Raw genomic sequence first — 55,731 nt, forward strand, 5'->3', positions numbered from 1 at the left:
CGTGCCCGGTGACGGGCGGCCGTGCCCGGTGACGGGCGGCCGTGCCCGGTGACGGGCGGCCGTGCCCGGTGACGGGCGGCCGTGCCCGGTGACGGGCGGCCGTGCCCGGTGACGGTGGAGCGAGGGCCGCCACGGTCCGCGCCGGTCCGGGACCGCCTCGGCCGCGACATCCGTCACACCGGTCCGTCCGCGTGACGGACCGGCGGCGGGGCGTCCGTTCAGGTAAACGTACGTCAACAGTACGTAAGACCTCGGTGAACCCGATGTGCGGTTCCAGGGGCGCCGCGAGTATCGTCCTCACCTGCACAGACTCATACCGCTATCCCTTGACATCGGAGGGCTCGTTGTCCCGCTTCGCGCTCATCAAGGCAGTGCTCGGACCGATCATGCGCCTGATGTTCCGCCCCCGTGTGGAAGGCGCGGAGCACATCCCGGGGGACGGTCCCGTCATCCTGGCCGGCAACCACCTCACCTTCATCGACTCGATGATCCTGCCGCTCGTGTGCGACCGGCAGGTCTTCTTCATCGGCAAGGACGAGTACGTCACCGGCAAGGGCCTCAAGGGCCGGCTGATGGCCTGGTTCTTCACCGGCGTCGGCATGATCCCGGTGGACCGGGACGGCGGCCGCGGCGGGGTGGCCGCGCTGACGACCGGCCGGCGGGTGCTGGAGGAGGGCAGGGTCTTCGGCATCTACCCCGAGGGCACCCGGTCGCCCGACGGACGTCTGTACCGCGGCCGTACGGGCATCGCCCGGCTGACGCTGATGACCGGGGCGCCCGTCGTCCCCTTCGCGATGATCGGCACGGACAAGCTCCAGCCGGGCGGTGCCGGGATGCCCCGGCCGGGGCGGGTCACCGTCCGCTTCGGTGAGGCCATGGAGTTCTCCCGCTACGAGGGCATGGACCGTGACCGCTACGTGCTGCGGGCGGTGACCGACTCGGTGATGACGGAGGTCATGCGGCTGTCCGGGCAGGAGTACGTGGACATGTACGCGACCAAGGCGAAGGCGGCGTAGGCCTTCTCGGCCGGCCGCCTTCTCGGCTGACCGTCACCTCGGCCGGCCGTCTCCGGCGGGTGCGGGCGCGTGGTGTTCGTCCGCGCCCGCGTGCCATCCGGCACAGGGGCCCGGGCCCCGGGCCCCTTCAGGGGCGGTTCTCCAGCCGGGGGTTCTCCAGCCGTGCGTTCCGCAGCAGGAACCATGCCGCGACCGCCGTGACCAGCAGGACCACCGCTCCGAGGCCTGCGGCGACGGAGAGGCCGTCGACGAACGCCCCGCGCGCCGAGGCCAGCATCTCCCGGGCCGCGGCCGCCGGCATCTCCGTCGCCGCCTCCACCGCGCCGCCCAGTGACTCGTGGGCCGCGCCGGGGGTGCCCGCCGGTGCGGTGAAGCCCCGGTACACGCCCGTCACGATCGAGCCGAGTGCGGCGATGCCGAGGGCGGCGCCCAGTTCGTACGCCGTCTCGGACACCGCGGAGGCCGCGCCCGCCTGTTCCTTGGGGACCGAGGACAGGATCACGTCGGCGGTCACCGTGAAGGAGAATCCGGCGCCCAGGCCGACGACCAGGAGGGCGCCTCCCAGCAGCGGGTAGCCCGTGGACCGGTCCAGGACGGTCAGCGCGGCCAGGGCCAGGCCCACGGCCGCGAGACCGCCGCAGACCACCGCGCGGACCGAGAACCGGCGCGCCGCCCGGCCCGCGACCAGACCCGCGGCCACCGCGCCGATCGCCGCGGGCAGTTCGGCCAGACCCGCCTCCAACGGGCCCCGCCCCTGGACGAGTTGCAGGTACTGGGAGAGGAAGAAGACCAGGCCGGACAGTCCGAGCACGGTCAGCAGGTCGGCCAGGACGGCACCGCTGAAGCCCCGGTTGCGGAACAGCCGCACGTCCAGCAGCGGGGCCGGCAGGGTGAGCTGACGGCGCACGAAGCCGTGGAGGGCCGCCGCACCGAGCGCACCGACCGCGAGGGCGTCCCAGGTGGGGCCGTGGGTGGCGGCCTCCTTGACCGCGTAGACCACGCCGATGACGCCGGCCAGCGACAGGACGACGCTGGGCAGATCCCAGGGGCCGGGATCGGGGTTCCTGGACTCCGGCAGGAGCTTGCTGCCGACGAGGACCAGGACGACCATCACGGGCAGGTTGATCAGGAAGACCGAGCCCCACCAGAAGTGCTCCAGCAGGAAGCCTCCCGCGATGGGGCCGACGGCCGTGCCGGCGGAGGCGGTGGCGCCCCAGATGCCGACGGCCAGGCTGCGCTCGCGCGGGTCGTGGAAGAGGTTGCGGATCAGGGCGAGGGTGGCGGGCATGAGGGTCGCTCCGGCGACACCGAGCAGCGCCCGGGCCGCGATCATCGTCTCCGGTGTCGCGGCGTAGGCGTTGAGGACGGATATCAGGCCGAACGCCGTGGCACCGCCGAGCAGGATCCGCTTGCGGCCGATGCGGTCGCCCAGGCTGCCCATCGAGACGAGCAGGCCCGCGATGACGAAGGAGTAGACGTCGCCGATCCAGAGGAGCTGGGTGCCGGTGGGCTGGAGGTCCTCGCTGATGTAGGGGGTCGCGAGACCGAGGACGGTCGCGTCGACGGCCACCAGCAGCACGGCGAGCACGAGGACGGAGAGCGCGAGCCAGCGGCCCGGACGGCTCACCTCCGCCGTCGTCGCGGCCGGCTGCAGGGTGCTGGTCATGGTTCCTCTCTCCGTGGTGCGGGGTGCTGTGGTGCGGGGTGCTGTGGTGCGGGGTGGCGCAGCGCGCCGCCGAGCAGCAGTTCGACGATCATGTGGTGGAAGTCCTTGGCGGCGACCTTGCCGCTCAGCACGACCCAGGCGCCGGAGGCGATGAGGCCGTAGAGGGCCTCGGTGAGCCAGGCCGGTGTGAGGTCGATGCGGAACTCGCCGTTGTGCTGGCCGCGCCGGAACAGGGCGGCGATCCGCGCGTCGAGCCGGTCCCAGCCCTCGTTCTGCCCTTCGCCCTCGAAGAGCTGGTTCTCGGTGTAGAGGAAGGACAGCAGTCCGGCGGCGGGTTCGAGCTCGCGGACGAGGCGGCTGACGGCGTCGCCCGCCGGGCCCTCGTCGAGCCGGGCCGCGTCCAGCGCGGCCTCGCACTCCGCGATGCCCAGCGCCTCCAGTGCCCGCACGAGCGCGTCCCGCCCGGCGAAGTGGCGGTGCAGGGTGGCGCGGCTGATCCCGGCGGCCTTGGCGACCTCGTCCATGGTCGCGGTGGCTTTGCGGGTCAGCAGGGCGGCTGCGCTGCGCAGCACATGGTCTCGGTCGACAGCCATGAGACGAGAGTAGCCCATGTGAGACATCAATGTCTCACTATGGCGCGCGAGTCTCAGGAGGGTGGTGTCAGAGGGGTGTTTTCCGGTGACGGCTCAGTGCCAGGGCAGCCGGCCGCGGCGCTCCCAGTAGGCCTGCGGTTCCTCGGCGAGTGTGCCGAGCCTCGCCCGCTGCTCCTCGTCGAGGTCGACGACGGCCGCGTGCAGGTTGGAGGCGAGCTGGGCGGTGGTCGCGGCGCCGGAGAGGACGACCCCGGCCCACGGCTGCGCGAGGATCAGCGCGAGGGCGACGGCGTCGCAGCCCAGGCCGGTCTCGGCCGCGACGGCCCGCAGGGCGTCCGGCGCGTGCGGCTCCGCGAGACGCCCGTTGGCCATGCCCTCCTTGACGATCACCGTCAGTCCGGCCGCGTGGGCCTCGGCGAGGGCGGGGCCCGCGGAGGTCTCCAGCGCGTTGTACGTCGACTGGACGGTACGGAAGAGGGGGTGGCCGTCGACCGTGATCGCGACGGCGGCGCGGATCGCGTCGGCCTGGGCGGGGCCGCTGGTGGAGAAGCCGACGGTGAGGCCACCGGCCGCGGCCTCCGCCAGCTTCGCGTGGAGTTCCTTGTCGGTGAGGGCCGGGCTGTCGGGGGTCAGCGAGTGGATCTGGTAGAGGTCGAGCCGGTCGCCGAGCAGCCCGGCCGTCTCGGCGCGCTGCCTCTCGTACGTGGCGAGGCCGTGCTCCTTGACCTCGTGCCGCTCGGCGTCGGTGGTCCAGCCGGCGGTGTAGGTGTAGCCCCATTTGCTGCCGACGACTACGTCGTCGACGTCGGGGCGGGCCCGGAGCCAGTCTGCGAGGAACTCCTCTGAACGGCCGTAGGAGCGGGCGACGTCGATGTAGCGGACGCCCTGGGCGTAGGCCGCGTCGAGGAGTTCGCCGGTGCGGGCGCGCAGCGTCTCGACGCTGCGGTCCTCTCCGAGGTCGCGGTCCCGGCCGAGGTTGATGTAGCCGGGGCGGCCGACGGCGGCGAGACCCAGTCCGAGGTGGCAGGTGGGGGTCGTCGCTGAGGCGAGGCGGGCGAAGGGCATCGCGGGCTCCGTTCGGTCGGTCCGGTACGGCTTCGACCAACGTAACCCGCGATGACCTTCGCCTGAGAGACCCGTCGCCGCGGTCGCCGCGGTGCTGTGGCGAGTGCGGGATCGTCGTGGCTCGTCGCGCAGTTCCCCGCGCCCCTCCAGGGCGCTGTCCCCGCGCTCCTTCAGGGCGCTCGCCTCAGCTCTTCTTCTTCGCCGTCGCCCATGCGTGCTGGGCCGCTACGTTCCGCTTGACCTCCGACAGCTGGATCGCGACCGCACTGGGCGCGGTACCGCCGCGGCCGTCGCGGGAGGCGAGGGCGCCGGGGACGTTGAGGACGGAGCGCACCTCGGGGGTGAGGTGGGCGGAGATCTTCGCGAACTGTTCGTCGGTGAGCTCGTCGAGCTCCTTGCCCTCTGCCTCGGCGACCTTCACGCACTCGCCGGCGACCTCGTGCGCCACCCGGAACGGCACGCCCTGCTTGACCAGCCACTCGGCGATGTCGGTGGCGAGCGAGAAGCCGGCCGGGGCCAGTTCCTCCATGCGCTCGCGGTGGACGGTGAGCGTGGCGATCATGCCGGTGAAGGCGGGGAGGAGGACCTCGAGCTGGTCGCAGGAGTCGAAGACCGGCTCCTTGTCCTCCTGGAGGTCACGGTTGTACGCGAGCGGCAGCGCCTTCAGGGTGGCCAGCAGGCCCGTCAGGTTGCCGATCAGACGGCCCGACTTGCCGCGCGCCAGCTCGGCGATGTCCGGGTTCTTCTTCTGCGGCATGATCGACGAGCCGGTGGAGAACGCGTCGTGCAGGGTGACGAAGGAGAACTCCTTCGTGTTCCAGATGATGATCTCCTCGGCGATCCGGGAGAGGTTGACCCCGATCATCGCGGTGATGAAGGCGAACTCGGCGACGAAGTCGCGGGACGCCGTGCCGTCGATGGAGTTGCCGACGCTGCCGTGCTCGAAGCCGAGGTCCTGGGCGACCGCCTGGGGGTCGAGACCGAGCGACGACCCCGCGAGCGCGCCGGAGCCGTACGGCGAGACCGCCGTGCGCTCGTCCCACTGGCGCAGCCGCTCGGCGTCCCGGGAGAGGGACTGCACGTGCGCGAGGACGTGGTGGGCGAAGAGGACCGGCTGGGCGTGCTGGAGGTGGGTGCGGCCGGGCATCGCCACGTCGGGGTGGGCCTCCGCCAGGCCGATCAGCGCGTCCTGGAGCTCGGCGATCAGGCCGCCGACGATCCGGGCGTGGTCCCGCAGGTACATCCGGAAGAGGGTGGCGACCTGGTCGTTCCTCGACCGTCCCGCGCGCAGCTTGCCGCCGAGGTCGGGGCCGAGGCGCTCCAGGAGGCCGCGCTCCAGGGCGGTGTGCACGTCCTCGTCGGCGACGGTGCCGGTGAAGGAGCCGTCCGCCACGTCCGCCTCGAGCCGGTCCAGGCCCGCGAGCATGCCCGTCAGCTCGTCGTCCGCGAGCAGGCCCGCCTTGTGCAGCACGCGCGCGTGGGCGCGCGAACCGGCGATGTCGTACGGCGCGAGCCGCCAGTCGAAGTGGACGGACGCGGACAGCTTGGCCAGGGCCTCGGCGGGACCGTCGGCGAAACGGCCGCCCCAGAGCCGGACGTCACCGCTGTTGCTGCTCACTTGTGCTGCTCCTCGCAAGGGGTGTGGATGATCCGCCTGGATGGTGTCCGGATCCGCTCGGACGGTGCCCCGTTCCACCTGCCGTCACCATGCATGAGTATGCAGAACTCTGCATGATTCGTCAATCAGGCTCCGGCTCGGGCCCGTCTCCTCGGACACCGCCGCCCCCGGCGAACTTTTCGCGGGCCCCTTGAACACCAGCAACCGCTTACCCGTACTCACCGCTGAACCCGCCGGCGCCGGTCCGTCCACCCGTCCCCGACCCAAGTGAGGCATCCGCATGTCCAGGGCTCTTCCGAAGTACAACAAGCGTCGTGTGGCGGCCATCGGCGCCGCCGCCGCTCTGGCGCTGACCGGCGCCGTGGTCGTGAACTCCGCCCTCGCCGGGGAGTCGTCCGGGAAGAGCGCCACGGACGCCAGGACACTCGCCTCCCCCGGCACGATCACCTGCCCGGACGTGGCCTCCCAGCTCCCCTCCGTCCCCGCCACCGCGCAGGCGGAGGTCGACCGCAACCTCGCCCTGCTCGACACCCAGATCGCCGAAGCCAACCAACGCCTCGCCGACACCGTCGGCCAAGGCGGCCCCAACTTCGTCCAGAACGCCATCCTCGGCCCCCTCGAAGACAAACGCATCGCCACCGTCAACCGCATCGCCACCGCCATCGGCCGCACCGCCGCCCGCCCCGAAGGCCTCGACGCACTGGCTCCGTGCACCCTCGACACGGCCGGTACCGGCACCACGGCCACCCCGAGCGCCACGGCGACCGAGTCGACGGGTGGAGCCGACGACGCGGAAGACGCGGGGAACGCCGGGGAGACGGGCGACACCGGCACCGACGTCTCCACGATCACCTGCCCGGACGTCGCCTCACAGCTCCCCGCCGTCCCCGCCACCGCAGAAGCGGAGGTCGACCGCAACCTCGCCCTGCTCGACACCCAGATCGCCGAAGCCAACCAACGCCTCGCCGACACCGTCGGCCAAGGCGGCCCCAACTTCGTCCAGAACGCCATCCTCGGCCCCCTCGAAGACAAACGCATCGCCACCGTCAACCGCATCGCCACCGCCATCGGCCGCACCGCCGCCCGCCCCGAAGGCCTCGACGCCCTGGCCGCCTGCACGTTGAACCAGTGACGTGACAGGCGCGGCGGCCGCCCCGTGGAGCGCCGGCCGGGGCGGCCGTCGCGGCGTTCGGGCCCACCACCCCGGAGATTTCCTCGGACGAACGGAGGAAAGTCCCGGATAATCACCGGACATGGGAAAGACCTATGAGCGCATAGACGGCAGGCTCCGTACGTTCATCGAGGAGCAGCCCCTGTTCTTCACCGCGACCGCGCCCCTGTCCGCCGACGGCACGGTCAACCTCTCCCCCAAGGGCCTGAAGGGGTCGTTCGCCGTCGTCGACGACCGCACCGTGGCCTACCTCGACTTCGCCGGCTCCAACGCCGAGACCGTCGCGCATCTGCGCGAGAACGGCCGGATCACCCTGATGTGGTGCGCGTTCCAGGGCCCGCCGAACATCGTGCGGGTGCACGGCCGCGGCGAGCCGGTCTTCCGCGACGACCCGCGCTTCGGCCCGCTCCTCACCCACTTCCCTGACATCGACCCGACGCCGCACGGTCTGCGCGCGGTCATCCTCGTGCACGCCGAACTCGTGCGGGACACCTGCGGGTACGCGGTGCCCTTCATGACGTACGACGAGGACCGCGAGCTGCACGGGAAGCGGTTCGCCCGGGAGGACGACGCCTCGCTCAGCGCGTACTTCGAGAAAAAGGAGCACATCGCCACGAGCATCGACGGACTGCCGGGCGTCCCCCTCCCCCTCCCGCCTGCCCGGTTTACGCAGATTGACTGAATGTACAGAAATGTAGGATCACTGCGGTATTTGACGGAATTCTCCCATCCGGTGCTCGGGTCACCTAGCGTGGGCGCCATCATGCGCGCCGACAGGAACACATGGGGGAATCATGTTCCGATCCTCACGCGAACCGCAGAGCAAACGCCATGTCCGCTCGTCGTTCTTCGTCGTCGGTGAGGGTGTGCTCACCGACGACGGGAGCGAGGGGCCGGTGACACCGGTCAAGGCGTCGGCCCTCGCGGCCCTGCGCAAGTTCCAGTTCTCCCGTCTGGGCCCCCAGGCTCGGACCGAGCAGTTGCTCGACCACGACGCCCGGGTGGCGCTCGCCGAGGCGATGACCGGCGCCGGCCGGCCCCAGCCCGACTCCAACAACCCCGCGGTCCCGGCCGGCTTCACCTACCTCGGCCAGTTCGTCGACCACGACCTGACCCTGGACGCCACCGCCGTGCACCTGGGCAAGGACGTCACCGTCGACCAGCTCCTCCAGGGCCGCTCCCCGGCACTGGACCTGGACAGCCTCTACGGGCTCGGACCGGACCACCCCGTCGACCGCCGCTTCTACGAGGACGACGGGCTGCGCCTGCGGACCGGCACGACCCAGGGCCTGCCCCGCCCCGGCGAGGACCACCTGGTCGGCCTGCCCCTCACCGGATTCGACCTGCCCCGGGCGGGCGTCGGCTCGCTGAGGTCCGAGCGGCGCCGGCCGCTGATCCCGGACCCGCGCAACGACGAGAACCTGGCCGTCGCCCAGATCCACGCCGCGTTCATCCGCTTCCACAACAGGGTCGTGGCCGACCTCGTCGACAAGGGCGTCTCGAGCGCGGTGCTGTTCGAGACCGCCCGGGAGACGGTCGTCAAGCACTACCAGTGGATGCTGCGGCACGACTTCCTCGGCCGGATCGTCGAACCGGCCCTCGTGGACGAGGTGTTCACCCAGGGGCGCAGGTTCTTCGAGCCCCGGGCCGGCGAGCACGACCGCCCGACGATGCCGATCGAGTTCTCGGTGGCCGCCTACCGGATGGGTCACAGCATGGTCCGCGGGGCCTACAACTGGAACCGGATCTTCGACGACGGCGCCGGCACCCTGCGCCTGCTGTTCCAGTTCAGCGGCACCAGCGGCATCCTCTCCCCGCCGCCCGACGACCCCGACGACCCCGAGGCCGGCGGGTTCGAGCGGCTGCCCACCAACTGGATCGCCGACCTGCGGCGGCTGTTCGACTTCCCGGCCGGCGGCCGGCCTGACCTGGGTGTGCCGGCGGCCAAGTCCAACGTGGCGAAGAGGATCGACACACTGCTGGTCAACCCACTCGCCGAGCTGCCGCTGGGCTCCTTCGGGGGCCGGCCGAACGCACCGGGAGACACCAACGAGCTCAACCTGGCCTTCCGCAACCTCACCCGTGGCAACATGCTCCGCCTCGCCACGGGCCAGCAGATGGCCAAGGCGCTCGGCGTCAAGCCGCTGCTCGCCTCCGACGTCGCGAACGGATCCGGGGCCCAGCTCGGCGCCGACCTCACGGCGAAGCTCGTCGACCACTGCCCGCTGTGGTTCTACGTCCTGCGCGAGGCCGAGGTGAACGGCAGCGGGCGGCTGACCGGCGTCGGCGGGCGGATCGTCGCCGAGGTCTTCCACCGGGCGATGGAGGGCAGCCGGTACTCCATCGTGCGCGACCCCTTCTGGCGCCCCTTCCTCAGCCCCGACCCGGCGCGCAGCGCCAAGGACGTCTTCGAGATGACCGACCTGCTGCTGCACGCCTTCGAGGGGCGGGCGGACCTGCTCAACCCGCTGGGCCCGTGAGCTGACATGTCGGAGCGGGCGGATCCGCCCCCGGAGGCGGATCCGCCCGCTCCGCCGTCGGCGGGCGCCCGGTCCGGCACACCCGGGAACGGCCGCTGAACACTTGGCGGTACCGGCACGTATTCGTGGGTCAAGGGTCCGTACCCACGGAGGAACCGTGACCACGACGATCGCCGGCGGCCGTGCCGCCCGCCGCCAGACGATGCGCCGCATCCGCCCGCGCCGCTCCCCGGCCGTCCCCCTGCTGATCGCCGTCTGGGCGGGGGCCGCGGGCGTGCTGTGGCTGTGGTGGGACAACACGCCGTCCATCGCGGACGACACCGGCCGGATCCTGAACGCGGGACGCATCACCGGTCTGCTCGCCGGCTATCTGATGGCACTGGTGGTCCTCCAGATGGCCCGGGTGCCGGCCCTGGAGCGGCGGGTGGGCTCGGACCGGGTCGCCCGCTGGCACGCGATGACCGGCCGGTACACCCTCTGCCTGACCTTCGCGCACGTGTTCCTCATCATGTGGGGCTACGCGCTCCAGGCCGGCAAGTCGCTCGGCGACATCGTCCAGCAGACCGTCGACTCCGTGAACCAGCTGCCCGACATGGGCAAGGCCGCCCTCGGCACCGGCCTGCTGCTGGTCATCGGCCTGGTCTCGATCGGCCCGGTCCGCCGCCGGATGCCCTACGACACCTGGTACCACGTCCACCTGATGACGTACGCCGCGGTGTTCCTGACGTTCTGGCACCAGATCACCACGGGCAACGACTTCGCCGTCCAGCCGGCCGCGAAGACCGCCTGGTACGCCCTGTACGGGGCGGTCACCGCGCTGGTCGTCTGGTACCGCGTCCTCACCCCGCTCCGGCTGAACCTGCGTCACCGCCTGTACGTCGAGGCGGTCGTCGAGGAGACGCCGGGGATCGTGTCGGTGCTGATCGGCGGGCGCAGGCTGCACCGGATGGGCGCGGAGGCCGGGCAGTTCTTCCGGTGGCGGTTCCTGGCGCCGGGGATGCGGTTCAGCTCCCACCCGTACTCGCTGTCGGCGGCGCCCCGCCCGGAGATGCTGCGGATCACCGTCAAGGCGATCGGCGACCACAGCGCGGCGCTGCGCGGGCTGAAGCCCGGCACCAAGGTGTGGGCCGAGGGCCCGTACGGCGCGATGACGGCGTCCCGCCGCAGCCGCGGCAAGGTGCTGCTGGTGGCCGGCGGGGTCGGGATCACCCCGATGCGGGCGCTGTTCGAGACGCTGCCGGGCGCGGCCGGGGACATCACCCTCCTCTACCGGGCCAACAGCACCCAGGACCTGGCCCTGTGGAACGAGCTGGCGAAGATCGCCGACGAGCGCGGGGCGCGGCTGATGTACGCGGTCAACAGCCCCGACGGGGAGCGCCCCGACATCTCGGCGGAGTCGCTGCAACGGAAGATCCCCGACATCGACCGCCACGACGTCTTCATGTGCGGGCCGAACGGTTTCGCGCAGTCGGTGTACGAGGCCTTGCGCGGCGCCGGGGTCCCCGCCCGCCGCATCCATCACGAGTCGTTCGAGATGTGAGCGACGGGAATCAGGAGCTCAGGAAGCGATGAGGAAGAGCCACCCCTTCCGGCGCGTCGTGCTCGCCGGCGCCGCCACCGTGTCCGGGATCGTGCTGCTGCTGGCGCTGAAGCCGTCGTCGGACCCGGCCTCGGCGGCGGGCACGGCGCCCGCGCAGTCCTCGGTCCAGGGCGGTGCCCAGGCCGCGGGAACCGGCACGGTCACCGGTGACGCGGCCCGGACCCAGTACGGGGCCGTGCAGGTCCGGCTGACCGTCGCCGGCGGGAAGATCACGCAGGCGGAGGCGGTCCAGGCGCCCAAGGGCGGCCAGAGCGACCAGATCACCGCGACCGCCGTACCCGAGCTCAACCAGGCCGCGGTCGCCGCGCAGAGCGCGGACATCGACTCCGTCTCCGGGGCCACGTACACCAGCGAGGGCTACAAGAAGTCGTTGCAGTCGGCGCTGGACAAGGTGAAGGCGGGCGCGGGCGCCTCCCAGGGCTCCGGCACCGTCCAGGTCTCGGGCACCTTCACCGGGGACGCGGCGCAGACCCAGTACGGCGCGGTGCAGGTCCGCATCACCGTCAGCAAGAACGAGATCACCAAGGCGGAGGCGGTGCAGGCGCCCAAGGGCGGCCAGAGCGACCGGATCACCGCGACCGCCGTGCCGCAGCTCAACGAGGCGACGGTCGCCGGGCAGAGCCCCGACATCGACACGGTCTCCGGGGCGACCTACACCAGCACCGGGTACCAGAAGTCCCTCCAGTCCGCGATCGACAAGGCGAACGCGAGCGCGGGGTCGTCGTCACAGGCCTCCGGGGCGCAGGAGTCTCAGTCGCCGGGGTCGCAGGAGCCGGGGTCGGGAGGGCAGGAGTCCGGGAGCGCCCGGGCGTCCGGCACCTTCACCGGGGACGCGGCCCAGACCCAGTACGGCGCGGTGCAGGTCCGCATCACCGTCGCGGGCGGGAAGATCACCGAGGCGGAGGCGGTGCAGGCGCCCAAGGGCGGCCGGAGCGACCAGATCACCGCGACCGCAGTGCCCGAGCTCAACCAGGCGGCCGTCGCGGCCGGCAGCGCGGACATCGACGCGGTGTCCGGGGCGACGTACACCAGCGCGGGCTACCAGCAGTCCCTGCAGTCGGCGCTGGACCGGGCCGGTGGCTGACGCGGTGGCCGAGTCGGCGCAGGCTCCCGCCGCGGTGCGTCACGCGGAGGAGGTCATGGGGACGGTCTTCTCCTTCGACGTCCGCGGCGGGGAACCCGAGGCGGTGCGGGCGGCGCTGCGGGCGGCGGTCGCCTCGCTGCACCGGGTCGACGAGGTGTTCAGCACCTACCGCGAGGACAGCCAGGTCTCCCGGCTGGTGCGCGGGGAGCTGGGCGTCGAGGAGTGCGATCCCGAGGTGGCCGAGGTGCTGGAGCTGGGCGCCGAGGCGGAGCGGGTGAGCGGGGGCTGGTTCAGCCTGCGCTACGACGGCCCGCTCGACCCGACCGGGATCGTGAAGGGGTGGGCCGCCGAGCGGGCGGCCCGGATCGTCGCCGGGGCCGGGGTGAGCGGGGTCAGCGTCAACGGCGGCGGCGATGTGCAGTTGCTGGGCGTGCCCGGGCCGGAGCGGCCGTGGCGGGTGGGCGTCTCGGACCCCCTGCGGCCGGGTGGGCTCGCGGCCGTGGTGTCGGCGGCCGGCGCGGACGAGCTGGCCGTGGCCACGTCGGGTACGGCGGAGCGGGGGGCGCACATCGTCGACCCCCGCACGGGCCGCTCCGCGGTGACGGATCTCGTCGCCGTGACGGTCGTCGCCCCCGAGCTGACCTGGGCGGACTGCTGGGCGACGGCCGCGTTCGCGATGGGGTCGCGGGAGGGGGCGGCCTGGCTGGAGTCGCTGCCGGACGTGGAGGCACTGCTGATCACGGCGGGCGACGAGGTGCGCTGCACCGGGGGGTTGGCGAGGCGGCTGGGGTGAGCCGGGCGGTGGGGCCCCGGACCTCTGAGGCGCTGGGGGAGACACCACTGCCCGCGGCTCACCGGGCCCGAAGGGGGCGCGGGGAACTGCGCGACCAGCCCCCACACACCCGCAGCCGGCGCACCGCCGGGCCCCACACACCCGCAGCCGGCGCACCGCCGGGCCCCACACACCCGCAGCCGGCGCACCACGGTCACCAGGCACCCGCAGCCGGCGCACCACGGTCACCAGGCGACTCAGTGGCCGTTCTGCGCCAACCGGAGCAAGTGGTCGGCCAGGGCCTGTCCCCCCGTCGGCTCCCGGCTGATCAGCAGCAGTGTGTCGTCCCCCGCGATCGTGCCCAGGATGTCGTGCAGCTCCGCCTGGTCGATCGCCGAGGCGAGGAACTGCGCCGCCCCCGGAGGGGTGCGCAGGACCACGAGGTTCGCCGAGGCCTCCGCCGAGATCAGCAGCTCCTGGGAGAGCCGCCGCATCCGCTCCTCCTTCGCCGACTCCCCCAGCGGCGCGCGCGGCGTACGGAAACCGCCCTCGCTGGGCACCGCGTAGATCAGGTCGCCGTCGGTGTTGCGGATCTTCACCGCGTTCAGCTCGTCCAGGTCCCGGGAGAGCGTCGCCTGGGTGACGCTCAGCCCGTCGTCGGCGAGCAGTTTCGCCAGCTGGCTCTGGGAGCGCACGGCCTGCCGGTTGAGGATGTCGACGATCCGGCGGTGGCGGGCGGTGCGTGTCTGCGGCACGGCGGGCCCGTTCGCCCCCGGCTGCTCGTCGTGGTCCTGCGCCTGACTCATCGTCGTCTCATTCCCCGGATCGTCCGTCCCCGCCCACTGCGTCGAGGAGGCCGGGCAGCGCTGCGAGGAAGGCGTCCACCTCGTCGTCCCGCAGGTTCAGCGGCGGCATGAGCCGGATGACGTCGGGGGCGGGCGCGTTCACGAGGAGACCGGCCTCCTGAGCCGCCTGCTGCACCTGGGGCGCGAGCGGCTCGGTGAGCACGATACCCAGGAGGAGGCCCGCGCCCCGGACGTGATCGATCAACGGGTGGCCCAGGCCCTCGATCCCGTCGCGCAGCTTCTCGCTCTGCCGCTTGACGTTCTCCAGCAGGCCGTCGTCGGCGATGGTGTCGAGGACGGCGATCCCGGCGGCGCACGCGACGGGGTTGCCGCCGAAGGTCGTGCCGTGCCGGCCGGGCCGGAGCAGCTCGGCGGCGCGGCCGAAGGCGACGGTGGCGCCGATCGGCAGCCCGCCGCCGAGGCCCTTCGCCAGCGTCACGACGTCCGGCAGGACGCCCTCGTGGGCCTGGTACTCGAACCAGTGCCCGGTGCGGCCGATGCCGGTCTGCACCTCGTCCAGCACGAGCAGGGAGCCGGTCGCCGCGGTGATCGCCCGGGCGGCCTTGAGGTAGCCGGCCGGCGGCACCACGACGCCGTTCTCGCCCTGGATCGGCTCGATGACGACGAGGGCGGTCTCCTCGGTCACGGCGGCGGCCAGCGCCTGCGCGTCGCCGTAGGGGACGTGGGTGACGTCGCCGGGCAGCGGATGGAAGCCGTCCTGCTTGCCGGGCTGGCCGGTGAGCGCGAGGGCGCCCATGGTGCGGCCGTGGAAGCCGCCCTGGGTGGCGACCATGTGGGTCCGGCCGGTCAGCCGCCCGATCTTGAAGGCGCCCTCGTTGGCCTCGGCGCCGGAGTTGCAGAAGTAGACCCTGCCGTCCCGGCCGAAGTGCTGGAGCAGCCGTTCGGCGAGGGCGACGGGCGGTTCGGCGACGAAGAGGTTGGAGACGTGGCCCAGCGACGCGATCTGCCGGCTCACGGCCTCCACGACGGCCGGGTGGGCGTGGCCGAGCGCGTTGACCGCGATGCCGCCGACGAGGTCGAGGTACTCCTTGCCGTCGGCGTCCCACACCCGGGTGCCCTCACCGCGCACGAGCGGGAGCCGCGGGGTTCCGTAGTTGTCCATGAGCGCGCCCTGCCACCGCGCGGTCAGTTCCTGGTTGCTCATGACGGCTCCCCCTGTTCGGCCGGCTTCTCGTCGGGCACGACCATCGTGCCGATTCCTTCATCCGTGAAGATCTCCAGCAGGATCGAGTGCTGGACCCGTCCGTCGATGACGCGGGCGGTGGTGACGCCGTTGCGCACGGCGTGCAGGCAGCCCTCCATCTTCGGGACCATGCCGGAGGACAGCTCCGGCAGCAGCTTCTCCAGTTGGGAAGCGGTGAGGCGGCTGATCACCTCGTCGGAGTTCGGCCAGTCCTCGTAGAGGCCCTCGACGTCGGTGAGGACCATGAGGGTCTCGGCGCCCAGGGCGGCGGCGAGTGCCGCGGCCGCCGTGTCGGCGTTGACGTTGTAGACGTGTCCGTCGTCCTGGGAGCGGGCGATCGAGGAGACGACCGGGATGCGGCCGTCGGCGATGAGGGCCTCGATGGCGCCCGTGTCGATCGAGGTGATCTCGCCGACCCGTCCGATGTCGACCCGTTCTCCGTCGATCTCGGGCTGGTGCTTGGTGGCGGTGATGGTGTGGGCGTCCTCGCCGGTGAGGCCGACGGCGAGCGGGCCGTGCTCGTTGAGCAGCCCGACCAGTTCGCGCTGCACCTGTCCGGCGAGGACCATGCGCACGACGTCCATGGCGTCCTCGGTGGTGACGCGCAGGCCGGCCTTGAACTCGCTGACGATGCCGTGCTTGTCGAGGGCGGCGCTGATCTGCGGGCCGCCGCCGTGCACGACGACGGGCTTGAGGCCGGCGTGGTGCAGGAAGACGACGTCCTGCGCGAAGGCGGCCTTCAGGTCCTCGTCGACCATGGCGTTGCCGCCGAACTTGATGACGACGGTCCTGCCGTTGTGGCGGACCAGCCAGGGCAGCGCCTCGATGAGGATCTGGGCCTTGGGCAGGGCGGTGTGCTTGCGGGTAGTGCTCATGACGAGTACGCGCTGTTCTCGTGGACGTATTCCGCGGTCAGGTCGTTGGTCCAGATCGTGGCGGTCTCGGAGCCCGCCGCGAGGTCGGCGACGATGTGCACCTCGCGGTAGCGCATGTCGACCTTCTCGCGGTCCTCGCCGACGCCGCCGTTCTTGCACACCCAGACGCCGTTGATGGCGACGTTGAGCCGGTCGGGCTCGAAGGCGGCGCGGGTGGTGCCGATCGCGGAGAGCACGCGGCCCCAGTTGGGGTCCTCGCCGTGGATGGCGCACTTGAGGAGGTTGTTGCGGGCGATGGAGCGGCCCACCTCGACGGCGTCGTCCTCGCTCGCGGCGTTGACGACCTCGATCCTGATGTCCTTGCCGGCGCCCTCGGCGTCGCGGATCAGCTGCTGTCCCAGGTCGTCGCAGACGGCGCGTACGGCCTCGGCGAACTCCGCCTCCTGCGGGGTGACCCCGGAGGCGCCGGAGGCGAGGAGCAGGACGGTGTCGTTGGTGGACATGCAGCCGTCGGAGTCGACGCGGTCGAAGGTGACCTTCGTGGCGGCGCGCAGTGCCCGGTCCAGGGTCGCGCCGTCCAGGTCGGCGTCGGTGGTGAGGACGACGAGCATGGTGGCGAGGCCCGGGGCGAGCATGCCCGCGCCCTTGGCCATGCCGCCGACGGTCCAGCCGTCCCGGGTGACGACGGACGTCTTGTGGACGGTGTCGGTGGTCTTGATGGCGATGGCGGCCTTCTCGCCGCCGTGCTCGGAGAGCTGGGCGGCGGCGGTCTCCACGCCCGGCAGGAGCTTGTCCATCGGGAGCAGGACGCCGATCAGGCCGGTGGAGCAGACCGCGACCTCGCCCGCGCCCACGCCGAGCACGTCCGCCACCTTCTCGGCGGTGGCGTGCGTGTCCTGGAAGCCCTTCGGCCCGGTACAGGCGTTGGCGCCGCCGGAGTTGAGGACGACGGCGGCGAGCTCGCCGCTCTTGAGTACCTGCTCCGACCACAGCACCGGGGCGGCCTTGACGCGGTTGGAGGTGAAGACGCCCGCGGCGGCGCGGCGGGGCCCGGTGTTGACCACGAGGGCCAGGTCCGGGTTGCCGTTCTCCTTGATCCCGGCGGCGATGCCCGCCGCCGTGAACCCCTTGGCTGCCGTGACACTCACGGTGCGACTCCGATCGTGGAAAGGCCGGTGGTCTCGTCGAGACCCAGGGCGATGTTCATGCTCTGGACGGCACCGCCCGCGGTGCCCTTGGTCAGGTTGTCGATGGCGCTGATCGCGATGACGCGTCCCGCGGCCTCGTCGTACGCGACCTGCACCTGCACGGCGTTGGAGCCGTACACGGACGCGGTGGCCGGCCACTGTCCCTCGGGGAGCAGGTGGACGAAGGGCTCGTCGGCGAAGGCCTTCTCGTAGGCGGCGCGGACGGAGTCGGCGGTGACGCCGTCCTTCGCCTTCGCGCTGCACGTGGCGAGGATGCCGCGGGGCATCGGCGCGAGGGTCGGCGTGAAGGAGACGGAGACGCGCTCGCCGGCCGCCGCGCTGAGGTTCTGGATCATCTCCGGCGTGTGCCGGTGGCCGCCGCCGACGCCGTACGGCGACATGGAGCCCATGACCTCGCTGCCCAGCAGGTGCGGCTTGGGCGCCTTGCCCGCGCCGGAGGTGCCGGAGGCGGCGACGATCACGGCCTCGGTCTCGGCCAGTCCGGCCGCGTACGCCGGGAAGAGGGCGAGGGAGACGGCCGTGGGGTAGCAACCGGGGACCGCGATGCGCTTGGACCCCTCCAGCGCGGTGCGGCCGCCCGGCAGTTCGGGGAGGCCGTAGGGCCAGGTGCCGGCGTGGGCGGAGCCGTAGAACCGCTCCCAGTCGGCCGGGTCCTTCAGCCGGAAGTCCGCGCCCATGTCGACGACGAGGACGTCCGGGCCGAGCTGTTCGGCGACGGCGGCGGACTGTCCGTGCGGGAGCGCGAGGAAGACGACGTCGTGTCCGGCGAGGACCTCGGCGGTCGTCGCCTCCAGCACCCGGTCGGCCAGGGGCAGCAGGTGCGGCTGGAGCGCGCCCAGCTTCTGGCCCGCGTTGGAGGCGCCGGTCAGGGCGCCGATCTCGACCTCGGGGTGCGCCAGGAGCAGGCGCAGCACTTCGCCGCCCGCGTACCCGCTCGCTCCGGCCACTGCTGCACGTACCGCCATGGACTCCTCCTCTTGGATGGCATGACTATACGTTTCGCTGCACGTTTATGCAATCTATTCAGGCGCCGGTGCGCTCCGGGCGATCCGTGCCCAGGCGGCTGGGCCGCGTAACCTCCCCGCATGGGGAACGTCTTCCAGGCTGGTGCCGACAGCATGTATCTGTCCAACGGGCGGGCTGCGTGTTCTGTCACCACGACGGGACCGGCCCGATGAGCACCACGACGGGACCGGCCCGATGAGCACCACGACGGGACCGGCCCGATGAGCACCACGACGGGCCCGGCCCGATGAGCACCACGACGGGACCGGCCCGATGAGCACCACGACGGGACCGGCATCATGACCACCGCTGCTGCCGCCGTTCGGCGGCCCGGCCGCCGCCCCGCAGGCGCCGCCCCGGCGGGGGGGTCGGCTGACGGGAGTCCCGGCCGGTCGGCGGTCATCGGGACCCGCCCGGCATCCGCGCCGGCCGTTCTCCGTCCCGGGCGCGCCGCGCGTGGACGCCCGCGGCGGGGGCGTCCACGCGGCCCGGCGGAAGGTGTCCCGGGGAATCCCGGCCTACCTCCCGCGGGCCCGGCTCACCTCTGCTTGATCCGCAGGAAGGTGATCGAGTTCGCCGGGAAGGTGTACGTGAACTCGTCGGCGACCCCGGTGAAGGTGGAGGTCACCGGTGTGACCGGGGTCTCCGTCTCCGTGTTGACCGCGTCCGGCGCGGCGGCCAGCGTGGTCACCCGGGCCTTGGAGGCGACCTCGGCGCCGCCGAGGTCGATCGCCGTGCGGGCGTCCGCGGACTGGGCGTTGACGACCTTGACGATCAGGTCGCCGGTCTTCTTGTCCTCGGTGACGACCTGGCGGAACGGCTCGGCCGGCTTGTCGTCGGTGAAGCCGCCCCACTCCTGGCCGTCGAGGTAGAGGGTGACCTGGCGGCCCCGCACCTTGATGTCGATGTCGTAGGCCCGGCCGGTCTCGATCGTCCCGGCCTTGGAGACGAGCGTCGACTTGCCGCCGTCGACGGCCTGCTCGACGGCGCTGGTGGTGTTGTTCCAGCCGCCCAGGTTCCACCAGTAGTAGTTGCCGGTGTCCCGCACGCCGAAGGCGACGAGGAAGCCCTCCTTGCCGGCCGTCTTGGTGGCCTTCACGTGCAGGTCGTAGTCGTGCCAGCCGGTGTCGCCGGCGGAGACCATGGTGTTCTCGGCGGCCACGTCGGTCTGCGCGTACCGCCCGTCCTGGAGCGACCAGCTGCCGCCGCCGGTGTGCGTCCACCGCGAGGCGTCACCGGAGAAGTCGTCGGTCAGCAGGGTGGTGCCGTCGGCGGCCGTCACCTTCACGTCGTCGTACGCCGCCGTGGTCGCCCAGGTCGACAGGCCCACGGCGCCGGTGATGGGGCCGCTGACGGACGGGGTGGTGGTGGCCGTCGAGGGGACGACACGGTCGCCGACGTTGTTCATGAACAGCTTCTGGACCTCGTAGTTGGCCGAGTTCCAGGAGGCGTGGTTGTTGAACCAGATCAGGTCCGGGTTCCACTGCACGTAGTCCTCGTTGGCCAGCAGCGGCGCGTAGGACGCCAGCTTCACCACGTCGGCGTTGCGTTCCAGGCCGGTCATGAAGGCCGCTTCGGCGAGGCCGTTCTTGAAGGCGTTGCCCAGGGAGGCGTACTCGCCGAGGAAGACCTTCGGGCCGCTGCGGTCGTAGGTGTCGTAGCGGTCGTTGTTCTGGAGGAACCACTGCGGGCTGTTGTAGTAGTGCTCGTCGACCATGTCGACGTCCGCGTCGCGGTTGAGCTGCCAGGCGGTGTCGAAGGTGGTGCCGGAGTCGTCGGGGCCGGAGTTGGAGACGACGGTGATGTCCGGGTACTCGGCCTCGATGGCGGCGCGGAACTGCTGGAAGCGCTCGAAGAACGCCGTGGGCAGGTTCTCCTCGTTGCCGACCTCGAGGTGGGTGAGGCCGAAGGGCTTGGGGTGGCCCATCCGGGCGCGCTTCTTGCCCCAGGTCGAGGTGACGGGTCCGTTGGCGAACTCGATGAGGTCGAGGGTGTCCTGGATGTGCCGCTTCAGCAGCGCGTCGTCGACGACGGCCTGGTTCTGGCCGCAGCCGGTCACCAGGGCCGGCACGACGGGCAGCGGCATCGCGCCGATGTCCTCGGCGAAGCGGAAGTACTCGTAGTAGCCGAGGCCGTAGCTCTGGTTGTAGCCCCAGAAGTTGGCGTTGGTGGCGCGCTCCTCGACGGGGCCGATGGTGTCCTTCCACTGGTAGGAGCGGGCGCGCTGCCAGTCGGAGGCCTCGCTGTAGTCCTGCATGGAGCCGGTGTTGACCAGGCAGCCGCCGGGGAAGCGCACGAAGCCCGGCTTCAGGGCGGCGATCTTCTCGGCGAGGTCCGCGCGCAGGCCGTTGGACTGGTGCTTGTAGGTGTCGCGCGGGAACAGCGACACCATGTCGAGGGCCGCCGCGCCGGAGGAGGCGACGGTCAGGCGGCCGGCGGTGCTGGTGCGGGTGGCGGTGAGGGTGGCCTTGTACTGGGCCCAGCCGCCCTTCGCGGCCACCTTGCGGGCGGTGGCCAGGGTGCCGTCGGCGTCCTGGAGGGAGACGGTGAGCGAGGTGCCGGCCTCGGCGCGGGCCCACACCGAGAAGTCGTACTTCTCGCCCTGCGCCAGGGGGATGCCGGTGTTGTAGCCGGCGTTGGTGACCGACGTCCCGGCGGCCAGGGAGAGGTAGGTGCGGTTGCGCTCGTTGAGGCGGCCGCCGTCGTTCAGGGTCTGCGCGGTGCCGTCGACGGTCCAGGAGGTCAGGGGCGTGTAGGAGCGGTTGTCGACGGTGGAGTACTCGAAGGACCGGTTCTGCACGAGTTCGGCGTACAGCCCGCCGTCGGCGGCCCGGTTGATGTCCTCGAAGAAGACGCCGTACATCGTGTCGTCGATCGTCGCGCCCCGGGCGGTGGGGTCGACGGTGATCGCGTAGTCGGTGACGTCCTCGGCGTGCGCGGGTGCGGGGAGGAGGGCTCCGGCCGTCAGCAGGGCGGTGACGGCGAGACCGGCTCTCCAGCGGGTGCGGGTGGTGCTGCGTGACATGGATACTCCGCGGCTCGGGTGGGGCATCGTCGCAGTTGTTCGAGATTTCGGACATTGATCAGCACTTCGAACGGCAAGATAGGGAGGGGGCGGGAGCGCGTCAATGGGTCGCGCAGCAACGGACGTGACGGAGGACGGAATCAATGGGCGAGTTCTGGCCGGTGCCCGACGTCCTGGCCCACCTGGCCGGCCGGTGGCGGGTCGAGCGGTCCGTACGGGATCTCGCGGGGGGCGACGAGGGCACGTTCACCGGCGTGACCGACTTCGGCCCGCTCGACGGGGGCGGGCTGCTGCACCACGAGTCGGGCACCTTCACCTGGCGGGGCGTCCCCCGGCCCGCCGAGCGGACGCTGCGCTTCCTGCCCGGTCCGGCCCCCGGCACGGCGGACGTGCGGTTCGCCGACGGCCGGCCCTTCCACGACCTGGACCTGACGAGCGGACGGCACGTCACCGACCACCCGTGCGCGGCCGATCTCTACCGGGGCGAGTTCACCGTCCGGGACGCGGACCGCTGGCGCACGGTCTGGCGCGTGGGCGGACCGGCCAAAGAGCTGCTGCTCACCACCGACTACCTGCGCGAGGCCTGAGCCGGCGTCCCGTCGAGGCGCAGGTGCCAGCGCCCGCCCCGACCGCTGACGGTGGTCGTCGACAGCGGCCTGACGTCGATGTTCCAGTACGACGACGGCGGCGCCTTGAGCGCGTACACCAGGGCGGCCCGGATCACGCTCGGCTCGGCCACGGCGACGATCCGGCAGCGGTCCTCCACCGGCCGGGTCTCGAGCCAGCCGCCCACCCGGGAGATGAACGACAGCAGCGACTCACCGCCGTGCGGAGTGGCCCGGGGATCGGCCAGCCAGGCGTCCACGGCCTCCGGTTCCCGGGCCATCGCCTCACCGAGGGTCAGTCCCCGCCAGCGGCCCATGTCGCAGTCGCGCAGGGCGAGCTGGACGAGCGGGGCGTACCCGAGCGCGTCCCCGGTGGCGCGGCTGCGCGGGGTCGGCGAGCAGTAGCGCAGTTCGGCCGCCGCGAGCGGCAGCAGGTCGCCGACCACGCGTTGCACCGCGTCCCAGCCCGCCCTGTCCAGCGGCCGGTCGTCCTCGAAGCGGTCCGCGAGCAGCGGGGAACTGCGCGCGGTGGCGACGAACGTGACCCGGACTGCCATGCGGCGATGGTCCGGCGACCGCGTGGGCAGGGCAAGGGGTGTTCGCGCATTACTTCTCGTTACTTCTCGAAAAACAGCGCCATGTACTGATCGGGCTCCGGCAGGTTGGCGAAACCGGCCTTCTCGTACACTCCGTGCGCGTCGTGCGTGGCGAGCAGGATGCGGCGCAGGCCGTGCGGCCGGAGGTGCTCGCGGACGGCCTCGACGAGCGAGGTCCCGATGCCCTTGCCGCGCACGGCCGGATCCACGTAGACGTCGCACAGCCACGCGAAGGTCGCCAGGTCCGTCACGATGCGCGCATAGGCGACCTGCTCCCCCGACGCGCTGTCGTACACCCCGAAGTTGAGCGACCCGGCGATCGCCCGGTCCTGCTTCTCCCGGGCACGTCCGAGGGCCCAGTACGCGTCCGTGGACAGCCAGCGGTGGACCTTCCCGGCGTCGATGCGGGCGGGGTCGGTGGAGATCTCGTAGCCCTCGGCGAGGGTCGCGGTGTCGGTCATGGGGGGACCCTCACAGACCGCGCGCCCCCTGTCGAACGGATTGCGCGAGCACCTCGTCCCACGCCTGCCGCAGCCGCCGCACCCCCTCGCCGATCTCCGCCGTCCCGGCGACCGCCGCGAAGCTCAGGCGCACGTGCGCGGCCGGGGGTTCGGCGCTGAAGTACGGGCGGCCCGGGGCGAGGGCGACGCCGGCGCGCAGGGCCGCCGCCGTGAACGCCGGCTCCACCCCGGAGCCGCATGCCGGGGAGGTGCCCCCGGTGCCGTCGGGCAGGCGCAGCCAGAGGTGGTAGCCGCCGGACGGGACGTGCGGCAGGGCGAGTTCGGGGAGGTGGAGGGCGAGCTCCCGGGTCATGGCGTCGCGCCGCGCCTTCAACTCGGTGGCGATCGTTCGCAGATGGCGCGGCCAGGCGGGCGAGCCGACGAGTTCGAGGGCGGCCTCCTGGAGCGGGCGCGGCACGAAGAAGGTGTCGACGACCTGGATGGCGCGCAGCCGCTCCAGCACCGGGCCGCGGGCGGCGAGGGCGCTGACCCGGAAGCTGGGCGAGGTCGCCTTGGTGAGGGAGCCGACGTGGACGACGACTCCGTCGGGGTCGTCGGCGGCGAGCGGACGCGGCAGCGGACCGGCGTCCTCGTGCGCGAGCCGCCGGACGAAGTCGTCCTCGACGACGAAGGCGCCCGCCTCGCGCGCGATGCGCAGCACCTCGCCGCGCCGGTCCGGGGCGAGGACGGCGCCCGTCGGGTTCTGGAACAGCGGCTGGCAGACGAAGAGGCGGGCCCCGGTGGCCCGGAAGGCGTCCGCGAGCAGCGCCGGTTTCACCCCGTCCGGGTCGACCGGCACGGGGACGGGCCGCAGCCCCGCCGACCGGGCGATCGCCAGCATGCCGGGGTAGGTCGGCGACTCCACGAGCACCGGCGCGCCGGGCGGGGCCAGGGCGCGCAGTGCGGTGGTGAGGGCCGTCTGGCCGCCCGCGGCGACCAGCACCTCGGCCGCGGTGACGGCACCTCCGATGGAGCGCGCGAACCACTCGCGCAGTTCCGGCAGCCCCTCGATCGGCGGCCGCCCCCAGGCGCCGGGGCGCCGTCCGGCCCGGGCCAGCGCCGCGGACATCGCCCGCTCCGGTTGCAGGGTGGGGTGCAGATAGCCGCCGTTGAACTCGATCACGCCGGGCGGCGGGGCGGCCAGCGAGACGGTGACGCCCGAGGCGTCCACCGAGCGCGGTACGAGGTCGGCGGCGCCGTCGGCGCTCAGCGCGACCTCCTGCCAGGAGATGTCGCCGGCCGGCCCGGCGGGCGTGCGGGGCCGGGCGCGGAAGGCGCCGGCGCCGGGCCGGGTGACCACCAGCCCCTCGGCGGCGAGCTGCGCCAGGGCGCGCGAGACGGTCACAGGGCTCACCCGGAACCGTTCGACGAGGGCACGGCTCGACGGGAGCTTTCCACCTGGCGAGTAGCGGTCCAGCTCATTTCGCAGCCGTTCCGCCAGTTCACCCACACTGCTACGCTCGTGCATGAAGACACAGAGTAGCGCTACTGCGCCATCCCCGGTAGCAGTCACCACCTCCCCGACGGCCTCCCCGAGCCGGCCAGGGCCCGCCGGCACCCTCCAGGCCGCGCTCGGTGTCGTCGCCTTCTCCCTGACCTTCCCGGCCACCGCCTGGGGACTGGAGGGATTCGGCCCCTGGTCGCTGGTCGCCGTGCGCAGCGTGCTGGCCGCGCTGATCGCGGGCGGCTGCCTGCTGGCCGTACGGAGGCCGGTACCCGGGCGGAGCCGGGCGCGGGGCGTGCCGCTGCCCGCCCGGCGGCACTGGCCGGGGATCGCCGTGGTGGCCGCCGGGGTCGTCGTCGGCTTCCCGCTCCTCACCACGCTCGCCCTGCGGACGTCCACCACCGCGCATGCCGCGGTCGTGGTCGGCCTGCTGCCCCTGACCACCGCCGTGTTCTCCGCCCTGCGCATCGGCTCCCGCCCCTCCCGCACCTTCTGGATCGCGGCACTGGCGGGTGCCGGCGCCGTGGTCGCGTTCACGGTGCAGCAGAGCGGCGGGGCCCTGACCAGCGCCGACCTGTATCTGTTCGGGGCGCTGCTGGTGTGCGCGGCCGGCTACACCGAGGGCGGCCGGCTGGCCCGGGTCATGCCGGGCTGGCAGGTCATCGCCTGGGCGCTGGTGCTGTGCCTGCCGCTGTCCGTGCCGGCCACCGTGCTGGCCCTCGCCCACGAACCGGTCGCGCTCACCGGGCACAGCGTGGCCGGGTTGCTGTGGGTCGCGGCGGGCTCGCAGTTCCTGGGCCTGGTCGTCTGGTACCGGGGCATGGCGGCCATCGGCATTCCCAAGGCCAGCCAGTTGCAGTTGGCCCAGCCCCTGCTCACACTGGTGTGGTCGGTGCTGCTGCTGGACGAGCACCTGACAGTGGCCGCCCCGCTGACGGCCGCGGCGGTGCTCGTCTGCATCGCCGTCACCCAGCGGGCGCGTGGCTGAGCGGGCCGCACGGCCTGCTCTCCACCACGCTCCGCTCCGCAGAACCCGCGCAGAACCAAGGCCACGGACCGCTGCTCCCGCTCTCGCTGAGGAGGCCCCAGAGATGCGTGCAACCGTGGGCGACCAACTTGTCCAGCACGGCAGGGTGGTCGGCCAACACGACAAGGTCGGCGAGATCGTCGAAGTCCTGGGCCACGAGGGCAATCCCCCGTACCGCGTCCGTTTCGAGGACGGGCACGAGGGCCTGTGCTCGCCCGGCCCCGACACCGAGATCCGCCACCGGGAGACCGGCCCGTCGATCGGCCGGTAGGCCCCCACCCCCCACAAGACCCCGGCCGCGGACCGAGCGGCCGGTGGGCCCGCAGGAGACCGGCCGTCGACCGAGCGGCCGGTAGGCCCACAGGTGATCCCGGCCCTCGACCGGGCCGGCCGGCAGTCCCGCACGGGGCCCGGCGGGGTACCTGCCGTCGACCGAGCGGCGGCGGGTCAGCGCGGGGCTTGCGCCGGTTGCCGGTAGTGGTCGGCGAGCACGCGCGCCATGGCGCCGATCCGGTCCGTCGCCACGTCCTTGGCGGCGAAGAAGACGTGTCCGCGCACCTCCGGGTGGCCCGCGGCCAGGGCGAGGTGCCGGGACAGTTCGTCCGGCCGCTGCCAGGCGGCGGCCTGCGCGGGATCGCCCGCGCGGTAGAGCGCCTCCCCGATGTACAGCTTGGTCCTGCTCCCCCGCGCCACCTCCGCCCACCAGGGCACGAGCTTGGCGTAGTCGGCGGCGGAGAGGCCGATGTGCCAGTACAGCTGCGGGACGACGTAGTCGATCCAGCCCTCGCGCACCCAGGTACGGGTGTCGGCGTGGACCGCGTCGTAGGACTGCAGGGCCCGGGTGTCCGAGCCGCGCGGGTCGGTGGAGGCGTTGCGCCACACCCCGAAGGGGCTGATGCCGAACTGCGTGGCGGGCCGGACCGCCTTGATCCTGGCCGCCGTCTCGCGGACCAGCCGGTCGATGTTGTCGCGCCGCCAGGCCGCCCGGTTGGGGAAGCTCCCGCCGTGGCGGTCGTAGGACGCGTCGTCGTCGAAGTTCTGGCCGGCCACGGGGTACGGGTAGAAGTAGTCGTCGAAGTGGACGGCGTCCACCGGGTACCTCTCGACCGCGTCGAGGATGGCGTCCTGTACGAACGCGCGGACCTCCGGCAGACCGGGGTCGTAGTGGAGCTTGCCGCCGTACGGCACCACCCAGTCGGGGTGGCGGCGCGCGGGGTGGGAGGCGACGAGCCGTCCGGGGTCGGCGTGGGTGGCGACCCGGTACGGGTTGAACCAGGCGTGCAGCTGGAGGCCGCGGGCGTGGGCCTCCCGCACGGCCGTGTCCAGCGGATCCCAGCCCGGCGCCCTGCCCTGGGTGCCGGTGAGCACCTCCGACCAGGGCTCATGCGCCGAGGGCCACAGCGCGTCGGCCGTGGGCCGCACCTGGAACATCACCGTGTTGAGCCGGTCACGGACGGCGAGGTCCAGCCAGGCGAGCAGTTCGGAGCGCTGCTGGGCGGCGGTCAGACCGGGCCGCGACGGCCAGTCGCGGTTGTGGACCGTCGCCAGCCACATCCCCCGCATCGCGGTCGCGGCCCGGCGGTCACCGGGCCGCGCCGCGAGCCCGCGGCCGGCGGTGGCCGCTCCCGTCGTCGTGAACGCCGACAGCGCGGCCAGCGCGAACGCCCGCCGGGTCAGTCGCCCCATCACACACACCCCCAGACACAGCGCGGATCCGCTCGGTCACGGACCGTCTCCGCGCCCAGGATGCCCCACCCAGGCGATCGATCATCGATACTTGCTAGTAACGTGCACGATCGGAGCAGGCGGACCGGGATCCGGCGGACCTGTCCCAGCCATCAGCGTCAGGATCAGCGCAGCGAAGGGGACGATGTGACGGACATCCCAGCGGGAGACATCGCACGCGTCGGAGTGGTCGGCTGCGGCCAGATGGGGGCCGGCATCGCCGAGGTCTGCGCCCGCGCCGGTCTCGACGTCAAGGTCGCCGAGACCACCGGCGAGGCCCTGGAGATCGGCCGTACCCGGCTGTTCAACTCCCTGGCCAAGGCCGCCGAGCGCGGCAAGATCGCCGAGGCTGAGCGGGACGCGACGCAGGCGCGCCTCGGCTTCACCACCGACCTCGGCGAGTTCGCCGACCGTGATCTGGTCATCGAGGCCGTCGTCGAGAACGAGCAGGTCAAGACCGAGATCTTCCAGGTGCTGGACCAGGTGGTGACCCGTCCGGACGCCATCCTGGCCTCCAACACCTCCTCCATCCCGCTGGTGAAGCTGGCGGTCGCCACCTCGCGGCCCGACCAGGTCGTCGGCATCCACTTCTTCAACCCGGCCCCCGTGCAGAAGCTCGTCGAGCTGATCCCGGCGCTGACGACCTCCGAGGGCACGCTGAGCCGGGCCCATCTGTTCGCCGAGAAGCTGCTGGGCAAGCACGCCATCCGCGCCCAGGACCGCTCCGGCTTCGTGGTCAACGCGCTGCTGATCCCCTACCTGCTCTCCGCGATCCGGATGTTCGAGACGGGCATCGCCAGCCGCGAGGACATCGACAACGGCATGGAGCTGGGCTGCGCCCACCCGATGGGCCCGCTGAAGCTGTCCGACCTGATCGGCCTGGACACGGTCGCCTCGGTGGCGCAGAGCATGTACGACGAGTACAAGGAACCGCTGTACGCCGCTCCCCCGCTGCTCCAGCGCATGGTGGACGCGGGCCGGCTGGGCCGCAAGACCGGCTCCGGCTTCTACACCTACGGCTGACCGCCCCTCCCGGCGGCCGTCGCGGGCCCGGCGCCTCGGTGGGCGCCGGGCCCGCGGCGTTCACACGGCGTGTGCGCGCCGGGTCCGCATATGCCGCTCGCACACTCTCCCCCTCGGCCCCCCGAACGGGTTGACTCATCATGCGCATGCAAGGTATGCGACACAACCAGGGAAGGGAGTGGAGACGTGACCGCCGATAGCGAGCATCCCGTCGTCCACGGAGAACTCGCCGAGTTACGCCGTCGGCTCGACGTGGCCTACGCCCGCGTCGAGGGTGGTCTGGCGCTGCTGACGCACCGCACCGAGGAGACCGCCAAGGAGATCGACGAACTGAGCACCCGGATCGTCACACTGGAGCACGCCCGCTGGCCGCTGCCGTCGATCGCGGCAGTCACGGCCGTCGGCGCCCTGGTCATGACGATCTGGCAGGCATTCGGGCACTGAAAGGGCCGGTCAGGGCGCGGCGTCCTGTCCGAGCCTGAGATGGTGCAGCAGCAGTAACGCGGCCGCCATGGTGGCGGCCGGGACCTCCCCCCGGGCGACCATGTCGGGGACGACCTTGAGCGGGACCCATTCCCTGCGGTCCGACTCGAAGTCGTCCACCGGGTGCCCGACGTACTCGCCCTCGTCCGACCAGAAGACGTGATGGACGGCGTCGGTGAGGCCGTTGGACGGCTCCACGCTCATCAGGTGGCGCAGGCGTCCCGGCCGCCAGCCGGTCTCCTCCTCCAGTTCCCGGGCGGCCGCGCGGGTGACGTCCTCGCCGTCCTCGACGACGCCCGCCGCGAGCTCCCAGCCCCAGCTGTCGGTGATGAAGCGATGGCGCCACAGCAGGAGGACCTCGTTGGCGTCGTTCACCACGGTGGCCACGGCGACCGGCCTGAGCCGTATGAGGTAGTGGTCCAGGTGCCGGCCGTCCGGCAGTTCGACATCCGCGAGGTTGACCCGGAACCAGCGGTTTACATACACAGTTCGTTCGTTCTGTTTCGTCCACTGCACGGTTCTGCCACCTTCCGTCGAGTAAGTGGCAATATCGCAGCAGGAACTGTGTCGCGCCGGTGCCCGGGCCCCGCCCGCGGCGGTCACCGCGAGGCTGTCTACAACGGTACGCGCAGGGCCCCGTCGATCAGTTCGGCCGCCTCGGCGGTGCCCGCGCAGCCGCTGCGCACCAGGTGTTCGCGCACGGTCCGGAGTCTGTCGCGCAGCCGCTGGGACTCCATACCGCGGGCCTGTTCGGCCATCCGCACGGCGGTGGCGACCGCCTTGTCGGCGTTTCCCTGCCGCAGTTCGATGGTGCTGAGCATGGCGAGCCGGTGCACCCGGCCCCGGTCGTGGGCGGGGGTGTCGACGGCGGCCTCGGCGTGCTCGGCCGCGGCGGTGAGATCGCCGAGGCTCAGCAGGGCCTCCGCCACCTGGACGTTGACCAGGCCCGGCTGGACGTAGCCGGTCTCGTCGGGCTCGCGGCCGCGCCGGATGCGGTCGGCGGCGGCCTCGGCCCGCCGGATGCACGCCAGGGCGCCGGTGCCGTCGCCGAGGTGGGCGTACGCCTTCGCCTGCATCGCGTACAGGTCGGAGGCCAGGGCGGGGGTGATGTGCCGGCCCGCGGCGCGCAGCGCGGCCTCCGCGAAGGCGACGGCCTGCCGGAACTCCCGCATGAACAGGGCCTGGTTCACCAGCAGCGCGATCACGTAGGCACCGAGGCCCCGGTCCCCGCTGGCCTTCGCCAGCCGCAGCGCCTGGTGGAAGTAGCGCTGGGCGAGCCCGTGCGCGTCGGAGTCGTACGCGCAGATGCCGGCGATCGCCACCAGTGCGCCGGTGGCGCGGTGCAGTTGACGGCCGGTGGCGTCGGTGTAGCCGCCGCGCAGCAGCGGGGCCGCCTCGGCGTTGAGGAAGCCGACGATCCGGCCGCGGGTCGCCACCCCGCCGGCCTTGCGGTACATCTGCTCGTAGTGGGCGCGGGCGGCGCGCAGGGTGCCGATGTCGGCGGGGGTGACCCGTTGCCGTCCGCCGCGGGAGACGTCGACGTCCTCGGGCGGGTTCTCCCACTCCCAGACCGGCATCACGGCGGGCGTGCCGGTGACGGCGGGGGCGCCGAGGACGTGCGGGCGCTGCTGTTCGTCGGAGCGCCACAGGGCGGTGGCCCGCTCGACGAACCCGGACAGCGAGGTGGCGTGCCCGGTGGCGGGCTCACCCGGGACGCCGAGGCCGATGTCGTCGAGGGTCACGGACCGTTGCAGCCGGCCGGCGAGCACCTCGCAGATCAGGTCGGGCACCTGGCCGCGCGGCCGCTGCCCCTTCAGCCATCGGGCGACGGCCGTGTGCTCGTACCGCAGCGCGAGCCCGCGGGCGCGTCCGGCCTGGTTGACGTGGGCGGCGAGACCGGCGTGGGAGATGCCCGCCTCGTCCAGGATCGCGTCGAGCAGCGTGTTGGGCTGCATGGGTGCCCCCCGGTGGCTCGGTGCCGTCGGTGTCGTCAGAGTAGAGGGTCCGTCTTCACACGGGGTGTGAACGGAGTGCGCGCATCCGTACCGTGTGCGCGCTGTCGCGGAGTGTGCCGGGCCCGGTTGACTGGACTGCCTCGCAAGAGGCCCGCCGGGCCGTCGGCTCCCCCTCGTCAAGCGACGGCCCGGCGTCTCGCCCCCCCCGGGCTACTGCGGGTGGGTGGGCTGCGGGTCATGGGCGGCCGCTCGCGCGGTCTCCGGCACTGCGCGGGGGCGTTGACGCGCCCGCTCGTTGCCGAGGACCAGCAGGGCGACGTCGTCGGCGGGCCGGCCCGCCGTGTGCCGCCGGAGTGCCCCCAGGACGGTGCGCAGCGTCTGCTGCGGCGGGGCCGGACGGCCGTGGCCCGCCGTGGCCAGGGCGGCCGGCAGGGAGAAGAAGCGGCCCCTGGCGTCCCGCGCGTCCTCCACACCATCCGTGTACATGACCAAGGACTCGCCCGTGCGGAGATGCCCGCACGGGGTGGCGGGCAGGTCGGGAGGCAGCGGGAACGGCCCCAGCGGCGGCAGGGGGTCGGCCCGGGCCAGCGGCTCGACACCGCCGCCGCCGATCCGGTACGGCCAGGGGTGGCCGCAGTTCAGGGCGTGGACCGCGCCGTCCGCTCCGATCTCCAGCAGCAGGACGGTGACGAACTCCTCGGAGACCGGCGCGTCCGGGACCCGGCCGCTCGACGGGTGTTCGTCACGGTGCCGTTCCCGCAGGTGGCGGGCGAGGGCTCGGTCCAGTCTGCGCAGCACGCGGCCGAGATCGGGTTCGTCGTGCACCGCCTCGCGGAAGCTGCCGAGGAGTGCGGCGACGGCCCCGAGGGCGGGCAGTCCGTGTCCGCGCACGTCGCCGATCACGACCCGTACGCCGTGTTCGGTGGCGATGACCTCGTACAGGTCGCCGCCGACGGTGGCGCCGCGCTCCGCGCAGAGCCGGGCGGCGGCCACGTCGAGTCCGTCGACGCGCGGCGGCAGGGGCCGCAGCAGCACGCCCTGCGCGGCACGGGCGACCCGGCGCGCCTGCCTGAGCTCCCGCAGCAGCCGCTGCCGTATGTGGTGGATCAGCCCGGTGCCCACGGCGAAGAAGACGGCGCTGGTGACGATCCGCGCGCCGAGCCCGTCCTGCCGGGCCAGCGGGCAGCCCAGTTTGTAGGTGACCGCCACGGCTCCCCAGGCCGCGGGCAGCCCCGGCGAGAGGGCCCGGCGCAGCGGCCGACCGATGACCGACATGTCGATGGCCCCCCATCCATGCCTGACAACGCAGACGGACCGGCCCCGAAAGGCCGGTCCGATTCTGCCGAGGTCATGGCCGGGAGAGCCAGGTCACAGAGAGATCTCACTCGAACGAGTGAGGTGACCGCTGCGGGCCGGTGTGGGGGCGGAGGCCCCCGCACCAGGGGCGCGGGGAACTGCGCGACCGGCCACGACGATGCCGCGGCCGGCACACCGCGCGGTCCCCACGGCGGCTAGCCGCGCAGCACGGCTCCCGTCCGCTCGCCCGCGAGGGCGACCGCCGCGTCCCGCGCGGCCGACGCCTCGTCGACGGTCAGCGTCCGGTCCGCCGCGCGGAAGCGCAGCGCGTAGGCGAGGGACTTCTTGCCGTCGCCGAGCTGCTCGGCGTTCTCGTACACGTCGAACAGCCGGATCGCCTCCAGCAGCTCGCCCGCGCCCTCGCGCAGCGCGGACTCGACCTCGGCGTGCGGTACGAACGCGTCGACGACGAGGGCGACGTCCTGGGTGGCGACCGGGAACGTGGAGATGCCCGGGGCCTGGGGCGTGCCGTCGCCGACCCGCTCCAGGACGTCCAGGTCCAGCTCCATCGCGGACGTGCGCGCCGGCAGGCCCAGGGCCTTCAGCACCCGCGGGTGCAGCTCGCCTGCGTGCCCCACGACCCGCTCGGCGCCGTCGGCGACGACGACCAGCTCGGCGCAGCGCCCGGGGTGCCACGGCCCGTACTGGCCGCTCCGGACGGTCAGGTCGGCGCCCGCCTCATGGGCGACCGCGCGCGCCGCCTCGACGGCGTCGGCCCAGTCGGCGGGGCGGCCCTTGCCCCACCAGCCGGCCTGCTCGCGGGCGCCCGCGAGGACGACGGCGACGTGGCGCGGCTGCTCGGGCAGGGCGGCGTCGAGCGAGGCCAGCTCCTCGTCGGTGGGCCGGCGGTCGACCGGGAGGTGGCCGGCGACGCGCCGCTCCTCGCGCGGCAGGAAGACCAGCCCGGTCTCGAACAGCGCGAGGTCGTGCGAGCCGCGCCCGTCGTTGCGGCGCAGCGCGGCCAGCAGGCCGGGCAGCAGCGTGGTGCGGAGCGCGGGCTCCTCGTCGTTGAGCGGGTTGACCAGCTTGACGACCCGGCGGGCCGGGTCGTCGGCGGCCAGGCCGAGCTGGTCGAAGACCTGCTCGCCGACGAACGGGTAGGTCGGTGCCTCGACGTATCCCGCCCCGGCGAGGGCCCGGCCGACACGGCGGTGCAGCCGCTGCCGGTGGGTGAGACCGCGGCCCGAGGGGAGCTTGGGCAGCGTGGAGGGCAGGTTCTCGTAGCCCTCCAGCCGGATGACCTCCTCGGCCAGGTCGTTGGCCTCGGCCAGGTCGGGCCGCCAGGACGGCACGGTGACGATCAGCTCGTCCTGCCCGTACACGTCGCAGCCGATCTGCTGGAGCCGCCGTACGACGGTCTCGCGGCCGTAGGTGACACCCGCGACCTTGTCGGGGTGGTCGGCCGGGCAGGTGATGGTGTGCGGCGCGGACGGCGCGGCGACCTCGGTGACGCCGGCCTCGGCGGTGCCGCCCGCGAGCAGCACCAGCAGGTCGACCGTGCGCTGCGCGGCGGCCGCCGCGGCCTGCGGGTCGACACCGCGTTCGAAGCGGCGGGAGGCCTCGGAGGACAGCTTGTGCCGGCGGGCCGTACGGGCGATGGAGACCGCGTCGAAGTGCGCGGCCTCGATGACCACGTCGGTGGTGCCCTCGGCGTCGGTGTGGTCGGCGATCTCCGTGTTGGCGCCGCCCATCACGCCGGCGAGGCCGATGGGGCCGCGCTCGTCGGTGATGACGAGGTCCTCGGCGTGCAGGGTGCGCTTGACGCCGTCGAGGGTGACGATCTTCTCGCCCTCCTCGGCCCGGCGCACGCCGATGGTGCCCTGGACGAGCGAGCGGTCATAGGCGTGCAGGGGCTGGCCCAGCTCCATCATCACGTAGTTGGTCACGTCGACGGCGAGCGAGATCGGGCGCATGCCGACCTTCTGCAGCCGGCGCTTCAGCCAGATCGGGGAGCGCGCCTCGGGGCTCAGACCGGTGACGGTGCGGGCGGTGAAGCGGTCGCAGCCGGCCGGGTCGGAGACCTGCACGGGGTAGCCGAACGCGTTCGGGCCGGGCACGTCGAGCAGCGCCGGGTCGCGCAGCGGCAGGCCGTAGCCGATCGCCGTCTCGCGGGCGACGCCGCGGATCGACAGGCAGTCGCCGCGGTTGGCGGTGACGGCGATGTCCAGCACCTCGTCGACCAGTTCGAGGAGCTCGATGGCGTCCTTGCCGACCTCGGTCTCCGGCGGCAGCACGATGATGCCGTGGCTGCCGTCGTCGCCCATGCCCAGCTCGTCGCCGGAGCAGATCATGCCGTGGGACGTCTTGCCGTAGGTCTTGCGCGCGGCGATCGAGAAGCCGCCCGGCAGGGTGGCGCCGGGGAGGACCACGACGACCTTGTCGCCGACCGCGAAGTTGCGGGCGCCGCAGACGATCTCCTGCGGCTCGCCGGTGCCGTTGGCCTGGCCGACGTCGACGGTGCAGAAGCGGATCGGCTTCTTGAAGCCCTCCAGCTCCTCGATGGTCAGCACCTGGCCGACGACGAGCGGCCCCTTGAGGTCGTGGCCGAGCTGTTCGACCGTCTCGACCTCCAGGCCCGCCGAAATCAGCTTGGCCTGGACGTCACGGCCGGTCTCGGTGGCCGGCAGGTCGACGTACTCCCGCAGCCAGGAAAGCGGGACCCGCATCAGATCTCCATCCCGAACGGCCGGGTGAACCGGATGTCACCCTCGACCATGTCTCGCATGTCTTCGACGTTGTGGCGGAACATCAGCATTCGCTCGATGCCGAACCCGAAGGCGAAGCCGCTGTACTTCTCCGGGTCGACACCGCAGGCGGTCAGCACCTTGGGGTTGACCATGCCGCAGCCGCCGAGCTCGATCCAGCCCTCGGAGGAGCAGGTGCGGCAGGGCCGGTCAGGGTTGCCGACGGACTCGCCGCGGCAGACGTAGCACACCATGTCCATCTCGGCGGACGGCTCGGTGAAGGGGAAGAAGTTCGGCCGCAGCCGGGTCTTCATTCCCTCGCCGAACAGCGCCTGGACCATGTGGTCGAGGGTGCCCTTGAGGTCGGCCATGGTCAGGCCCTCGTCCACGGCGAGCAGCTCGACCTGGTGGAAGACGGGCGTGTGCGTGGCGTCCAGCTCGTCGGTGCGGTACACGCGGCCGGGGCAGATCACGTAGACCGGCAGCTCGCGCTCCATCAGGGAGCGGATCTGCACGGGCGAGGTGTGGGTGCGCAGCACGACGCCGGACTCGGTGCCGCCCTGCGGGCCCTGCACGAAGAACGTGTCCGCCTCACCGCGGGCCGGGTGGTCCGGGCCGATGTTCAGGGCGTCGAAGTTGAACCACTCGGTCTCGACCTGCGGGCCCTCGGCGACCTCGTAGCCCATGGCGACGAAGACGTCCTCGATGCGCTCCGACAGCGTGGTCAGCGGGTGGCGGGCGCCGGCCGGTACCCGGTCGTAGGGCAGGGTGACGTCCACCGCCTCCTCGACCAGCACCCGCGCGTCGCGCTCGTCCTCCAGCTCGGCCTGCCGGGTGGCGAGGGCCTTGTTCACCGCGCCGCGGGCCTGGCCGACGAGCTTGCCGGCGGCGGCCTTCGCGTGCGGGGGCAGCGCGCCGATCTCGCGGTTGGCGAGGGCCAGCGGGGAGGTGCCGCCGGTGTGGGCGACCTTCGCCTCCTGGAGCGCGTCGAGGGAACCCGCGGCGGCGAAGGCGGCGAGCGCCTCGTCCCGCATGCGCTCGATCTCTTCCGGTTTCAACGCCTCGACCTCGACAGGGTCGTACGACTTATTGGGTGCCGACATCTCTTCCCGTGCTTCCGATTGGCTGGCTGAAGGTCCCCGTCACCGACTCTGCGACGTCCTGAGGGCCGTCCCTGGGACACAAAGGTGCCAAAGGCCGAGTCTAACGGGGTGAAGGAACGCGAATGCGCCCGCGGGCTGCTCGGGCGGCTCTCAGGTGAGATACGCCGGGGCCCCCACGGGCAACGTAAATCGGAACTCCGCGCCGCCGCCGGGGGCGCGTCCGACGGTGACGGTGCCGCCGTGGGCCTCGACGATGCCTTTGACGATGTACAGCCCGAGGCCGGTCCCGCCGCGCTTGCTGCCCCGCCAGAAGCGGGTGAAGACGCGGTTCATGGACTCCTCCGGGATGCCGGTGCCCTCGTCGCTCACCACGACCGACGTGCCGACGTCCTCTCCCTCGCGGGGGGACGGGGCGGGCGTGATGTCAATGGTGACGGTTCCCTCGCCGTGCCGCACCGCATTTTCGATGAGGTTGCTGAGGACCTGGTCGACCTTGTCGGGGTCGGCCCACAGGGCGGGCAGCGGCTGCTCGATGCGGAGCAGGAAGCGGTCGGCGGGCTGCCCGGCGGCGACGTAGGCCTGGATGTGCCGTCCGACGGCGGCGCCCATGTCGACGGGCTGGCGGCGCACCTCCAGCCGTCCGGAGTCGATCCGCGAGATGTCCAGCAGCTCGGCGATGAGGCGGGTGACGCGGTCGGCGTCGGCGTCGACCGTCTCCAGCATCAGCCGCTTCTGGTCGTCGGTGAAGCGCGACCACTTGGCGAGGAGGGTGGCGGTGAAGCCCTTGACGGAGGTGAGCGGGGAGCGCAGCTCGTGGGCGACGGTGGCGATCAGCTCGGCGTGGCTGCGTTCGGTGCGGCGGCGGGCCTCGGTGTCCCGGAGGCAGACGACGACACGGCGGACGGGCCCGGTGGGTTCTCCGCGTACGTACCGCGCGGAGACGAGCACCTCGCGTCCGCCCGGCAGCAGCAGGTTCCGCTCGGGCTGGCGCACCCGGATGGCGAGCCCGCCGTACGGGTCGGTCAGCTGCCACCAGCGGCGGCCTTCCAGGTCCTCCAGCGGCAGGGCCTTGTCGAGCCGCTCTCCGAGGGCCTCGGCGGCGGGGACGGCGGTGATGCGCTCGGCGGCCGCGTTGAAGCAGACGACGTACCCGCGCTCGTCGGCGACGACGAGCCCGTCGGGCAGGTCGTCGGGGTCGACGGCGTACGGTCCGGCGAGGTCACCGGCCGGCCGGGCCGCGGGCGGGCGCCGCGTGTTCCCGGCTCCCGATGCGCTGCTCGTACCGACACTCATCCTCGTACACCACCTCCCAGACGAGGACCCCCGAGCTGGTCACCCTACTAGCTCTCGGTGACGGAGCGGCACCCTTCGGAGGCGCGCTGTGCACGGGCCGACGCGTAGAGACATACGGCCGCGGCGGTGGCGAGGTTCAGGCTCTCGGCCTTTCCGTGCAGGGGGACGCGGACGACGGCGTCGGCGAGGGCGCGGGTGTCCTGCGGCAGGCCCCAGGCCTCGTTGCCGAACACCCAGGCCGTGGGCCCGCCCATGGTGCCCTTGTCGAGCTCGTCGTCGAGGTCGTGCTCCCCGGCCCCGTCCGCGGCGAGGATCCGCACACCGGCCTCCTTGAGCCCGGCCACGGCCCGCTCGACGGGGACGCCGACGGCGACGGGCAGGTGGAAGAGGGAGCCGACGGAGGCGCGGACGGCCTTGGGGTTGTACAGGTCGACGGAGGCGTCGGTCAGGACGACCGCGTCGGCGCCGGCGGCGTCGGCGCAGCGCAGGACGGTGCCGGCGTTGCCGGGGTCGCGGACGTGGGCGAGGACGGCGACGAGCCGCGGCCGGGCGGCGAGGATGTCGTCGAAGGGCGTGTCGAGGAACCGGCACACGCCGACCAGGCCCTGCGGGGTGACGGTGGTGGAGATGTCCTCGATGACCTGCTCGGCGGCGAGGTGGATCCGGGCTCCGGCGCCGCGTGCCTCGCCGATGATGTCGGCGTGGCGCTCCGCCGCCTCCGGGGTGGCGAACAGCTCGACGAGCGTGTCCCCGTGCCCGGCTGCCTCCCGTACGGCCTGCGGCCCCTCCGCGAGGAACAGCCGCTCCTTCCCCCGGAAGTTCCGCCGCGCGAGGCGCCGGGCGGCGGAGACGCGGGGGGAGCGGGGGGAGACGAGGTCGGGGGTGGCGGGGGGCATGGGGGTCACCTTCGGTGGGTCGGCGGAACGTGGGGGTCGGGCGGGCACCGTTCCGCCCCGCCCCCGCCGGGGCGGGAGGAGACCGGGCCCGGACGCAGTCGGACCCGCAGGCGTGCCGCCTGCGGGTCCGTTCGGCATCGGCTCAGCGCCGGCGCGGCGTCACGCCGCCTTCGGCGCGTTGACGTCGCTCGGCAGCGCCTTCTGCGCGACCTCGACGAGCGCGGCGAACGCGTTGGCGTCGTTCACGGCGAGCTCGGCCAGGATCTTGCGGTCGACCTCGACGTTCGCGGCCTTCAGACCCTGGATGAAGCGGTTGTACGTCATGCCGTTGGCGCGGGCAGCGGCGTTGATGCGCTGGATCCACAGCTGACGGAAGTCGCCCTTGCGCTTCTTGCGGTCGTTGTAGTTGTAGACCAGCGAGTGGGTGACCTGCTCCTTGGCCTTGCGGTACAGGCGCGAACGCTGACCGCGGTAGCCGGAGGCCTGCTCGAGGATCGCCCGGCGCTTCTTGTGGGCGTTGACTGCCCGCTTGACGCGTGCCACTTGATTAACTCCTTGTAGCGGGGCCGTGGTTGGACTCACACGGCCCGGAAACGATTGGGTCCCGGTCAGAGGTCAGGCGCGGTGTTCCGCGCCGGACGTCACTTGCCGAGAAGCTTCTTGATCTTCGCGGCGTCGCCCGGGGCCATCTCGGCGTTGCCGGTGAGGCGACGCGTCACGCGGGACGACTTGTGCTCGAGCAGGTGGCGCTTGCCGGCGCGCTCGCGGAGCACCTTGCCGGAGCCGGTGACCTTGAAGCGCTTGCTGGCACCGCTGTGCGACTTGTTCTTCGGCATGGCGCCGTTCTCTCCTCGTCGGTGGCGCTCCGGTGCCCGGTCGCGAAAACCGGGCACGGTGGAGCGTCGCTCTTGTATCGGTTACGTCCTGGGACTGACGTCCCGGGGGTCACGCCTCGGCGGGCGCCTCGGCAGGCTCCTCGGCGGGCGCCTCGGAGTCCGCGGGGTTCTGCGAGCGGCCGGGGTTGGCCTTCGCCTCCGCCTTGCGGGCTTCCTGCGCCTGGCGAGCCTCGGCCATCGCCTCGGTCTTCTTCTTGTGCGGACCGAGAACCATGATCATGTTTCGGCCGTCCTGCTTCGGGTTCGACTCCACGAAGCCGAGGTCCTGGACGTCCTCCGCGAGACGCTGCAGCAGTCGGTAGCCCAGCTCGGGCCGGGACTGCTCGCGACCACGGAACATGATCGTGATCTTGACCTTGTCGCCCTGCTTGAGGAACCGGACGACGTGACCCTTCTTGGTGTCATAGTCGTGCGGGTCGATCTTCGGCCGGAGCTTCATCTCCTTGATGACCGTGTGCGCCTGGTTCTTGCGCGCCTCACGGGCCTTCATGGCCGACTCGTACTTGAACTTCCCGTAGTCCATGAGCTTGCAGACCGGCGGGCGGGCGTTCGCCGCGACCTCGACCAGGTCCAGGTCGTACTCCTGCGCAAGCTCCAGTGCCTTCGCGAGCGGCACGATGCCGACCTGCTCGCCACTGGGACCGACAAGTCGCACCTCGGGAACGCGAATCCGGTCGTTGATGCGGGGCTCGGCGCTGATGGATCCTCCTCGGTAGCACCACGCGGCGGTCTGGCGGACGGCCGCGTAACGTCTGTGTTCGTTAGGCCTGTAACCACGCCGAAGCACAAAAAATGCCCCGAACGATCACATGCGGGGCTCCAAGCACTACCGGAGCACCGTCGCGAGGATCGCGGGGCGCACTACCGGGCGACTCCATCGTCCGTACGGAACGATGGTGGCCGCCTGACCGGATGACCCGCCGCCCGTGAGGGTGGTCGGGTGGGAGTTCGGAGCCTCCACTTGCGGGTCGGACCCGCCTGCTGGGGCGCATGCGTGTCCGACCGGTCGTTACACGAGATTAGCAGGTGGCGCCAGGAAGGGCGAATCGTGGCGGTCCGGGGCCGGGGTGCGTGACCCGGCGGCGCTGCACCTATCGTGTGGGGCATGAGTGAGACCTCCCCCTCGGACACCCCCGAGACCTCCGGCGCGGCCGGCTTCGACGAGATGACCCGCGACATCGCCGAGGTCCCCGCGGTCGAGGTGATCGTGACGGTCGCCGTCAACCTGATGAGCGCCGCCGCGGTGAAGCTCGGGCTGGCCCCCCAGGAGGACGGGGGCGACAAGTACACGGACCTCGACGAGGCCCGCAAGCTGATCACCGCCCTGGCCGGGCTGCTGGACGGGAGCGCGACCGAGATCAGCTCCTTCCACGCGGCGCCGCTGCGCGACGGCCTGAAGTCGCTCCAGCTGGCGTTCCGCGAGGCGTCGATCGTCCCGGACGAGCCGGGCCAGGGTCCGGGCGAGAAGTACACCGGCCCGGTCTACGGCTAGCTACGGCTGGCTACGGCTAGAAGGTCCCGGTCCGGAGGGTCCCCAGGGGGCTCATCCGCGGGTGTACAGGGGCTCGCCCGGAGGCGTCGTCCCGGCCGGCAGCAGTGCCAGGTCGAGGCCGCGCACCAGGCGGGCCCTCAGTGTTTCGTCGGCGGCCAGGCGCCGGGCGACGGCCTGCGCGGCCTCGGCGGGGGCGGCGGCCGGGTCCAGGACGAGGGCGAGGATGCCGTCGGCCCGGCCGGGCCCGAGGTGGGCGCGCAGGACGGCGGGCTCGGCGGCGACGGCGGCCCGGACCGCCTCCACCACCGCGGGATCGCCCAGCGGGTCGGTCGTGGTGCGGCCCTCGGCGAGGGCGAGCAGCGCCGGTCCCGTCAGTTCGAAGGCCACCGGTCCGGCCATGTCCAGCACCACGGTGTCCGCCTTCTCGTGCGCGGCGGCCTGCAGCGCCTGGTGCAGGGGGACGGCGACGGGGCGGGCCTCGGGGTCCCAGCGGGCGAGGGAGTCGGTGGAGGTGAAGGCGGGCAGGGCGGTGCGCCGGCCGGCCTTCAGGGTCGGGACGGCCATGTCGCTGGTCTTCTCGCGGCGCAGCCCGTTCTCGTCCTCCTCGACCTCCCCGAGCACGGCCACCACCGGCACCAGCAGCCGGGCGCCCCTGAGCGCCTCCAGTACCGGGCCCACGGCGGTGCGGTCCTCGGCCCAGGCGGCGAGCGCGGCGCTCAGCCGGGGGTCGGCGGAGCCGTCGTCGTCGGAGAAGCCGGAGTCGGGAATGTTCTTGTTCGCCACGGTCACCGACCCTATCGGGGGGATGCTGCTGGTCTTGTGCGGGGCCGGAAACACCGTGGTGACGTCTCTCACGGGTTTCTCAGACTTTGCTGACACACATCTAACGTGCGTCTAACGGCAGGCACAGGCACCGCCCCCAGCATCGCGGGCATGGAGTCCTCCAGAGCACGTCGCAGCCGTCGCGCTCGGCCGCCCCGGCGCCGTCCCCTCCTCTACACCACGCTGGCCTGTGTGGCCGTCCTCGGTGCCACGGCGGGCGGGACCGTGTACGTGAGGGCGCATCCGCTCTCCGGTTCCGGCGCCGTATCGTCGTCGGGGGCGCCGTCGGCCACGGCGTCGGTTCCGGCGAGCGGGGAGGCGTCCGTGGAGTCCGTGGTCGAGTCCGAGCCCGAGGTGGACCGGGACGCGCTGCTGGCGGAGGCGATGGCGGCGGTGACCGTGCCGGGTCAGGCGGAGATGTCCGTGGCCGTGCTCGACGTGGACTCCGGGGAGAGCGCCGCGTACGGCACGGAGCCCTTCGACACGGCGAGCATCGTCAAGGTGGACATCCTGGCGGCGCTGCTGTTGCAGGCGCAGGACGACGGCCGGGTGCTCACCGCGCAGGAGAAGACGTACGCCACCGCGATGATCGAGAACAGCGACAACGTCTCGGCGTCGGCGCTGTGGGACGCGATCGGGCAGGGCACGGGGCTGGACGCGGCGAACGAGCGGTTCGGGCTGACGGCGACGGAGGGCGGCGACGGCGCGTTGTGGGGGCTGACCCAGACGACGGCCGCCGACCAGCTGGTCCTGCTCCAGCAGGTGTTCGGGGAGGACTCGGAGCTGAGCGAGGCCTCCCGGGCGTACCTCCAGGAGCTGATGGGCGCGATAGCCACCGATCAGAACTGGGGTGTCTCGGCCGCCGCCGACGGCTCCGCCTGGGCCTTGAAGAACGGGTGGCTGGCACGGAGCACGACGGGCCTGTGGGACGTCAACAGCATCGGCCGGGTGACGGCCGGCGGTCGGGACTTCCTGGTGGCCGTGCTGTCGAACGGCAACGCGAGCCAGGCGGTGGGCGTCACGCTGGTCGAGGCGGCGGCGAAGGCGGCGGTGTCGGCGTTCGCGGACGCCTGACGGACGGCCGTCGACCGGCCGACGCACGGCAGGCGCACACCTCCGTCGGCCGTCCGCACGGCCGGCGAACGGCAGGCGCACAACCGACGCACGGGCGACGGGCGGCAGAGGCAGAGGCAGAGGGGCGGCAGACGGACGGCCCAAGGGGGGCCGAAGGGTGGCGGCGTCTCACAGGGCGATGTCGTACGGCTCCCGCTCGCGGCGGCCCCGCCACAGCACCAGCGCGGCCACCAGCAGCACTCCCCCGGTGCCGCCGGCGAGCGGGCCGGCCCAGCTCGACTCCCCCTCGCCCTTCTCGGTGTCGGGACCGGGGCCGAAGTACTCCTCCCCGTACGACGCCGAGCGCAGCCCCTCCGGCGTGAGGGTGGCGGCGGCCTCGATGGCGGCGGCCGGGTCGATGAACCCGAAGCCGCGGGAGTCGTCGCGACCGCCGGTGGGGGCGTTGCGGGCGGTGTCCTCCAGGAGCTTCTTGATCTGCGCCGGGGTCAGGCCCGGGTGGGCGGCCTTGACCAGGGCGACGGCGCCGGAGACGAAGGCGGCCGCCGCGGAGGTGCCCCAGCCCTCGTAGTACTTGTGGTCCGGGTCGGCGATGACGACGTCGACGCCGGGGGCGCTGACCGTGGCGTACCAGCGGCGGGTGGAGAAGGAGGCACGGGTGCCGTAGCGGTCGACGGCGGTCGCGGCGATCACGCCCGGGTAGGCGGCCGGGTAGGAGATGTGGTCGCCCTTCTCGCCGCCGTTGCCGGCCGAGGCGACGACGACGGCGCCCTTGCTCAGGGCGTACTGGACGGCCTCGTCCTCGGCGGGCTCGGGGTGGGCGGAGGCGGAGTCGTCGCCGAGGGAGAGGTTGATGACGTCGGCGCCCTGGTCGGCGGCCCAGCGGATGCCCTCGGCGAGGGCGTTGCCGCGGGTGGTGCGGGCCTTGGTGCGGGCCGGGTCCCCGTCCTCCAGGATGACGCGGACGGGGAGGATCGTGGCCTCCGGGGCGATACCCATGACGCCGTCGGCGTTGCCGGCGCCGTGTCCGTGGCCGGCGATGATGCCGGCCATCGCGGTGCCGTGGCGGGCCCAGGCGCGGTCGCCGTCCTGTGCGCCGAAGCCGACCAGGTCCTTGCCGGGCAGGACGTTGCCGTCGAGGTCGGGGTGGTCGGCCTCGACGCCGGTGTCGAGGACGGCGACGGTGACGCCCGCGCCCTTGGTGGTCTGCCAGACCTCGTCGGTGTCCAGTGCCTCCAGGGCCCACTGCTGGGCACGGATGCCGTCGGCGTACGCGGGGGCGGCGGGCAGCAGGGCGAGGGAGGCGGCGAGGAGGCAGCACAGCAGGCCGGCCCGGTGCGTCCTCGTCGTACGGCTCGTACGGCTCGTACGGCTCGTACGGCTCGTACGGCTCGTACGCCTGCTGCTCATGAGGGCTGCTCCGAGGGCGAGACTGCGGTCCTGCGCAGGGCGCGCTCGATGCGGTCGGCGAGGCCCTTCGCCTCGTGGCCCAGGCCGGCCTGGGCGGGGTCGTTGGTGCCCCCGGACGCGGTGGCCTGCGCGGCGGGCTGCGGCGTGGTGACCGTGCGGCCGTCGGCCCAGCCGGAGACGGCGTAGACGACGACGGGCGCGTCGGTGAGGACGGAGATCGTCCACGAGGCGCGCTGCTGGTCACCGAAGGCGGCGGCGACGGTGTCCTTCGCGGCGTACGGGCGGGGGATCAGGTCGGTGCGTCCGGCGAGGGCCTCCTCCTCGAACCGGGCGTCGAGCGCGCGCATGCCGGCCGCGTCGGCCTTGGTGAACAGCAGGCCGACGGTGGTGACGTAGCTCTGGGTGGCGTCGGTGTAGGTGGCGCGCAGCAGGCGGGTGCAGCCGACCGGGGCGAGGGTCTTGAGCAGCAGCGGGTCGAAGGCGTCGGCGCAGCCGCCGTCCGGGGCGACGGCGATCCGCGTCCAGGTGCGGTCGGCGCCGCCGGGGCCCGCGCCCTGCCCGTCGACGGTGGGCGGGAACAGCTGGTCGACGGGGACGTTGTGCCACAGGCCGCCGGCCGTGGCGTAGGTCCCCCGCTCGCCCGCCTCCGCGGTGTCGCCGACGAGCCAGCTGCCGGTGACGGCTCCGCCGATGAGGCCGAGCCCGAGGACCACACAGGCGGCGGCCGCGACGGTCCGGCTCCGCCGGGTCCGCGGCAGGTCCCGGTACCCCTCGGGCCGCGCGAACCTCACGACGGGCCGGGTGGCACGGGGCGCGGCGCCCGGCGTCATCGGGGCGCTCCAGGAGAACGCCGGGTCGGGCGCGACCGGGCCGGGGCGCCGGGGCACCGCCTCCGGCGCCCCGGCTGGCCTCGGAACCCGCGCGGCCTCGGACACGTCGGGGCCGTCGGCCTCGGGGTGACGCACGGGCGCGGTCGGGGTCCAGGCCGGCCGGGCGTCCTCCTCGGAGGACTCGGGGCGCACGGGCGCGGTGGTCGACGTCCACAGGGACTGCGCGTTCTCCTCGGGGGAGCCGCCGCGCACCGGCGCGGTGGTCGACCTCCGCCGGGACTGCCCGTCCTGCTCGGGGAAGCCTCCGCGCACGGGCGCGGCGGACGACGCCCGCGAGGACTGCGCGGGCTCCTCCGAGGGCGACTGCCGCACCCGTGTCGTGGGCGTCCACGCGGGTTCCGCTTCCTGTCCGGCACGGTGTCCGGGCACAGCCGTGGACAGGGCCTCCCGGGGAGGCTCGGCGGGGCTGGGCGCCCAGGTCCGGGGCAGCGGGGTCCATGCGGTACCGGAACCGGGGGACCGGGGGGTCTCCGTGGCGTCCGGGCCGGCGGGGCGGGTGCCGTTCGGGCGCTCGCCGGGAACGCCGGTCCCGCCGACGGGCCGGTCGGGTCGGTCGGGGCGTGCCGGGTGGGCGGCCTCCGGCGCCGGACGCGTCGAAGAGGCGCCGGCGGGGTCGGCCATGGGGACGGTGTCCCTCGTGTCCGGACGCGCGGGGGCCCCGGCTGCGCCGACCGTGCGCGCGGTGTCTCTCGTCTCCGGACGCGTGGGGGCCTCGGCCGGGCCGGCCGGACGGGGGGTGTCCTGGCGTGCCATGGAGGCGTCGGCCGTACGAGCGCCGCCGGGACCGGTGGGGCGGGTGCCGGCTCCCCCGCCGGGGCGGTCGGCGCCGGCGGTGGCGCCCGTGGGCGGAGGGGCGTCCGGGAAGCGGGCCGAGGCGGGGGGCGGCGGCGGGGTCGTCGGGGCCGGGCTCCGCAGGTTCGGGATGCGGGCGGCGAACGCCGACTGCCCCGAGGGCGACGGGAACCGGCCCGGACCGGAGGCGGCCCCGGCCCCAGCGGTGTCTCGACCGGTACCACTGCAGCCCTGACCGGAACCGCCGGCATCCCGACCCGTACCACCGGAGCCCCGGACAGAACCACCGACATCCCGACCCGTACCGCCGGAGCCCCGACCGGAACCACCGACATCCCGGCCCCCGGTCGGCCGGTCCGCGCCGCCCCCCTGCGCCGGCGCGGGTGACTCGGCGCGGGTGGGCGTCCTCGGTGTCTCCTCGGCCTCGGGTGCCTCCGCCCTCGGAGGCCGGGCCGGGCGGGGCGGGGTCGTCGGGGGCGGTGGTGCCGCGGGGGCGGCGGGCGCGGGCGTGTCCGGGGCCTGCGGGGTGCCGGCGGCGGGGGGTGCGGACGGGCGCGGGGGGACCGGGGCGCGGCGTGCGTCCGTGCTCATGCACCCCCCGTTTCCTCGTGCCCGGGCCGTCGTTCTTCTGCGCGGGCGCTCGCTGCTCGTGCCCAGGGCGGCCCGGCGCGGACGTACGGGTCCGTCAGGGCACGCATACCCGCACGGGCGGACCGGCATCCCGGCGCGGCTGCCGGGCCGGAGCCGCTCGTCCGTGCGTGCGCGTCACTCTACGGCTTGTCGCCGCGCGAGCGGGAACCAGTCCAGGGACCCCGGGGCATCTGCCCGGATCGTCCCCCTACCCTGCGGTAATCCGGTCTGGCAGGCTGCGTCCATGACTGCGCGCGCCACCGACCGGGCCCGTTACGACCGGGCCACCGCCCACCTGGACGCCCCGCTCGCCCTCGTGGACGTCGACGCCTTCGACGCCAACGCGGACGATCTCGTCCGCCGGGCGGGAGGCAAGCCGGTCCGCGTCGCGAGCAAGTCCGTCCGCTGCCGCGCCCTGCTGGAACGCGTCCTGGCGAAGGAGGGCTTCGCGGGCGTCATGTCCTTCACCCTGGCCGAATCGCTGTGGCTGGCGCGCTCCGGGTTCGACGACGTCCTGCTCGCCTATCCGTCGGCGGACCGGTCCGGCTTCGCGGAACTCGCCGGCGACCCCAAGCTCGCCGAGGCGGTGACCGTCATGGTCGACGACGTCGCCCAGCTCGACCTGATCGACTCCGCGCGGGCCGGCGGACGCGAAGTGGTGCGGGTCTGCCTGGAGTTGGACACCTCGCTGAGGATGCTCGGCGGGCGGGTCCGGGTCGGCGCGCGGCGCTCGCCGCTGCACTCGCCCGCCCAGCTCGCCGACCTGGCCCGGTCGGTGGCCCGGCGGCCGGGGTTCCGGCTGGTGGGGATCATGGCGTACGAGGGGCACATCGCCGGGGTCGGCGACGCGGTCGCCGGACGGCCGCTGCGGTCGCGGGCGGTGCGGCTGATGCAGGCCGCCGCGCGCCGGGAACTCGCCGAGCGCCGTGCGGCCGTGGTGCGGGCGGTGCGGGCGGTGGCGCCGGACCTGGAGTTCGTCAACGGCGGAGGCACCGGCAGCGTGCAGCACACGGCCGCCGAGGAGGCGGTGACCGAGATCGCGGCGGGTTCGGGGCTGTACGTGCCGCGGCTGTTCGACCACTACACCTCGTTCAGCGGCCGTCCGGCCGCCCTCTTCGCACAGCCCGTGGTGCGGCGGCCGGGGGTGGGGGTGGTCACCGTCCTCGGCGGCGGGTACCCGGCCTCCGGCGCGGCCGGACCGGACCGGCTGCCGGTGCCGTACCTGCCGGAGGGGCTGCGCTACGACCCCCAGGAGGGTCCCGGCGAGGTGCAGACGCCGCTGCTCGGCTCCCCCGCCGACGATCTGCTGATCGGCGACAAGGTGTGGTTCCGGCACGCGAAGGCCGGTGAGCTGTGCGAGCGGTTCGACGTGCTGCACCTGGTCGAGGGGGACGCGGTGACGGCGACGGTGCCCACCTACCGGGGCGAGGGCCGCACCTTCCTGTAGACCGGCCCGGGTCCGGCCTGTAGACCGGCCCGGGTCCGGGCACCCGGCGGGCGGGGCGCGGGCCCGGCACCCGGCGGGCGGGCCGCCTACAGAGGAGTGACGTAGGCGCCGGAGATCCCGCCGTCCACGAGGAAGTCGGTGGCGTTGACGAAGGAGGAGTCGTCGCTGGCGAGGAAGGCGACGGCGGCGGCGATCTCCTCGGCCTCGGCGAACCGGCCCAGCGGGATGTGGACGAGGCGGCGGGCGGCCCGCTCGGGGTCCGTGGCGAACAGTTCCCGGAGCAGCGGGGTGTTGACCGGTCCCGGGCACAGGGCGTTGACGCGGATGCCCTCCCGGGCGAACTGCACGCCCAGTTCGCGGGAGAGGGCGAGGACGCCGCCCTTGGACGCGGTGTACGAGATCTGCGAGGTGGCCGCGCCCATCCGGGCCACGAAGGACGCCGTGTTGATGATGGAGCCCCGGCCCTGGCGCCGCATGTAGGGCAGGGCGGCCTTGCAGCACAGGTAGACGGAGGTGAGGTTGACCTCCTGGACGCGCTTCCAGGCCTCCAGGCCGGTCTCCAGGATGGAGTCGTCGTCGGGCGGGGAGATGCCGGCGTTGTTGAAGGCGACGTCGACGCTGCCGTAGGTGTCGTGGGCCGTCCGGAAGAGGGTCTCGACCTGGTCGGGGTCGGTGACGTCGGTCTTCACGAAGGTGCCGCCCACCTCGTCGGCGGCCGCCTTGCCGCGGGTCTCGTCGATGTCGGCGCAGACGACGTGGGCGCCCTCGGAGGCGAGGCGGCGGGCGGTGGCGAGGCCGATGCCGCTGCCGGCCCCGGTGATGACGGCGGTGCGGCCGACCAGTCGGCGGCAGACGGTCTGTGAGGTCTCAGGGGTCACGGTCACTGTGCGGGGCCCTCCGTGCTGATGAAGACGTTCTTGGTCTCGGTGAAGGCGGTCAGGGCGTCCGGGCCCAGCTCACGGCCGACGCCGGACTGCTTGAAGCCGCCGAACGGGGTCCAGTAGCGCACGCTGGAGTGGGAGTTGACGGACAGGTTCCCGGCGCGCACGGCCTGCGCGACACGCAGGGCGCGGCCGACGTCCCGGGTCCAGAGGGAGCCGGAGAGGCCGTAGGGGGTGTCGTTGGCGAGGCGGATCGCGTCCTGCTCGTCGGTGAACGGCAGCAGGACGGCGACGGGGCCGAAGATCTCCTCGCGGGCGGCGGCGGAGTCGGGCCGCTCCCCGGTGAGCACGGTCGGCGGGAACCAGAAGCCGGGCCCGTCGGGGGCGCTGCCGCGCAGTGCGGGGGCGTCGTCCGGGACGAACGACCGTACCCGGTCGACCTGCTGACGGGAGATCAGCGGGCCCATCCGGGTGTCCTCGTCCGCCGGGTCGCCGACCGCCACGGCGGACAGTTCGCGGGCGAGGAGGTCGGTGACCTCGTCGTACACCGTCTCCTGGACGAGGATGCGGGTGCGGGCGCAGCAGTCCTGGCCGGAGTTGTCGAGGAAGGAGAAGGGGTCGACGGCGGCCTCGAGGTCGGCGTCGGCGAAGACGATGTTGGGGCTCTTGCCGCCGAGTTCGAGGGTGACGGGCTTGACGTGCCGGGCGCAGCGCTCCATGATCTCGCGGCCGGTGCGGGTGGACCCGGTGAAGACGATCTTCGCGACGTCCGGGTGGTCGACCAGGGCGCGGCCGGTGACGCGGCCGTGTCCGGGCAGTACCTGGAAGAGGTGCTCGGGCAGACCCGCCTCCAGGGCCAGTTCGGCCAGGCGCAGGGCGGTGAGCGGGGTGGTCTCGGCGGGCTTGAGGAGGACGGCGTTGCCCGCGGCGAGAGCGGGGAAGGAGCCCCAGGCGGCGATGGGCATCGGGAAGTTCCAGGGGGCGATCACCCCGACCACGCCGAGCGGCTCGTGGAAGGTGACGTTCCAGCCGCCGGGGACGGGGATCTGCCGGCCGAGGAGGCGTTCGACGCCGCCCGCCGCGTAGAGCAGCAGGTCGCGGGCGTTGCCGGCCTCCCAGCGGGCGTTGCCGAGGAGGTGGCCGGCCTCGCGGACCTCCAGCAGCGCCAGTTCGTCGGCGTGCGCGTCGACGACGTCGGCGAAGCGGCGCAGCAGCCGGGCGCGGTCGGCGGGGGCGGCGGCGGCCCAGACCGCCTGGGCGGCGCCGGCACGGGCGGCCGCGCGGTCCACGCCGGCGGCGTCGGTGGCGGGGACGGTGGCGAGGACCTCCTCGGTGGCGGGGTTGAGGACCGTCAGCTCGTGCGGGTCCGCCGGTGGGAGGTCCGTCGCGAGGGGGTCGCTGTGGTGCGGATCGGACACGGGGTGACCTTTCACAGGCGTTCGAAGGAGCGGCGCAGCTCCCAGTCGGTGACCGCGGCGTCGAAGGCCTCCAGTTCGACGCGGGCCATGTTGCGGTAGTGGGCGACGACCTCGTCGCCGAAGGCGGCCCGCGCGATCGGGCTGTTCTCCCACAGCTCGGCGGCCTCGCGCAGCGTGGTGGGGACGTGGGCGTGGTCGGCGGTGTAGGCGTTGCCGGTGCAGGGCTCGGGCAGTTCCAGCTTGCGCTCGACGCCGTGCAGTCCGGCCGCCACCAGGCCGGCCACCGCGAGGTGCGGGTTGACGTCGCCGCCGGGCAGCCGGTTCTCGAAGCGCAGGGAGCGGCCGTGACCGACGACGCGCAGGGCGCAGGTGCGGTTGTCGCGGCCCCAGGCGACGGCGGTCGGGGCGAAGGAGCCCGGCTGGAACCGCTTGTAGGAGTTGATGTTGGGGGCGTAGAGGAGGGAGAAGTCGCGCAGCGCGGCCAGTTGTCCGGCGAGGAAGTGGCGCATGGTGTCGGACATGCCGTGCGGGTCGTCGGCGGAGCCGGCCATGACGCTGGTGCCGTCGGCGTCCGCGAGGGAGAGGTGGATGTGGCAGGAGTTGCCCTCGCGCTCGTTGTACTTGGCCATGAAGGTCAGCGAGACGCCCTCCTGGGCGGCGATCTCCTTGGCCCCGGTCTTGTAGACGGCGTGCTGGTCGCAGGTGACCAGGGCCTCGTCGTAGCGGAAGGCGATCTCGTGCTGGCCGGGGTTGCACTCGCCCTTGGCGGACTCGACGGTGAGGCCGGCGCCGGCCATGTCGTTGCGCAGACGGCGCAGGAGGGGCTCGACGCGGCCGGTGCCGAGGATGGAGTAGTCGACGTTGTACCGGTTGGCCGGGGTGAGCCCCCGGTAGCCGGCGTCCCACGCCTGCTCGTAGGTGTCGTTGAAGACGATGAACTCCAGCTCGGTGCCGGCCCGGGCGGTGAGGCCCAGCCCGGCGAGGCGGTCGAGCTGGCGGCGCAGGATCTGGCGGGGGGCGGCGGCGACCGGGGAGCCGTCGTGCCAGGCGAGGTCGGCGATCAGCATCGCGGTGCCGGCGTTCCAGGGCACGCGGCGCAGGGTGGTGAGGTCGGGGTGGAGGGCGAAGTCGCCGTAGCCGTTGTCCCACGAGGACATCGCGTACCCGTCGACGGTGTTCATCTCGGTGTCGACGGCGAGGAGGTAGGCGCAGCCCTCGGTGCCGTGGTGGAGGACCTCGTCGAGGAAGAAGCGGGCGGCGAACCGCTTGCCCTGGAGACGCCCTTGCATGTCGGGGAAGGCCAGGACGACAGTGTCGATCTCACCGCCCGCGACGAGGGTGTGCAGCTCCTCGACGGCGAGCGGGGGTGTGCGGTCTGCCACGGGAGGGCCTCCTCAGGCTTCCTCTGCGCTGCGGTGTGCGGGGATCTGGCGGGTTCGCGGGGCGGCCGAGAGCCTAAGGTATGGGTGAGAACCATTGCTTGGGAAGGGGGCGCGGCCAGATGCCGGTGGACGCTGACGGCGGCGCGGACGACCGGTTGACGCCGGTGCTGCGGCCGGTGCGGGCGGGGAACGGCTTCGAGGAGGCGCTGGAGCAGATCCTCCAGGTCGTCCGGCTGGGCCTGGTGCCGGGCGGGGAGCGGCTGCCGGCCGAGCGGGACCTGGCGGAGCGGCTCGGGATCAGCCGCGTGACGCTGCGCGAGGTGCTCAAGGTGCTCCAGGAGCAGGGGCTGGTGGAGTCCCGTCGCGGCCGGTACGGCGGAACGTTCGTGCTGGCGCGCGCGGACGCGGGCGGGCAGGACGAGCTGCGGCGGCGGGTCGCCGCGACCGACATCGAGGACGTGCTGCGCTTCCGGGAGGTGCTCGAGGTGGGGGCCGCGGGGCTGTGCGCGGAGCACGGCCTCACCGAGGAGCAGCGGGGCCGGCTGCGCCGGGCGCTCGCCCGCACCCGGGACGCGCCGCTCGCCGACTACCGGCGCCGGGACACCCTGCTCCACCTCACCCTGGCCGAGCTGTGCGGCTCCGCGTCGCTGACCGCGCAGTACGCGGCGGTCCGGGCGACCGTGAACGACCTGCTGGACTGCATCCCGCTGCTCGTGCGCAACCTGGAGCACTCGCAGCGCCAGCACGCGGCCCTGGTGGAGGCGGTGCTGGACGGCGACCCCGCCCGGGCGCGGGAGATCATGCGGGAGCACTGTGCCGGAACGGCCGCCTTGCTCAGGGGCTTCCTGGCGTGACGGCCGGACCCACCGGGCATGCTCCAAAGGTCTGGTCCGCGTCCATTCGATGGGTGGGAGAGCGAGGCATGGCGAGGGTGACGGGCAGGCCGCTGATCGGCGTCAGCACGTATCTGGAGGCCGGGGCGCGCTGGGGCGTCTGGGAGCTGGACGCGGCGCTGCTGCCGGCCGGGTATCCGCGGCACGTGCAGCGGGCGGGCGGGCTGGCCGCGATGCTCCCGCCGGACGCGCCCGAGCACGCGGCGGCGGCCGTGGCCCGGCTGGACGGTCTGGTGATCGCGGGCGGCCCGGACGTCGAGCCGCTCCGCTACGGCGCCGAACGCGACCTGCGTACCGGCCCGCCGGCGCGGGAGCGGGACTCCTGGGAGCTCGCCCTGATCGGCGCGGCACTGGCCGCGGGCCTTCCCCTGCTGGGCATCTGCCGGGGCATGCAACTGCTGAACGTCGCCGTCGGCGGCACGCTGGTGCAGCACCTGGACGGGCACGCGGAGATCGTCGGCGTCTTCGGCCGGCACCCGGTGAAGCCGGTACCGGGCACTCTGTACGCCGGTCTCGTCCCGGAGGAGACCTCCGTGCCGACCTACCACCACCAGGCGGTGGACCGCCTCGGCACGGGCCTGGTCCCGGCGGCGCACGCGTCGGACGGCACGGTGGAGGCCGTGGAACTGGCCTCCGGCGCCGGCGGGTGGGCGCTGGGGGTGCAGTGGCATCCGGAGATGGACGAGGACGTGCGGGTGATGCGGGGGCTGGTCGCGGCGGCGGGCGGTGGTGCCGGAGGGGGCCCCGTCACCACCACCAGCCCGTCTGGGGGCACCCCCTCTGGGGGAGTTTGAGGACGAGGCCCGTCCAGGGCCGACAGCGGGGGTCCGGGGGCGCCAGCCCCCGGGGACGGGAAGGGAAGGGGCGGCGGGGGCGAGACACCCCGGCCCCCGGCCCCCGGCCCCCGGCCCCCGGCCCCCGGCCCCCTCCCTCCCCCTCACCCCCGCGTCAACGACAGCAACTCCCGCGCCGGCCCCGTGGGCCGATGCCCTGTCGGCCACACCGCGCGCAGGTCACGCGCCAGCAGCACGCCGTCGACCGGCACCCTGACCAGTCGCCGCATCGCGAGCTCCTCCCCCACCGCCAGCTCGCTCAGCACCGCCGGCCCCGCCCCGCTCACCGCCGCCGCCTTGACCGCCGTCGTCGAGGACAGCTCGATCAGCGGGCGGGCCAGTCCGCCCAGGGCCGCGTCCAGCACCTGCCGGGTGCCCGAGCCCTTCTCCCGCAGGATCAGCGGGGTCGACGCCAGTTCCCGCGCGGACAGCGGGCGCCGCCGCCGGACCCACGGATGGGCGGGCGCGGCGACGACGATCAGGTGGTCGTGGGCGATGACCGCCGAGTCCAGCCCGGACGGCACGGTCAGCCCCTCCACGAAGCCCAGGTCCGCCTCCCCGGCCAGCAGCCGCTCCGCCACCGCCGTGGAGTTGCCCGCGAGCAGCGACACCGCGGTGTCCGGGCGCTCCGCGCGCAGGGCGAGCAGCCAGCCGGGAAGCAGGTACTCGGCGATGGTCATGCTGGCCGCGACCCGCAGCCGCGAGTCCCGCCGGTCCCGCAGCGCCTGCGCGCCCGCGTCGAAGGCCTGCGCGGCCTCGACGATCCGGCGCGCCCAGTCCGTGACCAGCGCCCCCGCGTCGGTGAGCCGGGAGCCCCGCGGCGAACGGTCCACCAGGGCCACCCCGAGCTGCCGTTCCATGGAGCGGATCCGGCTGCTGGCGGCCGGCTGGGTGATGCCCAGCTCCCGCGCGGCCGCGCCCAGGCTGCCCAGCCGGGCCACCGCCAGCAGCAGCTCCAGCGCCCCGAGGTCCGGGACCCGGTGCGCGATCGAGCCCGCCGGCCCCGGCGGACGCGCCCCCTCCTCGAACGTCCCTGTCTCTGTCTGCCCACTGGCCATAAGCCCAGTTTATGCCCCCATAGAGACATCCTCCCTGGTCGCGGCCGCCTGCTGGCGTCATGGTGGGATCATGATCACCGCCGTCCGCCACCTCGGCCCGAACTGGTACGCCACGGTCATGGGCACCGCCGTGGTGGCCACGGCCGGCTCCGCGCTCCCCCGGCCGGCGCCGAGGCAGGCCTGCACCGCCCTGTGGGTCCTCTCCCTCGCGCTGCTGCTGACCCTGCTCGTCGCGCGCGCCCTGCACTGGCGCCACCACCGCGACCAGGCCCGCGCCCACCTCCTCGACCCGGCGGCGGCTCCCTTCTACGGCTGCCTCGCCATGGCCCTGGTCTCCGTCGGGGGCGGCGCGCTCACCGTCGGCCGGGACTGGATCGGCACCGGGGCGGCCGTCGCCCTCGACGCCGTGCTGTTCACCGCCGGTACGGCCATCGCTCTGGTGGGCGCCGTGACCGTGCCGTACCTCATGGCCGTACGCCACCGCGTCGAGCCGGGGCAGGCCACACCGGTGTGGCTGCTGCCGCTGGTGGCGCCGCTGGTGGCGGCGGCGTCGGGGCCGCTGCTGGTGCCGCACCTGCCGGCCGGGCAGGCGCGGGAGACCCTGCTGCTGGCCTGTGTCGCGCTGTTCGGGCTGAGCCTGCTCGCCACGCTCGTGATGCTGCCGGTGGTCTTCGGCCGGCTGCTCACCGGCGGACCGCTGCCCCTCGCGCTCACCCCGACGCTCTTCTTCGCCCTCGGCCCGCTCGGACAGTCCACGACTGCGGCCGGCGCCTTCGCTGAGGCCGCCCCGGGGGCGGTGCCCGCGCCGGACAGCCGCGGCTTCGCCGTCCTCGCCGTCCTCTACGGCGTGCCCGTCATGGGATTCGCCCTGCTGTGGCTGTGCCTGGCCACCGCCCACGTGGTGCGGGCCCGCCGGCACGGGATGGGCTTCACGATGACGTGGTGGGCGTTCACCTTCGTCAATGGTCGTTCGTACAGTCTTGGTTTCCCGAGGTCAGAAAGGCACGCCAGCCCGCTTGGCGAGGCGCGTCAGCCTCGGGTTGCTGCGGCGGTGCAGTGAGGTCAGTACGCGCATGAGCTCCTGGCTCGTCGGGTGGACGCGGGCCATCTCGGGAGCGACGTTCCAGGCTTCTTCGAGTGACTCCAGGGCACCGTCCCGGTCCCCTAGGGCGAGCTGAGACCGGCTGATGTTCATGTGCAGCGGCCCGACCCTCGTCGCCGGAAGCGTCAGGCCACCCCGGATCAGGTCGTCGGCCGTGTCCAGTGCGCGGCGGTGGTCTTCCAGGTCGGACGTCGTGGAGATCACGTGGACCGCCGTGTTCTCCGGGCCGAAGTGAATGCCGTGATCCTCGATGTCCTCGGCGAACTCGTCAGCCACCCGCCACGCGGCGTCGATGTGCTGCTGGACGGTCCGCTTGTCCTTGAGTCGACCGGCCAGCGTCAGGCCGCGCAGGTGCAGGATGCCCAGGCCGTATGCCCGGTCGTGGCCCTCAAGCATCGACTCGGCCTCGACGATCGCCCGATCAACGATGGCCAGTCCTCCCGCGAAGTCACCCGAGTTGAGGAAGGCTCCGGCCTCGTCGCGAGCGGCCACCGTGGCGGCGATCGGGTGGGCGCGCTCGGCGGCCAACCGCTGCTTCATCACCGCCAGTTCGGCAAGGTGCATCCAGCGGTGCCGGGCGGCCAGCCAGTAGACCACCGAGTACACGTCTGCGACGCGGGTCCAGGCGTCCGGCGACTGCGTGGCGTGCGCGTAGCTCGTCGACCTCGTCAGCACTCCGGGCAGTTCGTGAAGGACCGTCCCCAGTTCGGTGCGGTAGCGGTGCTCGTTCAGCGCTGCCAGTTCGCGTGGCAGGTCCTCGGGGTGCAGCGGCGGGGCGTCCGGGATGTCGAATCTCC

The 55,731-nt window shown here is 73.2% G+C and carries 50 protein-coding genes (1 of these 50 only partly in view); 18 read left to right on the top strand and 32 right to left on the bottom strand.

The features are described from left to right. Positions 1-344: 344 nt before the first annotated feature. Complete coding sequence (locus tag ACFV9M_RS07880) at positions 345-1,016, top strand: lysophospholipid acyltransferase family protein (protein WP_385072829.1); 672 nt, start codon at positions 345-347, stop codon at positions 1,014-1,016. A 127-nt stretch (positions 1,017-1,143) separates the two neighbouring features. Here the strand turns inward: ACFV9M_RS07880 and ACFV9M_RS07885 are convergent, their stop codons facing one another. From ACFV9M_RS07885 to argH, 4 genes are all read right to left on the bottom strand, one after another. After that, positions 1,144-2,682 (bottom strand): MFS transporter, encoded by a 1,539-nt coding sequence (locus tag ACFV9M_RS07885; protein WP_385072766.1) that lies wholly within the window; start codon positions 2,680-2,682, stop codon positions 1,144-1,146. Beyond that, positions 2,679-3,275 carry a TetR/AcrR family transcriptional regulator gene (locus ACFV9M_RS07890; RefSeq protein WP_385072764.1) on the bottom strand — a complete coding sequence of 199 codons (597 nt, stop codon included), beginning with the start codon at positions 3,273-3,275 and terminating at the stop codon, positions 2,679-2,681. The genes ACFV9M_RS07885 and ACFV9M_RS07890 overlap by 4 nt, the downstream gene beginning before the upstream one ends. A 93-nt stretch (positions 3,276-3,368) precedes the next feature. Beyond that, positions 3,369-4,340 carry an aldo/keto reductase gene (locus tag ACFV9M_RS07895; RefSeq protein WP_385072762.1) on the bottom strand — a complete coding sequence of 324 codons (972 nt, stop codon included), beginning with the start codon at positions 4,338-4,340 and terminating at the stop codon, positions 3,369-3,371. Positions 4,341-4,524: 184 nt separating this feature from the next. Further along, the gene (gene argH / locus ACFV9M_RS07900; RefSeq protein WP_385072759.1) at positions 4,525-5,958 is read right to left on the bottom strand and encodes an argininosuccinate lyase; all 1,434 of its coding nucleotides are present in this window, start codon (positions 5,956-5,958) and stop codon (positions 4,525-4,527) included. 280 nt (positions 5,959-6,238) lie between these two features. On the opposite strand from argH, the gene ACFV9M_RS07905 reads away from it, so the two are divergent. The 6 genes from ACFV9M_RS07905 to ACFV9M_RS07930 all read left to right on the top strand — a co-directional run bounded on the left by ACFV9M_RS07905 (position 6,239) and on the right by ACFV9M_RS07930 (position 13,086). Continuing rightward, the gene (locus ACFV9M_RS07905) at positions 6,239-7,090 is read left to right on the top strand and encodes a hypothetical protein (protein WP_385072756.1); all 852 of its coding nucleotides are present in this window, start codon (positions 6,239-6,241) and stop codon (positions 7,088-7,090) included. Positions 7,091-7,211: 121 nt separating this feature from the next. Next, positions 7,212-7,811: a pyridoxamine 5'-phosphate oxidase family protein gene (locus ACFV9M_RS07910; protein ID WP_385072754.1), complete on the top strand. Its 600-nt coding sequence runs from the start codon at positions 7,212-7,214 to the stop codon at positions 7,809-7,811. 112 nt (positions 7,812-7,923) lie between these two features. Then, a complete protein-coding gene (locus tag ACFV9M_RS07915; protein WP_385072751.1) occupies positions 7,924-9,609 on the top strand; it encodes a heme peroxidase family protein in 1,686 nt (561 codons plus the stop codon). 157 nt (positions 9,610-9,766) lie between these two features. After that, a complete protein-coding gene (locus tag ACFV9M_RS07920) occupies positions 9,767-11,149 on the top strand; it encodes a ferric reductase-like transmembrane domain-containing protein (protein ID WP_385072748.1) in 1,383 nt (460 codons plus the stop codon). A 28-nt stretch (positions 11,150-11,177) separates the two neighbouring features. After that, the gene (locus ACFV9M_RS07925) at positions 11,178-12,293 is read left to right on the top strand and encodes an FMN-binding protein (protein ID WP_385072745.1); all 1,116 of its coding nucleotides are present in this window, start codon (positions 11,178-11,180) and stop codon (positions 12,291-12,293) included. 55 nt (positions 12,294-12,348) lie between these two features. Further along, positions 12,349-13,086, top strand: coding sequence for an FAD:protein FMN transferase (locus ACFV9M_RS07930; protein WP_385072826.1), 738 nt, complete (start codon positions 12,349-12,351; stop codon positions 13,084-13,086). Between the two features lie 236 nt (positions 13,087-13,322). Here the strand turns inward: ACFV9M_RS07930 and ACFV9M_RS07935 are convergent, their stop codons facing one another. The 6 genes from ACFV9M_RS07935 to ACFV9M_RS07960 form a co-directional block, all read right to left on the bottom strand. Beyond that, positions 13,323-13,871 (bottom strand): arginine repressor, encoded by a 549-nt coding sequence (locus tag ACFV9M_RS07935; protein ID WP_385072742.1) that lies wholly within the window; start codon positions 13,869-13,871, stop codon positions 13,323-13,325. Positions 13,872-13,878: 7 nt separating this feature from the next. Next, positions 13,879-15,075, bottom strand: coding sequence for an acetylornithine transaminase (locus ACFV9M_RS07940; protein ID WP_385072740.1), 1,197 nt, complete (start codon positions 15,073-15,075; stop codon positions 13,879-13,881). Continuing rightward, positions 15,072-15,989, bottom strand: a complete 918-nt coding sequence (gene argB / locus ACFV9M_RS07945; RefSeq protein ID WP_385072738.1) for an acetylglutamate kinase — start codon at positions 15,987-15,989, stop codon at positions 15,072-15,074. Before argB ends, ACFV9M_RS07940 begins: the two co-directional genes overlap by 4 nt. Beyond that, positions 15,986-17,137: a bifunctional glutamate N-acetyltransferase/amino-acid acetyltransferase ArgJ gene (gene argJ, locus ACFV9M_RS07950; RefSeq protein WP_385072735.1), complete on the bottom strand. Its 1,152-nt coding sequence runs from the start codon at positions 17,135-17,137 to the stop codon at positions 15,986-15,988. Before argJ ends, argB begins: the two co-directional genes overlap by 4 nt. Next, positions 17,134-18,162 carry an N-acetyl-gamma-glutamyl-phosphate reductase gene (argC, locus tag ACFV9M_RS07955; protein ID WP_385072732.1) on the bottom strand — a complete coding sequence of 343 codons (1,029 nt, stop codon included), beginning with the start codon at positions 18,160-18,162 and terminating at the stop codon, positions 17,134-17,136. The genes argJ and argC overlap by 4 nt, the downstream gene beginning before the upstream one ends. 578 nt (positions 18,163-18,740) lie before the next feature. Then, on the bottom strand, positions 18,741-21,227 hold the full coding sequence (locus tag ACFV9M_RS07960; RefSeq protein ID WP_385072729.1) for an alpha-L-arabinofuranosidase C-terminal domain-containing protein: 2,487 nt from the start codon (positions 21,225-21,227) through the stop codon (positions 18,741-18,743). A gap of 143 nt (positions 21,228-21,370) precedes the next feature. Between ACFV9M_RS07960 and ACFV9M_RS07965 the strand changes: the two genes are divergently transcribed. Next, the gene (locus ACFV9M_RS07965; RefSeq protein WP_385072726.1) at positions 21,371-21,814 is read left to right on the top strand and encodes a DUF6314 family protein; all 444 of its coding nucleotides are present in this window, start codon (positions 21,371-21,373) and stop codon (positions 21,812-21,814) included. Here the strand turns inward: ACFV9M_RS07965 and ACFV9M_RS07970 are convergent. From ACFV9M_RS07970 to ACFV9M_RS07980, 3 genes are read right to left on the bottom strand one after another with little or no spacing between them, the layout of a single operon-like run. After that, positions 21,796-22,389 (bottom strand): histidine phosphatase family protein, encoded by a 594-nt coding sequence (locus ACFV9M_RS07970; protein ID WP_385072723.1) that lies wholly within the window; start codon positions 22,387-22,389, stop codon positions 21,796-21,798. The two genes, ACFV9M_RS07965 and ACFV9M_RS07970, sit on opposite strands and share 19 nt — an antisense overlap. Before the next feature lie 59 nt (positions 22,390-22,448). Then, positions 22,449-22,889 (bottom strand): GNAT family N-acetyltransferase, encoded by a 441-nt coding sequence (locus ACFV9M_RS07975; RefSeq protein WP_385072721.1) that lies wholly within the window; start codon positions 22,887-22,889, stop codon positions 22,449-22,451. A gap of 10 nt (positions 22,890-22,899) precedes the next feature. Continuing rightward, positions 22,900-24,396, bottom strand: coding sequence for a PLP-dependent aminotransferase family protein (locus ACFV9M_RS07980; RefSeq protein WP_385072718.1), 1,497 nt, complete (start codon positions 24,394-24,396; stop codon positions 22,900-22,902). Between ACFV9M_RS07980 and ACFV9M_RS07985 the strand changes: the two genes are divergently transcribed. Further along, positions 24,395-25,360: a DMT family transporter gene (locus ACFV9M_RS07985; protein WP_385072715.1), complete on the top strand. Its 966-nt coding sequence runs from the start codon at positions 24,395-24,397 to the stop codon at positions 25,358-25,360. The genes ACFV9M_RS07980 and ACFV9M_RS07985 overlap by 2 nt on opposite strands. Positions 25,361-25,463: 103 nt before the next feature. Further along, positions 25,464-25,670 (top strand): DUF1918 domain-containing protein, encoded by a 207-nt coding sequence (locus ACFV9M_RS07990; protein ID WP_385072712.1) that lies wholly within the window; start codon positions 25,464-25,466, stop codon positions 25,668-25,670. A gap of 176 nt (positions 25,671-25,846) precedes the next feature. On the opposite strand, the gene ACFV9M_RS07995 is transcribed toward ACFV9M_RS07990, so the two are convergent. After that, a complete protein-coding gene (locus ACFV9M_RS07995) occupies positions 25,847-27,085 on the bottom strand; it encodes a glycoside hydrolase family 10 protein (protein WP_385072709.1) in 1,239 nt (412 codons plus the stop codon). Positions 27,086-27,271: 186 nt separating this feature from the next. On the opposite strand from ACFV9M_RS07995, the gene ACFV9M_RS08000 reads away from it, so the two are divergent. After that, entirely contained in the window at positions 27,272-28,147 is an 876-nt protein-coding gene (locus tag ACFV9M_RS08000; protein ID WP_385072707.1) for a 3-hydroxybutyryl-CoA dehydrogenase, read from the top strand. Positions 28,148-28,333: 186 nt separating this feature from the next. Next, positions 28,334-28,591 (top strand): hypothetical protein, encoded by a 258-nt coding sequence (locus ACFV9M_RS08005; RefSeq protein ID WP_385074983.1) that lies wholly within the window; start codon positions 28,334-28,336, stop codon positions 28,589-28,591. Positions 28,592-28,600: 9 nt separating this feature from the next. Here ACFV9M_RS08005 and ACFV9M_RS08010 read toward each other — a convergent pair whose 3' ends face one another. From ACFV9M_RS08010 to infC, 10 genes are all read right to left on the bottom strand, one after another. Continuing rightward, on the bottom strand, positions 28,601-29,146 hold the full coding sequence (locus ACFV9M_RS08010) for an NUDIX hydrolase (protein WP_385074986.1): 546 nt from the start codon (positions 29,144-29,146) through the stop codon (positions 28,601-28,603). A 98-nt stretch (positions 29,147-29,244) separates the two neighbouring features. Continuing rightward, positions 29,245-30,585, bottom strand: coding sequence for a transcriptional regulator (locus tag ACFV9M_RS08015; RefSeq protein ID WP_385074988.1), 1,341 nt, complete (start codon positions 30,583-30,585; stop codon positions 29,245-29,247). Between the two features lie 210 nt (positions 30,586-30,795). Further along, positions 30,796-31,860 (bottom strand): PP2C family protein-serine/threonine phosphatase, encoded by a 1,065-nt coding sequence (locus ACFV9M_RS08020; protein ID WP_385074991.1) that lies wholly within the window; start codon positions 31,858-31,860, stop codon positions 30,796-30,798. Positions 31,861-32,096: 236 nt separating this feature from the next. Then, positions 32,097-34,607 (bottom strand): phenylalanine--tRNA ligase subunit beta, encoded by a 2,511-nt coding sequence (gene pheT, locus ACFV9M_RS08025; protein ID WP_385074994.1) that lies wholly within the window; start codon positions 34,605-34,607, stop codon positions 32,097-32,099. Further along, positions 34,607-35,728 carry a phenylalanine--tRNA ligase subunit alpha gene (gene pheS, locus ACFV9M_RS08030; protein ID WP_385074997.1) on the bottom strand — a complete coding sequence of 374 codons (1,122 nt, stop codon included), beginning with the start codon at positions 35,726-35,728 and terminating at the stop codon, positions 34,607-34,609. The genes pheT and pheS overlap by 1 nt, the downstream gene beginning before the upstream one ends. A gap of 150 nt (positions 35,729-35,878) precedes the next feature. Further along, positions 35,879-37,021 carry an ATP-binding protein gene (locus ACFV9M_RS08035; protein ID WP_385075000.1) on the bottom strand — a complete coding sequence of 381 codons (1,143 nt, stop codon included), beginning with the start codon at positions 37,019-37,021 and terminating at the stop codon, positions 35,879-35,881. A 47-nt stretch (positions 37,022-37,068) separates the two neighbouring features. Further along, a complete protein-coding gene (locus ACFV9M_RS08040; RefSeq protein ID WP_385075002.1) occupies positions 37,069-37,917 on the bottom strand; it encodes a TrmH family RNA methyltransferase in 849 nt (282 codons plus the stop codon). Positions 37,918-38,076: 159 nt separating this feature from the next. Beyond that, positions 38,077-38,460, bottom strand: a complete 384-nt coding sequence (gene rplT, locus ACFV9M_RS08045) for a 50S ribosomal protein L20 (protein WP_030381833.1) — start codon at positions 38,458-38,460, stop codon at positions 38,077-38,079. A gap of 98 nt (positions 38,461-38,558) precedes the next feature. Further along, the gene (gene rpmI, locus ACFV9M_RS08050; protein ID WP_004933563.1) at positions 38,559-38,753 is read right to left on the bottom strand and encodes a 50S ribosomal protein L35; all 195 of its coding nucleotides are present in this window, start codon (positions 38,751-38,753) and stop codon (positions 38,559-38,561) included. Between the two features lie 109 nt (positions 38,754-38,862). Then, positions 38,863-39,513 (bottom strand): translation initiation factor IF-3, encoded by a 651-nt coding sequence (infC, locus tag ACFV9M_RS08055; protein WP_385075058.1) that lies wholly within the window; start codon positions 39,511-39,513, stop codon positions 38,863-38,865. 405 nt (positions 39,514-39,918) lie between these two features. Between infC and ACFV9M_RS08060 the strand changes: the two genes are divergently transcribed. Further along, entirely contained in the window at positions 39,919-40,305 is a 387-nt protein-coding gene (locus tag ACFV9M_RS08060; RefSeq protein WP_385075005.1) for a DUF1844 domain-containing protein, read from the top strand. Positions 40,306-40,356: 51 nt separating this feature from the next. On the opposite strand, the gene ACFV9M_RS08065 is transcribed toward ACFV9M_RS08060, so the two are convergent. Next, positions 40,357-41,088, bottom strand: a complete 732-nt coding sequence (locus ACFV9M_RS08065) for an SseB family protein (RefSeq protein WP_385075008.1) — start codon at positions 41,086-41,088, stop codon at positions 40,357-40,359. Positions 41,089-41,238: 150 nt separating this feature from the next. On the opposite strand from ACFV9M_RS08065, the gene ACFV9M_RS08070 reads away from it, so the two are divergent. Then, entirely contained in the window at positions 41,239-42,201 is a 963-nt protein-coding gene (locus ACFV9M_RS08070; protein WP_385075011.1) for a serine hydrolase, read from the top strand. A 168-nt stretch (positions 42,202-42,369) separates the two neighbouring features. Here the strand turns inward: ACFV9M_RS08070 and mycP are convergent, their stop codons facing one another. Continuing rightward, on the bottom strand, positions 42,370-43,608 hold the full coding sequence (mycP, locus tag ACFV9M_RS08075) for a type VII secretion-associated serine protease mycosin (RefSeq protein ID WP_385075014.1): 1,239 nt from the start codon (positions 43,606-43,608) through the stop codon (positions 42,370-42,372). Continuing rightward, positions 43,605-45,119 (bottom strand): hypothetical protein, encoded by a 1,515-nt coding sequence (locus tag ACFV9M_RS08080; protein ID WP_385075017.1) that lies wholly within the window; start codon positions 45,117-45,119, stop codon positions 43,605-43,607. Before ACFV9M_RS08080 ends, mycP begins: the two co-directional genes overlap by 4 nt. Positions 45,120-46,164: 1,045 nt before the next feature. On the opposite strand from ACFV9M_RS08080, the gene ACFV9M_RS08085 reads away from it, so the two are divergent. After that, positions 46,165-47,367: an amino acid deaminase/aldolase gene (locus tag ACFV9M_RS08085; protein ID WP_385075019.1), complete on the top strand. Its 1,203-nt coding sequence runs from the start codon at positions 46,165-46,167 to the stop codon at positions 47,365-47,367. A gap of 86 nt (positions 47,368-47,453) precedes the next feature. Here the strand turns inward: ACFV9M_RS08085 and ACFV9M_RS08090 are convergent, their stop codons facing one another. From ACFV9M_RS08090 to ACFV9M_RS08100, 3 genes are read right to left on the bottom strand one after another with little or no spacing between them, the layout of a single operon-like run. Next, positions 47,454-48,245, bottom strand: coding sequence for a 3-oxoacyl-ACP reductase (locus ACFV9M_RS08090; protein ID WP_385075060.1), 792 nt, complete (start codon positions 48,243-48,245; stop codon positions 47,454-47,456). Between the two features lie 2 nt (positions 48,246-48,247). Next, positions 48,248-49,666: an aldehyde dehydrogenase family protein gene (locus ACFV9M_RS08095; protein ID WP_385075022.1), complete on the bottom strand. Its 1,419-nt coding sequence runs from the start codon at positions 49,664-49,666 to the stop codon at positions 48,248-48,250. Between the two features lie 11 nt (positions 49,667-49,677). Then, a complete protein-coding gene (locus ACFV9M_RS08100; protein WP_385075023.1) occupies positions 49,678-51,048 on the bottom strand; it encodes a glutamine synthetase family protein in 1,371 nt (456 codons plus the stop codon). 119 nt (positions 51,049-51,167) lie between these two features. Here ACFV9M_RS08100 and ACFV9M_RS08105 point away from each other — a divergent pair, with 119 nt between their 5' ends. Together ACFV9M_RS08105 and ACFV9M_RS08110 are read left to right on the top strand one after the other, a co-directional pair. Then, the gene (locus ACFV9M_RS08105; RefSeq protein WP_385075026.1) at positions 51,168-51,902 is read left to right on the top strand and encodes a FadR/GntR family transcriptional regulator; all 735 of its coding nucleotides are present in this window, start codon (positions 51,168-51,170) and stop codon (positions 51,900-51,902) included. Positions 51,903-51,979: 77 nt separating this feature from the next. Next, positions 51,980-52,735 carry a gamma-glutamyl-gamma-aminobutyrate hydrolase family protein gene (locus tag ACFV9M_RS08110; protein ID WP_385075063.1) on the top strand — a complete coding sequence of 252 codons (756 nt, stop codon included), beginning with the start codon at positions 51,980-51,982 and terminating at the stop codon, positions 52,733-52,735. Between the two features lie 143 nt (positions 52,736-52,878). Here the strand turns inward: ACFV9M_RS08110 and ACFV9M_RS08115 are convergent, their stop codons facing one another. Beyond that, entirely contained in the window at positions 52,879-53,832 is a 954-nt protein-coding gene (locus tag ACFV9M_RS08115) for a LysR family transcriptional regulator (RefSeq protein WP_385075028.1), read from the bottom strand. Positions 53,833-53,902: 70 nt separating this feature from the next. On the opposite strand from ACFV9M_RS08115, the gene ACFV9M_RS08120 reads away from it, so the two are divergent. Continuing rightward, the gene (locus tag ACFV9M_RS08120) at positions 53,903-54,892 is read left to right on the top strand and encodes a TDT family transporter (RefSeq protein ID WP_385075030.1); all 990 of its coding nucleotides are present in this window, start codon (positions 53,903-53,905) and stop codon (positions 54,890-54,892) included. On the opposite strand, the gene ACFV9M_RS08125 is transcribed toward ACFV9M_RS08120, so the two are convergent. Then, a protein-coding gene (locus tag ACFV9M_RS08125; RefSeq protein WP_385075033.1) for a helix-turn-helix domain-containing protein crosses the window boundary here: on the bottom strand, positions 54,827-55,731 show its 3' portion. It continues 265 nt past the right edge of the window; the window shows 905 of its 1,170 coding nt (coding positions 266-1,170); its start codon lies beyond the right edge, outside the window — the gene reads right to left on this strand; its stop codon occupies positions 54,827-54,829. The genes ACFV9M_RS08120 and ACFV9M_RS08125 overlap by 66 nt on opposite strands.

The sequence above is a fragment of the Streptomyces sp. NPDC059895 genome (genome assembly GCF_042731035.1).
GTDB lineage: Bacteria > Actinomycetota > Actinomycetes > Streptomycetales > Streptomycetaceae > Streptomyces.

What these genes read in the sequence shown, in the direction of transcription:
- ACFV9M_RS08080 (WP_385075017.1), bottom strand. Translation starts at nt 45,119, where the DNA reads ATGGCCGACCCCGCCGGCGCCTCTTCGACGCGTCCGGCGCCGGAGGCC.
- mycP (WP_385075014.1), bottom strand. Translation starts at nt 43,608, where the DNA reads ATGAGCAGCAGGCGTACGAGCCGTACGAGCCGTACGAGCCGTACGAGC.
- argB (WP_385072738.1), bottom strand. Translation starts at nt 15,989, where the DNA reads ATGAGCACTACCCGCAAGCACACCGCCCTGCCCAAGGCCCAGATCCTC.
- ACFV9M_RS08070 (WP_385075011.1), top strand. Translation starts at nt 41,239, where the DNA reads ATGGAGTCCTCCAGAGCACGTCGCAGCCGTCGCGCTCGGCCGCCCCGG.
- ACFV9M_RS08105 (WP_385075026.1), top strand. Translation starts at nt 51,168, where the DNA reads ATGCCGGTGGACGCTGACGGCGGCGCGGACGACCGGTTGACGCCGGTG.
- ACFV9M_RS08115 (WP_385075028.1), bottom strand. Translation starts at nt 53,832, where the DNA reads ATGGCCAGTGGGCAGACAGAGACAGGGACGTTCGAGGAGGGGGCGCGT.
- ACFV9M_RS08120 (WP_385075030.1), top strand. Translation starts at nt 53,903, where the DNA reads ATGATCACCGCCGTCCGCCACCTCGGCCCGAACTGGTACGCCACGGTC.
- ACFV9M_RS07895 (WP_385072762.1), bottom strand. Translation starts at nt 4,340, where the DNA reads ATGCCCTTCGCCCGCCTCGCCTCAGCGACGACCCCCACCTGCCACCTC.
- argC (WP_385072732.1), bottom strand. Translation starts at nt 18,162, where the DNA reads ATGGCGGTACGTGCAGCAGTGGCCGGAGCGAGCGGGTACGCGGGCGGC.
- ACFV9M_RS08035 (WP_385075000.1), bottom strand. Translation starts at nt 37,021, where the DNA reads ATGAGTGTCGGTACGAGCAGCGCATCGGGAGCCGGGAACACGCGGCGC.
- ACFV9M_RS07915 (WP_385072751.1), top strand. Translation starts at nt 7,924, where the DNA reads ATGTTCCGATCCTCACGCGAACCGCAGAGCAAACGCCATGTCCGCTCG.
- ACFV9M_RS07925 (WP_385072745.1), top strand. Translation starts at nt 11,178, where the DNA reads ATGAGGAAGAGCCACCCCTTCCGGCGCGTCGTGCTCGCCGGCGCCGCC.
- pheS (WP_385074997.1), bottom strand. Translation starts at nt 35,728, where the DNA reads ATGTCGGCACCCAATAAGTCGTACGACCCTGTCGAGGTCGAGGCGTTG.
- ACFV9M_RS07940 (WP_385072740.1), bottom strand. Translation starts at nt 15,075, where the DNA reads ATGAGCAACCAGGAACTGACCGCGCGGTGGCAGGGCGCGCTCATGGAC.
- ACFV9M_RS07990 (WP_385072712.1), top strand. Translation starts at nt 25,464, where the DNA reads ATGCGTGCAACCGTGGGCGACCAACTTGTCCAGCACGGCAGGGTGGTC.
- ACFV9M_RS07905 (WP_385072756.1), top strand. Translation starts at nt 6,239, where the DNA reads ATGTCCAGGGCTCTTCCGAAGTACAACAAGCGTCGTGTGGCGGCCATC.
- ACFV9M_RS07985 (WP_385072715.1), top strand. Translation starts at nt 24,395, where the DNA reads ATGAAGACACAGAGTAGCGCTACTGCGCCATCCCCGGTAGCAGTCACC.
- ACFV9M_RS07965 (WP_385072726.1), top strand. Translation starts at nt 21,371, where the DNA reads ATGGGCGAGTTCTGGCCGGTGCCCGACGTCCTGGCCCACCTGGCCGGC.
- ACFV9M_RS07910 (WP_385072754.1), top strand. Translation starts at nt 7,212, where the DNA reads ATGGGAAAGACCTATGAGCGCATAGACGGCAGGCTCCGTACGTTCATC.
- ACFV9M_RS07930 (WP_385072826.1), top strand. Translation starts at nt 12,349, where the DNA reads ATGGGGACGGTCTTCTCCTTCGACGTCCGCGGCGGGGAACCCGAGGCG.
- ACFV9M_RS07935 (WP_385072742.1), bottom strand. Translation starts at nt 13,871, where the DNA reads ATGAGTCAGGCGCAGGACCACGACGAGCAGCCGGGGGCGAACGGGCCC.
- rpmI (WP_004933563.1), bottom strand. Translation starts at nt 38,753, where the DNA reads ATGCCGAAGAACAAGTCGCACAGCGGTGCCAGCAAGCGCTTCAAGGTC.
- ACFV9M_RS07995 (WP_385072709.1), bottom strand. Translation starts at nt 27,085, where the DNA reads ATGGGGCGACTGACCCGGCGGGCGTTCGCGCTGGCCGCGCTGTCGGCG.
- ACFV9M_RS08020 (WP_385074991.1), bottom strand. Translation starts at nt 31,860, where the DNA reads ATGTCGGTCATCGGTCGGCCGCTGCGCCGGGCCCTCTCGCCGGGGCTG.
- ACFV9M_RS07890 (WP_385072764.1), bottom strand. Translation starts at nt 3,275, where the DNA reads ATGGCTGTCGACCGAGACCATGTGCTGCGCAGCGCAGCCGCCCTGCTG.
- ACFV9M_RS07960 (WP_385072729.1), bottom strand. Translation starts at nt 21,227, where the DNA reads ATGTCACGCAGCACCACCCGCACCCGCTGGAGAGCCGGTCTCGCCGTC.
- ACFV9M_RS07975 (WP_385072721.1), bottom strand. Translation starts at nt 22,889, where the DNA reads ATGACCGACACCGCGACCCTCGCCGAGGGCTACGAGATCTCCACCGAC.
- ACFV9M_RS08085 (WP_385075019.1), top strand. Translation starts at nt 46,165, where the DNA reads ATGACTGCGCGCGCCACCGACCGGGCCCGTTACGACCGGGCCACCGCC.
- ACFV9M_RS08015 (WP_385074988.1), bottom strand. Translation starts at nt 30,585, where the DNA reads ATGCAGCCCAACACGCTGCTCGACGCGATCCTGGACGAGGCGGGCATC.
- ACFV9M_RS07970 (WP_385072723.1), bottom strand. Translation starts at nt 22,389, where the DNA reads ATGGCAGTCCGGGTCACGTTCGTCGCCACCGCGCGCAGTTCCCCGCTG.
- ACFV9M_RS07885 (WP_385072766.1), bottom strand. Translation starts at nt 2,682, where the DNA reads ATGACCAGCACCCTGCAGCCGGCCGCGACGACGGCGGAGGTGAGCCGT.
- ACFV9M_RS07980 (WP_385072718.1), bottom strand. Translation starts at nt 24,396, where the DNA reads ATGCACGAGCGTAGCAGTGTGGGTGAACTGGCGGAACGGCTGCGAAAT.
- ACFV9M_RS08040 (WP_385075002.1), bottom strand. Translation starts at nt 37,917, where the DNA reads ATGCCCCCCGCCACCCCCGACCTCGTCTCCCCCCGCTCCCCCCGCGTC.
- ACFV9M_RS08060 (WP_385075005.1), top strand. Translation starts at nt 39,919, where the DNA reads ATGAGTGAGACCTCCCCCTCGGACACCCCCGAGACCTCCGGCGCGGCC.
- pheT (WP_385074994.1), bottom strand. Translation starts at nt 34,607, where the DNA reads ATGCGGGTCCCGCTTTCCTGGCTGCGGGAGTACGTCGACCTGCCGGCC.